Source organism: Mesorhizobium sp. B2-8-3 (assembly GCF_006440815.1).
In the GTDB taxonomy this organism is placed as follows: domain Bacteria; phylum Pseudomonadota; class Alphaproteobacteria; order Rhizobiales; family Rhizobiaceae; genus Mesorhizobium.
Window position 1 is genome coordinate 207501 of sequence record NZ_VFTW01000007.1, and the last position, 57671, is coordinate 265171.

General features: G+C 64.3%; 46 protein-coding genes, 1 tRNA gene and 2 rRNA genes (2 of these 49 cut by a window edge). 17 read left to right on the forward strand and 32 right to left on the reverse strand.

What is annotated here, in order from left to right; all coding sequences use genetic code 11:
- From FJ418_RS14165 to FJ418_RS14175, 3 genes are all read left to right on the forward strand, one after another.
- Positions 1-2071: ribosomal RNA gene (locus FJ418_RS14165) — 23S ribosomal RNA — on the forward strand (it extends 729 nt beyond the left edge of the window).
- Positions 2072-2160: 89 nt separating this feature from the next.
- A 5S ribosomal RNA gene (rrf, locus tag FJ418_RS14170) occupies positions 2161-2275 on the forward strand.
- Positions 2276-2460: 185 nt separating this feature from the next.
- Positions 2461-2537 (forward strand) — tRNA-Met (locus FJ418_RS14175).
- 398 nt (positions 2538-2935) lie between these two features.
- Here the strand turns inward: FJ418_RS14175 and FJ418_RS14180 are convergent.
- Entirely contained in the window at positions 2936-3736 is an 801-nt protein-coding gene (locus FJ418_RS14180; protein ID WP_140866372.1) for a SapC family protein, read from the reverse strand.
- 154 nt (positions 3737-3890) lie between these two features.
- On the opposite strand from FJ418_RS14180, the gene FJ418_RS14185 reads away from it, so the two are divergent.
- Positions 3891-4166, forward strand: coding sequence for a hypothetical protein (locus FJ418_RS14185; RefSeq protein ID WP_140644689.1), 276 nt, complete (start codon positions 3891-3893; stop codon positions 4164-4166).
- Positions 4167-4178: 12 nt separating this feature from the next.
- Positions 4179-4757 (forward strand): 2OG-Fe(II) oxygenase, encoded by a 579-nt coding sequence (locus FJ418_RS14190; RefSeq protein ID WP_140866375.1) that lies wholly within the window; start codon positions 4179-4181, stop codon positions 4755-4757.
- 12 nt (positions 4758-4769) lie between these two features.
- On the opposite strand, the gene FJ418_RS14195 is transcribed toward FJ418_RS14190, so the two are convergent.
- From FJ418_RS14195 to FJ418_RS14215, 5 genes are all read right to left on the reverse strand, one after another.
- Positions 4770-5282 carry a GNAT family N-acetyltransferase gene (locus tag FJ418_RS14195; protein WP_140709459.1) on the reverse strand — a complete coding sequence of 171 codons (513 nt, stop codon included), beginning with the start codon at positions 5280-5282 and terminating at the stop codon, positions 4770-4772.
- Positions 5283-5289: 7 nt separating this feature from the next.
- Positions 5290-5811 (reverse strand): tail fiber protein, encoded by a 522-nt coding sequence (locus FJ418_RS14200; RefSeq protein ID WP_140644686.1) that lies wholly within the window; start codon positions 5809-5811, stop codon positions 5290-5292.
- A 10-nt stretch (positions 5812-5821) separates the two neighbouring features.
- Positions 5822-6295, reverse strand: coding sequence for a tail fiber protein (locus FJ418_RS14205; RefSeq protein WP_246672381.1), 474 nt, complete (start codon positions 6293-6295; stop codon positions 5822-5824).
- 42 nt (positions 6296-6337) lie between these two features.
- Positions 6338-6838, reverse strand: a complete 501-nt coding sequence (locus tag FJ418_RS14210) for a tail fiber protein (protein ID WP_140644684.1) — start codon at positions 6836-6838, stop codon at positions 6338-6340.
- 155 nt (positions 6839-6993) lie between these two features.
- Entirely contained in the window at positions 6994-18426 is an 11433-nt protein-coding gene (locus FJ418_RS14215) for a hypothetical protein (RefSeq protein ID WP_246683041.1), read from the reverse strand.
- A 285-nt stretch (positions 18427-18711) separates the two neighbouring features.
- Between FJ418_RS14215 and FJ418_RS14220 the strand changes: the two genes are divergently transcribed.
- Positions 18712-19248, forward strand: coding sequence for an invasion associated locus B family protein (locus FJ418_RS14220; RefSeq protein ID WP_246683043.1), 537 nt, complete (start codon positions 18712-18714; stop codon positions 19246-19248).
- 669 nt (positions 19249-19917) lie between these two features.
- Here the strand turns inward: FJ418_RS14220 and FJ418_RS14225 are convergent.
- The 18 genes from FJ418_RS14225 to FJ418_RS14310 form a co-directional block, all read right to left on the reverse strand.
- A complete protein-coding gene (locus FJ418_RS14225) occupies positions 19918-20730 on the reverse strand; it encodes an NAD(P)-dependent oxidoreductase (protein ID WP_140866381.1) in 813 nt (270 codons plus the stop codon).
- 3 nt (positions 20731-20733) lie between these two features.
- Positions 20734-21936 carry a pyridoxal phosphate-dependent aminotransferase gene (locus tag FJ418_RS14230; protein ID WP_140866384.1) on the reverse strand — a complete coding sequence of 401 codons (1203 nt, stop codon included), beginning with the start codon at positions 21934-21936 and terminating at the stop codon, positions 20734-20736.
- The gene (locus FJ418_RS14235) at positions 21936-23567 is read right to left on the reverse strand and encodes a hydantoinase B/oxoprolinase family protein (protein WP_246672378.1); all 1632 of its coding nucleotides are present in this window, start codon (positions 23565-23567) and stop codon (positions 21936-21938) included. The genes FJ418_RS14230 and FJ418_RS14235 overlap by 1 nt, the downstream gene beginning before the upstream one ends.
- Entirely contained in the window at positions 23564-25660 is a 2097-nt protein-coding gene (locus tag FJ418_RS14240; RefSeq protein ID WP_140866387.1) for a hydantoinase/oxoprolinase family protein, read from the reverse strand. The genes FJ418_RS14235 and FJ418_RS14240 overlap by 4 nt, the downstream gene beginning before the upstream one ends.
- On the reverse strand, positions 25657-27327 hold the full coding sequence (locus tag FJ418_RS14245; protein WP_140866390.1) for a thiamine pyrophosphate-binding protein: 1671 nt from the start codon (positions 27325-27327) through the stop codon (positions 25657-25659). Before FJ418_RS14245 ends, FJ418_RS14240 begins: the two co-directional genes overlap by 4 nt.
- A 120-nt stretch (positions 27328-27447) precedes the next feature.
- Positions 27448-28851, reverse strand: a complete 1404-nt coding sequence (locus FJ418_RS14250; RefSeq protein WP_140866392.1) for an FAD-binding oxidoreductase — start codon at positions 28849-28851, stop codon at positions 27448-27450.
- A 52-nt stretch (positions 28852-28903) separates the two neighbouring features.
- Entirely contained in the window at positions 28904-29659 is a 756-nt protein-coding gene (locus FJ418_RS14255) for an amino acid ABC transporter ATP-binding protein (RefSeq protein ID WP_140866395.1), read from the reverse strand.
- Between the two features lie 13 nt (positions 29660-29672).
- The gene (locus tag FJ418_RS14260; protein ID WP_140866398.1) at positions 29673-30752 is read right to left on the reverse strand and encodes an amino acid ABC transporter permease; all 1080 of its coding nucleotides are present in this window, start codon (positions 30750-30752) and stop codon (positions 29673-29675) included.
- Positions 30753-30755: 3 nt separating this feature from the next.
- Positions 30756-31919: an ABC transporter permease subunit gene (locus FJ418_RS14265; RefSeq protein WP_140866401.1), complete on the reverse strand. Its 1164-nt coding sequence runs from the start codon at positions 31917-31919 to the stop codon at positions 30756-30758.
- A 102-nt stretch (positions 31920-32021) separates the two neighbouring features.
- Positions 32022-33056: an amino acid ABC transporter substrate-binding protein gene (locus FJ418_RS14270; RefSeq protein ID WP_140654345.1), complete on the reverse strand. Its 1035-nt coding sequence runs from the start codon at positions 33054-33056 to the stop codon at positions 32022-32024.
- Positions 33057-33144: 88 nt separating this feature from the next.
- Positions 33145-34092 (reverse strand): LysR substrate-binding domain-containing protein, encoded by a 948-nt coding sequence (locus tag FJ418_RS14275; protein ID WP_140654347.1) that lies wholly within the window; start codon positions 34090-34092, stop codon positions 33145-33147.
- Positions 34093-34170: 78 nt separating this feature from the next.
- The gene (locus FJ418_RS14280) at positions 34171-34920 is read right to left on the reverse strand and encodes an SDR family oxidoreductase (protein WP_140866404.1); all 750 of its coding nucleotides are present in this window, start codon (positions 34918-34920) and stop codon (positions 34171-34173) included.
- An 11-nt stretch (positions 34921-34931) separates the two neighbouring features.
- Positions 34932-35642 (reverse strand): SDR family oxidoreductase, encoded by a 711-nt coding sequence (locus tag FJ418_RS14285; RefSeq protein WP_140866406.1) that lies wholly within the window; start codon positions 35640-35642, stop codon positions 34932-34934.
- Positions 35643-35937: 295 nt separating this feature from the next.
- A complete protein-coding gene (locus FJ418_RS14290; protein WP_140866409.1) occupies positions 35938-36726 on the reverse strand; it encodes a FadR/GntR family transcriptional regulator in 789 nt (262 codons plus the stop codon).
- 152 nt (positions 36727-36878) lie between these two features.
- Complete coding sequence (locus tag FJ418_RS14295) at positions 36879-37226, reverse strand: RidA family protein (RefSeq protein ID WP_140696701.1); 348 nt, start codon at positions 37224-37226, stop codon at positions 36879-36881.
- Positions 37227-37236: 10 nt separating this feature from the next.
- Positions 37237-38043: an SDR family oxidoreductase gene (locus tag FJ418_RS14300; protein ID WP_140866412.1), complete on the reverse strand. Its 807-nt coding sequence runs from the start codon at positions 38041-38043 to the stop codon at positions 37237-37239.
- Positions 38036-38848 (reverse strand): shikimate dehydrogenase, encoded by an 813-nt coding sequence (locus FJ418_RS14305; RefSeq protein WP_140866414.1) that lies wholly within the window; start codon positions 38846-38848, stop codon positions 38036-38038. Before FJ418_RS14305 ends, FJ418_RS14300 begins: the two co-directional genes overlap by 8 nt.
- Positions 38849-38850: 2 nt before the next feature.
- Positions 38851-39741 (reverse strand): 2-hydroxy-3-oxopropionate reductase, encoded by an 891-nt coding sequence (locus FJ418_RS14310; protein ID WP_140866417.1) that lies wholly within the window; start codon positions 39739-39741, stop codon positions 38851-38853.
- A gap of 110 nt (positions 39742-39851) precedes the next feature.
- Here FJ418_RS14310 and FJ418_RS14315 point away from each other — a divergent pair, with 110 nt between their 5' ends.
- Together FJ418_RS14315 and FJ418_RS14320 are read left to right on the forward strand one after the other, a co-directional pair.
- Positions 39852-40616, forward strand: coding sequence for an aldolase/citrate lyase family protein (locus tag FJ418_RS14315; protein WP_140866420.1), 765 nt, complete (start codon positions 39852-39854; stop codon positions 40614-40616).
- A gap of 8 nt (positions 40617-40624) precedes the next feature.
- Positions 40625-41842, forward strand: a complete 1218-nt coding sequence (locus FJ418_RS14320; RefSeq protein WP_140866422.1) for an FAD-binding oxidoreductase — start codon at positions 40625-40627, stop codon at positions 41840-41842.
- Between the two features lie 170 nt (positions 41843-42012).
- Here FJ418_RS14320 and FJ418_RS14325 read toward each other — a convergent pair whose 3' ends face one another.
- From FJ418_RS14325 to FJ418_RS14335, 3 genes are all read right to left on the reverse strand, one after another.
- Positions 42013-43368, reverse strand: a complete 1356-nt coding sequence (locus tag FJ418_RS14325) for a glutamine synthetase family protein (protein ID WP_140866425.1) — start codon at positions 43366-43368, stop codon at positions 42013-42015.
- Positions 43369-43597: 229 nt separating this feature from the next.
- A complete protein-coding gene (locus FJ418_RS14330; RefSeq protein ID WP_140866428.1) occupies positions 43598-44296 on the reverse strand; it encodes a GntR family transcriptional regulator in 699 nt (232 codons plus the stop codon).
- Positions 44297-44425: 129 nt separating this feature from the next.
- A complete protein-coding gene (locus tag FJ418_RS14335) occupies positions 44426-45238 on the reverse strand; it encodes a LuxR C-terminal-related transcriptional regulator (protein WP_226892117.1) in 813 nt (270 codons plus the stop codon).
- 118 nt (positions 45239-45356) lie between these two features.
- Between FJ418_RS14335 and FJ418_RS14340 the strand changes: the two genes are divergently transcribed.
- The 9 genes from FJ418_RS14340 (at position 45357) to FJ418_RS14375 (ending at position 54075) form a co-directional block, all read left to right on the forward strand.
- Positions 45357-46493 (forward strand): ABC transporter ATP-binding protein, encoded by a 1137-nt coding sequence (locus FJ418_RS14340; protein WP_140866430.1) that lies wholly within the window; start codon positions 45357-45359, stop codon positions 46491-46493.
- Positions 46474-47637: a spermidine/putrescine ABC transporter substrate-binding protein gene (locus FJ418_RS14345; protein WP_140785721.1), complete on the forward strand. Its 1164-nt coding sequence runs from the start codon at positions 46474-46476 to the stop codon at positions 47635-47637. Before FJ418_RS14340 ends, FJ418_RS14345 begins: the two co-directional genes overlap by 20 nt.
- A 77-nt stretch (positions 47638-47714) precedes the next feature.
- Positions 47715-48578 (forward strand): ABC transporter permease, encoded by an 864-nt coding sequence (locus tag FJ418_RS14350; protein ID WP_140866433.1) that lies wholly within the window; start codon positions 47715-47717, stop codon positions 48576-48578.
- Positions 48578-49390, forward strand: coding sequence for an ABC transporter permease (locus FJ418_RS14355; protein WP_140654373.1), 813 nt, complete (start codon positions 48578-48580; stop codon positions 49388-49390). Before FJ418_RS14350 ends, FJ418_RS14355 begins: the two co-directional genes overlap by 1 nt.
- 11 nt (positions 49391-49401) lie before the next feature.
- Positions 49402-50163, forward strand: a complete 762-nt coding sequence (locus tag FJ418_RS14360; RefSeq protein WP_140785723.1) for a glucose 1-dehydrogenase — start codon at positions 49402-49404, stop codon at positions 50161-50163.
- A gap of 147 nt (positions 50164-50310) precedes the next feature.
- Positions 50311-50472 (forward strand): hypothetical protein, encoded by a 162-nt coding sequence (locus FJ418_RS31920; protein WP_181166937.1) that lies wholly within the window; start codon positions 50311-50313, stop codon positions 50470-50472.
- 74 nt (positions 50473-50546) lie between these two features.
- The gene (locus FJ418_RS14365; RefSeq protein WP_140866436.1) at positions 50547-51917 is read left to right on the forward strand and encodes a glutamine synthetase family protein; all 1371 of its coding nucleotides are present in this window, start codon (positions 50547-50549) and stop codon (positions 51915-51917) included.
- A 2-nt stretch (positions 51918-51919) separates the two neighbouring features.
- Positions 51920-53221 carry an FAD-binding oxidoreductase gene (locus FJ418_RS14370; RefSeq protein WP_140866439.1) on the forward strand — a complete coding sequence of 434 codons (1302 nt, stop codon included), beginning with the start codon at positions 51920-51922 and terminating at the stop codon, positions 53219-53221.
- A 65-nt stretch (positions 53222-53286) separates the two neighbouring features.
- On the forward strand, positions 53287-54075 hold the full coding sequence (locus tag FJ418_RS14375) for a DeoR/GlpR family DNA-binding transcription regulator (protein ID WP_246683044.1): 789 nt from the start codon (positions 53287-53289) through the stop codon (positions 54073-54075).
- A 112-nt stretch (positions 54076-54187) separates the two neighbouring features.
- On the opposite strand, the gene FJ418_RS14380 is transcribed toward FJ418_RS14375, so the two are convergent.
- The 5 genes in view from FJ418_RS14380 to FJ418_RS14400 are tightly spaced (each overlapping or abutting the next) and all read right to left on the reverse strand, a layout consistent with a single transcriptional unit that may run on beyond the window.
- On the reverse strand, positions 54188-54694 hold the full coding sequence (locus tag FJ418_RS14380; protein WP_140785726.1) for an L-2-amino-thiazoline-4-carboxylic acid hydrolase: 507 nt from the start codon (positions 54692-54694) through the stop codon (positions 54188-54190).
- Positions 54691-55476: an ATP-binding cassette domain-containing protein gene (locus FJ418_RS14385; protein WP_140866442.1), complete on the reverse strand. Its 786-nt coding sequence runs from the start codon at positions 55474-55476 to the stop codon at positions 54691-54693. The genes FJ418_RS14380 and FJ418_RS14385 overlap by 4 nt, the downstream gene beginning before the upstream one ends.
- Positions 55473-56474, reverse strand: a complete 1002-nt coding sequence (locus FJ418_RS14390) for an ABC transporter ATP-binding protein (protein WP_181166938.1) — start codon at positions 56472-56474, stop codon at positions 55473-55475. Before FJ418_RS14390 ends, FJ418_RS14385 begins: the two co-directional genes overlap by 4 nt.
- The gene (locus FJ418_RS14395) at positions 56471-57301 is read right to left on the reverse strand and encodes an ABC transporter permease (protein WP_140866445.1); all 831 of its coding nucleotides are present in this window, start codon (positions 57299-57301) and stop codon (positions 56471-56473) included. Before FJ418_RS14395 ends, FJ418_RS14390 begins: the two co-directional genes overlap by 4 nt.
- Positions 57298-57671 carry the end of an ABC transporter permease gene (locus tag FJ418_RS14400; protein WP_140866448.1) on the reverse strand. 613 nt of this gene lie beyond the right edge of the window, so only the last 374 of its 987 coding nucleotides appear in the window; its start codon lies off the right edge, out of view — the gene reads right to left on this strand; it ends in the stop codon at positions 57298-57300. The genes FJ418_RS14395 and FJ418_RS14400 overlap by 4 nt, the downstream gene beginning before the upstream one ends.

A 57671-nucleotide genomic window follows, 5' to 3' on the forward strand; every position in this document is an offset into this window, starting at 1 on the left:
GCCATGAGCAGGTTGAAGGTAAGGTAACACTTACTGGAGGACCGAACCCATAACTGTTGCAATAGTTCGGGATGACTTGTGGCTAGGGGTGAAAGGCCAATCAAACTCGGAAATAGCTGGTTCTCCGCGAAATCTATTTAGGTAGAGCGTCGACCGAATACCCCAGGGGGTAGAGCACTGGATGGGCTAGGGGTCCTCACCGGATTACCAAACCTAACCAAACTCCGAATACCTGGGAGTACTAGTCGGCAGACACACGGCGGGTGCTAACGTCCGTCGTGAAAAGGGAAACAACCCTGACCTACAGCTAAGGTCCCCAAGTTATGGCTAAGTGGGAAAGGATGTGAGGATCCCAAAACAACCAGGATGTTGGCTTAGAAGCAGCCATCATTTAAAGAAAGCGTAACAGCTCACTGGTCTAAATAAGGGTCTTTGCGCCGAAAATGTAACGGGGCTAAAGCCATACACCGAAGCTTAGGGTTCGTGAGCAATCACGAGCGGTAGCGGAGCGTTCTGTAAGCTGATGAAGCCGTACCCGTGAGGGGCGGTGGAGGTATCAGAAGTGCGAATGCTGACATGAGTAACGTAAGGGGAGTGAGAGACTCCCCCGCCGAAAGACCAAGGGTTCCTGCTTAAAGTTAATCTGAGCAGGGTTAGCCGGCCCCTAAGACGAGGCGGAAACGCGTAGTCGATGGGAACCACGTTAATATTCGTGGGCCTGGAGGTAGTGACGGATCGCACAAGTTGTCCAATCTTATCGGATTGAACGGGCAGCGGAGCGGTTCCAGGAAATAGCTCCTCCTTATAGACCGTACCCGAAACCGACACTGGTGGTCAGGTAGAGTATACCAAGGCGCTTGAGAGAACTATGCTGAAGGAACTCGGCAAATTGCACGCGTAACTTCGGAAGAAGCGTGACCCTTTTCTGCGCAAGCAGAGGAGGGTGGCACAGACCAGGGGGTAGCGACTGTTTATCAAAAACACAGGGCTCTGCGAAGCCGCAAGGCGACGTATAGGGTCTGACGCCTGCCCGGTGCTGGAAGGTTAAGAGGAGGGGTGCAAGCTCTGAATCGAAGCCCCAGTAAACGGCGGCCGTAACTATAACGGTCCTAAGGTAGCGAAATTCCTTGTCGGGTAAGTTCCGACCTGCACGAATGGCGTAACGACTTCCCCGCTGTCTCCAGCATAGACTCAGTGAAATTGAATTCCCCGTGAAGATGCGGGGTTCCTGCGGTTAGACGGAAAGACCCCGTGCACCTTTACTATAGCTTTACATTGGCATTCGTAGTGGCATGTGTAGGATAGGTGGTAGGCTTTGAAACCTGGGCGCCAGCTCAGGTGGAGCCACCCTTGAAATACCACCCTTATTACTATGGATGTCTAACCGCGGCCCGTTATCCGGGTCCGGGACAATGTATGGTGGGTAGTTTGACTGGGGCGGTCGCCTCCTAAAGAGTAACGGAGGCGCGCGATGGTGGGCTCAGAACGGTCGGAAATCGTTCGCTGAGTGCAATGGCATAAGCCTGCCTGACTGCGAGACTGACAAGTCGAGCAGAGACGAAAGTCGGTCATAGTGATCCGGTGGTCCCGCGTGGAAGGGCCATCGCTCAACGGATAAAAGGTACGCCGGGGATAACAGGCTGATGACCCCCAAGAGTCCATATCGACGGGGTTGTTTGGCACCTCGATGTCGACTCATCGCATCCTGGGGCTGGAGCAGGTCCCAAGGGTATGGCTGTTCGCCATTTAAAGCGGTACGTGAGTTGGGTTCAGAACGTCGTGAGACAGTTCGGTCCCTATCTGCCGTGGGTGTAGGAATATTGAAAGGATCTGTCCCTAGTACGAGAGGACCGGGATGGACGGATCTCTGGTGGACCTGTTGTGGCGCCAGCCGCATTGCAGGGTAGCTATATCCGGACGGGATAACCGCTGAAGGCATCTAAGCGGGAAACCCACCTTGAAACGAGTATTCCCTGAGAACCGTGGAAGACGACCACGTTGATAGGCCGGGTGTGGAAGAGCGGCAACGCTTGAAGCTTACCGGTACTAATAGTTCGATAGGCTTGATCGTTCTCATTACTTATATCCATCAAGGCGCAATCCGAAGGATTGTCGCCGGCACAGAAAACAGCTTCTCGATTTGAACGTGCGTTTTGCCGACCTGGTGGTTATGGCGGAGCGGCTGCACCCGATCCCATTCCGAACTCGGCCGTGAAACGCTCCAGCGCTGATGGTACTTCGTCTCAAGACGCGGGAGAGTAGGTCGCTGCCAGGTCTGCCAAGCGCACGTTCAGCTCACATCCGGATCGACCGGATCGAGACAAATCTTCTCCCTACGATATTTAGGCCCGCCAAACGGGATCACGGGCCGCGCAAGCGGCCCTTTCATTTGGTGGTCTCTTGATTGCGGTAAGTTAAACCTTACCTCAAGGACGCAAGCAAACGCTTGCTCGCAGGTGACGCGGGGTGGAGCAGCCCGGTAGCTCGTCAGGCTCATAACCTGAAGGTCACAGGTTCAAATCCTGTCCCCGCAACCAAACGCAAAACGGCCCGCTCAACGCGGGCCGTTTTGCGTTGGACTGGCACGTAGTCACCGATTCGGCACTCGTTGTGAGGCACATTCCTGCTTGCCGCTGACAAACGAGGTATTTGCGCGCTGTTGTCATCGAGCGCTGGATCTGTCCCGGCTGTAAGTAAGCGATAACGCCAACGTACTTTCCTGCCGGTGCCAAGACACCGAAATGCCATTTACTAGCCCTCAACCAACGACTTCGATGTCGACGGCGAATGTCTCGCCTTTGTGAGTTCTGTGGCGTCGTGATCCGTCAAGAGTTGACAAGAATCCTCGTCTGGCTGTCCCAAAGCATCGGGCAAGCGTAGCCGATCAGCCATCATCGGCGTACCGTCACACGATCAAATTGTCGCCGCTCATTTTCTAAGCCCGCTTGCGCATCGACGCCTGGTGGACCAGCGACGACCAGCTGTTGGAGGAGGCGAGGTGGCAATAGATCATCGCCAGCGCGCCGGATCTGCGGAGGTCGAGGAAAGCCTCGTCGCCAAGCTTGTTCAGCGCAACCTCGTCGATGATTTGGAAATCGGTGAGATTCAGGGTCTCGCCGCCTTCCAGCGTCACCTTGCTCTGCCGCACCGCGAACAGGCCGTGCGCGTCGATCTTCTCGACCATGGCGCGGGTGGCGTTGAAATCGTTCTGGAACTGGCTGCAAAAGGCGAGCGCCTGCTTGGTCGCTTCGGTCGGCTCGGTGCCGTTGAAGAACAAAGCGAGCTTGCCGCCATCGTCTCGGAAGGGAGCGGCGAGTTGATCGACGACGCGGTCGCTGGCTCGGTCGATGCAGAGTGTCAGCCGGCCCGTTGTCGCCGACTCATCCGCCAGGATGAAGGGATAGCGCCGCACATAGGCCGGGATGTAGTGGGGTTCGGTCCAGCGGCCGTCGTGATCGACGAACAGGTTCTCGTTCTGGCGCAGGCCAGTGATGATCACCGGCGCCTTGGCCGGGCCTATGAAGACGATCGGATAGGAGCGCATGGCGCCCGGCATTTCTGAGGCCGCCACGGGGATGGAATGCGCCGCGCGGGCAAAGCCGAAATCGGCGCGCGCGATCAGCCCGAGCGAGCCATGGCGTATCGGGTTGAGCGCTTCGGGATTGCTATAAAACAGCGGCAGCGCATTGCCGGAGCCGGCTAGCACCGGCGCCTTCTCGGTCTTCGCTTCAGCCATGTTCAGCCTCCTCCAAAAAGCCATGCAATAGCGCAGCTATAAAGGGTTTAGGCCAGCACAAGGGCTGGCGCAACGGCTTCCCGGCACGCTATGAACAGCATGGCGCGGACCGCCGGTATTGGCGGCAACCGATAGTGATTGAAGGTGGACGGGAATGGCATCGGCTACGCAATTCGAGCAGGCGGTCGGGCAGACATTCGTCGTCGAGGCAGGCGGGCAGATGGTCGCGCTGGAGCTCGCTTCAGTAAAACGCGTCGCCAACAGTCCGCGCGCCGGCGGCGGCTTCTCGGCGCTGTTCAAAGGGCCGCGCGAAATGCTTTTGCCCCAGGCGACCTATCGCTTTGTCGGCAGCGAGATCACGCATGACATCTTCATCGTGCCCATCTCCGGCGACCAGGCGGGCTATATCTACGAAGCGGTCTTCAACTGAGATCGGCCGGGCGTGGTCGACTATGTCACAATCCCCAAAGTGCTGGACAAAGCGACCTGTCGCGCGTTGTGCTCGGAAATTCGCGCAGCCACCGGCGAGGCTGCCGGCCTGCTCGGCCGTTCCGATCAGAAGCCGCAATGGTCGCAGGTGCGCCGGACCAGACGTGCCGAAGTTTCGCTTGCCGCGCAGGCGCTGATAGAGCGTCTGCTGAAGCAGCAAAAAACGGTGCTCGAACGGCATTTCGCAATCGCGCTGGGCGCGTTTGAGAAACCGCAGTTCCTCCACTACCAAGAGGGCGATTTCTTCGTGCCGCACCAGGACGGCAACACGCCGATCATTCGCGACGAGTCGCGCTTCCGGAAGATTTCGATGGTGATCTTTCTTAACGGCCAGTCCGACGAGCCTTCGCCGGAGGACTATTCCGGCGGTTCGCTGGTCCTGCACGGACCTTACAGCGGTCCGGAGCTGCGCGTCGCGATGCTGGCATTGCCGGGGTCGGTGGTCGCGTTTCGCTCGGAAACGACGCACGAAGTGACGCCGGTTACGCGCAACGAACGCTTCACCATCGTCTCCTGGTATCGCGGTGCGTGATGGTTGCGGCGCTCACGGGGCCGGACGCAGCATCAGGTCGTAAACGCCCTTGTCTTCGGCCACGGTGAAGCCCAGCCGCAGGTAAAGCCGCATGGCCGGGTTGTGCTTCTCGACATGGATCGAGACCGCTTTGCCGATGGCTGCGGCTTCGTCGATGAGATCGCTGAGCAGGGCCGAGCCGAAGCCCTTGCCGCGAAACGCCGGCAGGAAGGCGATGTCGATGATGCGGTGCTCGCCTGGCCAGCGCTCGATATAGAGCCGTCCGATATCGCTGCCGGCACGCGTGACCACCAACCAGTCGGCATCGGGGTAGTATTTGCGGTAATGCGCGTGCTGCGCCTGGAACTGCATGTCGAGGAACGCGGCCTTCTGCGCCTCGGCCCAGGATGTCACGGCCAGCTCTTCGAGGCGGGTCGAGGCATAGAGGTGCAACAGAAACGGCAGATCGGCATCCGTTGACCCGCGGAATGTGAGCCCAGCACCCGCCGCGCGCATCCAGCCGGCCGCCCCGCGAAAATGGTTCATCGGCAAATCAGGGGCGTGGTGGGAAGACGCCCTGAAGCGCGATGCAGAAATAGCAGGTGAGATAGGGTTGCATGTTGTTGTGCGGCTGGTCGCCGCCGACCGGTCGCACCGCCTGATCGTTGAGCGGCGTCAACGTGGCTGTCGCCGAGTAAGATTGCCCTGGATTCGTGCGCGCATAGGATCGTGTCGCACTTGGAGCCGCCAGATTGGCTGGATTGATATTCCCCATCAGCGTGTGCCCGTGCTGCGGCATCTCCGATATCAGCAACTGCACCGTCTCCGATCCGCCCTGCTCACCGAGATCGTGCAGCGACAGCCCCGGTCCCTGCCCCGGATGCATCGGCGCGCGGCCCTGCAAATCGGGCAAGCCAAAGTTGGACTTGCCATTGCCGCCATAGGTCGTGCCGAGCAATGAGAACAGCGCGGTGTTCTGCGATATTGGCAGCAGTTGACCGTCGCACCATGCCCAGCCCTTGGGCGCGAAGTTGAACGGAAAGATGCGGATTTCGGCGACGAACGGATCGGCCATGACGTCCTCTTCAAGTCGGCGACGGGAAGATACCGAACAGCGAGATGATGAAATTGATGCAAAGATACGGCTGGAAGTTGGTATGCGGCAGACCGCCGCCGGTCTGCCCGGCGGTCTGCGGGGACATCGGCGTCGTCGCCGGCGCTTCACGGTAGATCTGCGAGGCGCCAACCTGCCCGGTCACATTGCCGGTGGGCGTATTCGCCGCTGCGTTGTTCAACGAGGCGACAAACGGGTGCGTGTGTGAGGGGATCTGTTGGGTCGTCAGCGTGACTTCCTCCACGCCCCCGGTCTCGGCAAGGATGAAACTGTCGCCCTGATGCAGCGGCAGCCGGCCCCTCAGGTCGGGCAATGCGAAGGTGCTCTCGCCGTCGCCGCCATAAGTGGTGCCGATCAGGTTGAACAGGGTTTCATACTCCGAGATCGGCAAGAGCTGTCCTTCGCAGAACATCCAGCCGGCAGGATTGAAATTGCCGGCAAACATTCTCACTTCGCCAACATAGGGTTGTGCCATAATTGCGTTTCCTCAGGTCGGCGACGGGAAAATGCCCTGCAGGGCGATGCAGAAGCTCAGTGTCAGGAACGGCTGCATATTGATATGCGCCTGGCTGCCGCCGACCAAGGCCAGCGTACCGGGGTCCATCGTCGTAGTGGGGTTCGCTGGCGGCGTATAGACGTTGGCGACCGTTGCCAGCAGGTTGCCGGCGGGAGCCGGCACATCGGCATTGGCCGTGGTGGCCATCTCGGCATGGCTATGGACCGGCAGTTCCGAGATCGAAAGCGTGTGCGCCTGCTCGCCGCCCCGTTCGCCCAGCACATGACTGCCGCCGACATGGATGGGGACGCGCCCGCGATAGTCGGGCAGGGCGAAATTCACCCGGCCGTCGCCGCCGAAAGTGGTGCCCAGCAACGAGAACAGCGGCTGGTTCTGGTTGATCGGGAGCAATTGCCCATTGCAAAGCGCCCAGCCTTTCGGAGGGAAGGCAAAAGACATGATTCTGATTTCGGAAAGAAATGGTTCCGCCATCGCACCCCTCCTTGCTGTAAGCATACATTAGCGCAATGCGATTACATTACGCAACGGCAATAAGGCGTGTAATAAAAAAATCTTTTAACTTCACTTTTACTAAAGTTACGCCCAGCGGCGAAAATGCCACCACCAAGGCACATGCAAGGCAAGACTTAGGGCGCCACTACCGGCGGAAGCGTCGGCAAGCTGTTGACGAAGGTGATGGTCCCGCTGCCACCCGTCGTATCGACCGTTTGCACGCCGGTGTTGTCATCCTGGATGACGCCGAGCGCCGTGCTCTGGCCCGAACCATTCCGCGACAGGTTGAGGTGCGTGCTGGCGTTGAAATTGCTCAACGAAACATCGACCGCATAGTTGGGTGAGTGGGTCAGCGTGTTCTTGCTGCCCGCGCCGCCGGTGCCCGAACCGATGACGACATTGGTCGTGCTGGTGTCGGTGGCTGTGGCGCCATTGTCGACCAGCAGCGCGGCAAACGGGAATGAGCTCGTTGGCGACGTCACGCTGTTGCCGTAGATCGTGGCATTCAACGTGGCGCTGCCATCGTTGTTCTGGAGATGGATGCCGTTGTTGCCGACGCCGGTGATGGTGTTGTTTTGGATCAGGGTCGTCATCGTGCCAGCGCCGGCCACGCGCACGAAAATGCCATCCGAATTGGAGTTCACCTTGGCCGGGCCGATCTGGTTGCTGGCGATCGTGCCGGCCATGGTGCCGTTGTCCTGACCCTTGGCGACGAAGATGCCGACGGTATCGAAGGCATTGGCGCCACCGTCGGTCAGAACGTTGTGCGAGATATCGAAGGTGGTCGTCGCAGCGGAGGCAAGGCCGCCCGAGCCGCTGCGGATATCGACCGCCGTGCCGCCGCCGGGGATGATCGCCTGGCCGTTGTGGAACGTGTTGCTGCGCACCACGGCATCCATGGTGGAATTGTTGTTGGCAAGGAACGCGATGAAGTCGGCGCGCGTGCCGGCGAAGGTGCTGTTGGTCAGCGTGTAGTTGGCGGTCGCGCTGTTGTAGACCTGTCCGCGAACATTGTCGTTGCCTCCCGTCGCATCGATCAGGCCGAACTGGATGTTGTCCATGGTCAGCCGGGTCAGCGTGCCGCTGGTGTTGTAGAGGTCGACGTTCTGGTTGTAGCCGCCCGATATGCTGGAGTTGGTGATCGAAGAGGTGCCGAGCAGGTTGTCGAAGCGGATCGAGCCTTCTTCGCGGTCGCCGGCATTGTTGTTGCCGTTGACGCCGTTGATGGTCATGCCGGTCATCGTGAAGTTGGTGACGGTGTTGCCGTAGACGGCGAAGTTCGAGAAGTCGTTCAGCTGCATGTTGGCGAACGATACTCCGGAGGTATTCCTCAGGAAGATGCCGGTGCCGGCACTTCCGCTCACGGTCTGACCGCCGGCGTCTGTGCCGGTCAGGATATCGGCGCCGGTCTTGCTGGAAATCGTGCCGCCCGAGCCGGCCGAGCCGGTGCCGGTTACGGTCAGCCCGCCGCTAGAGCCGGTGCCGTCGAGCACGATGCCGGCGGCGGTGCCGCCGCTCGAGGAGATGCTCTGGAACTTCAGGCCGGAGGCGCCAATCGTCGTGCTGACGACATTGAGCGCGGTCGCCTGGCCCGAATTGATGGTGCTGCCGGAGGCGGTCGCGCTGACCGTGCCGCCGCCGGTCGCGTTGAAGCCGATCGAGTTGCTGCTCGAGGTGTCGATGGTCAGGGCGCCGGTGAAGCTGATGGTCGAGCCGGTGTTGGCGTTGAGGAAAATGCCGTCGCTCGAGCCGGTCGAGGAAACCGCGCCGCTGAGTGTCACCGTGCCGCCAGTGCGGTTCTGGATATCGATCGTGCGGCCGTCGCTGGTCTTGGTGATCGAGCCGCCATAGGTGACGGCTGCCGTGCCGCCGGAGCCCAGGAAGGCGACGCCCGACGCGCCGGTCAGCGAACCGGTGCCCAGGTTCACCGTGCCGGTGACATTGGTAAGCGCGACGTTGTTGGTGCCGCCGCCGGAGGTGGTCGAGGTGAAATTGATGCCGGCCGCGATGCCGTTGAGGTTGACCGCTTGGGCGGCAGTCGTGCTGATCGAGCCGGTGGCGACATTGACCGTGCCGCCGTTGGTCGCCGTAAAGGCCGTGTTGGCGCTGCCCGTCGTGAGGGCGAGGTTGGCGAAACTGACAGTCGAGGCCAGGCCGCCATTGTTGATCGACACACCTGTGCCCGCGGCGTTGAAATTGACCGCGCCGCTGAAGTTGACCGTGTTTGCTCCGGTCGCGCCGGAGATGACGATGCCGCTGCCGCCAATGGTGGACGTAACCGTGCCGGCAAAGCCGAAGCTGCCGCCGGTGCGGTTGGTGATGCTGACGGCTGTGCCGGCGACGTTGGCGATCGAGCTCGCGCTGTCGAAGGTGAAGGCCGCACTGCCACCGACGACGGACACGCCGCTGCCGCCTGTCGTGTCGACATTGGTGCCGGTGACCGTTCCGGAGGCTGCGCCAAACTTGATGGTAGTGCCGCCAGCCCCGGTAGACAAGAGGGAGAGATTGGTCAGCGTCGTGGTGCCGGCAGCGCCGGTGCCGAAGTCGATATCGGTGGCCGTGACGTTCCTGATCGTCATGTTGCTGATCGTGGCGTTCGCCGTGCCGGAGCCGCTGATGCCGATCGCGGCATTGGCGCCTGTGCCGTCGTTGCCATTTATCGTAAAGCCGTCGATGATGTTGCCGTTGCCGGCCAGGGTGACGATGCTGCTGCCGTCCGCGCTCGTCAGCGTCGCCGCGCCGTTTGGCGTCTGGTCTACGATCGAGATGTTGCTGCTGGCCAGCTGGATCGTCGACGGCACCGTCAGCGCCAGATCGATGTTGCCGTTGCCGAAGCCGCGCACTTGTTCGCTGGTTGCGAGCGCCAGCGTGTCGTTGCCGTTGCTGCCCGCCGCCGTTATAACGCCGCCGTCATTGACCAGCACGATGATGTCGGTTGAAACCGCCGCCGCTTCCGCCGTGGTCAGCGTCGCGAGATTGTTCTGGTCCTTGCCGCTGCCGTCGCCCGTGGCGCTGGCGCCGACGAAGTAGATCCTGCCGACGCCGAAGCCGAGGCCGGGGCTGGCCGCGAAGTTGACATCCTGGAAGTCGTAGGTGCCGGAGACCGGCGCGCTGGAGGCGTCGATGCCGACATTGGCGCTGATGGTCGAGGCTTGGTCGATCGCCTGCTCGCCGTCGCCATAGATGAAGTTGAGGTTGCTCGCCGAACTGAGGAAGACGCCAGTGTTGACACCGGCGATGCTCGAACTCGCGCCGTTCGGGTCGGTGTCGCCGAGACGCACGGTCTGGCCGCCGGTGGCGCCGCGCAGATCGACGCCGATCGAGGTCCCGGCCGCGGCCGCGTTGGTGACGTCGAAATCGTTGGCGGTCACAGCGGCATTGATCGTTGCGCCGTTGAGATCGAAGGCCACGGCGGCGCTGTTGTTCAAGCCGATATCGAGATCGTTGAAGGACAGCGCCGCGCCCAACGTGCCGGATACATCGACACCACGCGACGTGATGCCCTGCAGGTTGACCGTGCCGAGCGCGATCGTGCCGCCGCCCGACGAGGCTATGTTGGCAAGCGAAACGCCGGTCGCGGCGCCGTTGGCCGAGACGGTCGAGAAATTCAGCGACGTGGCGCCCACCGTCACGCCGCTGAGGTTCAGCGCGGTTCCCGAGGTCGTGGCGATGGTGTTGGCGCTACCGCCGGTGCCGACATTGACCGTCCCGCCGCCCGTGGCCGTGAAGCCGGCGCCGCTTGTGGCGGTGATCGCCAGCCCGCCATTGGTGAAGTTGACCGTGCCGTTGGTGTTGCCGGTCAGGCTGACCGCGTCGTTGGTGCCGGAGCTGATCTGCTTGCTGGCGCCGGAGAAGGTGATGGTGGCCGCCGTGCCGTTGTTGATGTTGGCAACGACGATGTGGCCACCATTGGTGGCGGAACCGTCCGTCAGATTGCCCGACAGCGTCACCGAACCGCCGGTCAGTTCCTGGACCGAGACCGCCGCGCCGTTGCCGTTGGAGGCGATATTGCCGGCATAAGAGATCGTCGCATTCCCGCCGCTCTGGTCGGTGGCCGAGCCGACATTGAAGGCGGCGCCCGAGCCGGTGTTGGTCAGCGTGCCGTTGCCGAGATCGAGCGAGCCCGCCACCTGCTGCAGGTTGATGCCGTTGGCCGCGCCCGAGAAACTGGCGTTGACCGAGGTGAAGCCGCCGCCGAGGGTGGCCGAAGTGATGTCGACGGCGGTTCCGTTCGAGGTACTGACGCTGCGCGTGCCGGCGCCCGTCACATTGACCGTGGTGGCGGCCGGCGGGGCGCTGCTTGCGACGCGGAAGCCGCTGCCCGTGGATGTGGTGATGCCCAGCGTGCCGTCGAAGGTGATGGTGGTGGCGCTGGCGGCGTTCTCGATGTTCACGCCACGGCCGGCCGAGGCCGAATTGTCGATCGTGGTATTGCCGAAGATGTTAGTGCCGCTCGAATTGCGAACCTCGATGCCGGCGCCGCCTGAACCGGCGACGTTGACGGCGTCGAGATCGACATTGCCGCCGCTGGCGCCGCTGATCAGCACGCCCTGGGCGGCCGCATTGGTCGAGGTGACGCTGTTGAAATGGACGCCGCCAGCGCCGATCGCGCCCTGCAGCGACAGCGCCGTCTGGCCGGTCGCGTTGATCGTCGTCGAGCCCGCATTGGCGACCGTGAGCAGGTTCAGGCCCGAGAAATCGAGGCCGGTATCGGCCGAGGTGGTGATGTCGAGGCCGCCATTGAAATTGACGGCGCCGGCGGCGGTGCCGCCCGAGATCGACACGCCGTTGCCGCCGGTGATCGTCACCTGGTCGGTGAAGGTCACCGCGCCGCCGGTGCGGTTGGCGATGTTGATGCCGCCGCCGATCAGCGTGCCGGGCGTCGCGCTGTTCGTCAGGATGCCGCGCGACACCTGGATGGTGCCGGAGCCGCCGTTCACGTCGAGCAGCGTGCCTAAAACGTCGATGTCGTTGTTGATGACCGCGAGATTGCCGGTCAATCCCGCGACCTTGATGGCCGTCTGGCCCGCCGCCACATTGCTGATGGTGACGCCTTCGATGGTGATGCCGCTGGCATTGCTGAAGCCCGGCGCGCTCTGGTCGATCAGGAAAGCGGAGCCGCTGGCACCGCTGAAATCGAAGGCGGTGTGGCGGACGGCGTTGTCGCCGAGCAGATGCATGAAGTCGCCGGTGCCGGTGACCACGGCCTCGTCGCCGGTGATGTTGCCGCCGGTGGCTCCGAGGTTGCCGTGGACGTTCACCGGCTGGATGGTGCCGATCGAGACGACGTTGCCATTGCCGAAGCCGGTGATCGTCTGGCCCGAATCGAGCGTGAAGGCGCTGGCGCCGACATCGATCGGACCGACGAAGGCGAAGTTCTGGGCGCCGGTCACCGCATCGGCGGCGGCGAGCGAAATAGTGCTGACGCCCATGCTAAGGTTGCCGGTCGTGCCGGCATTTATGAAGCCGCCCGACTGCGACACCAGCGTGACCGCGCCCGGCGCCGAGGCCAGGTTGGCGCTGCCGGTGAACGACACGTCGTCGAAATCGTAGTCGCCGAGCGTCGGATCGAGGCCGACCGTGTTGACGGTGTAGCCGTTGGTCGCCGCGGCGATCGAGGATTCCAGCCCATCGGTCGAATCGCCGTCGCCGAAGGTGAAAGTAGCGTTGGCCGAGGTGGCGGTGGTCTGACCGGACGAAAGGTCGACGCCGATGCCGACATTGGCGATCGAGGACCCTTGGGAGAAGGTGATGACCTTGTTGCCGGTCGTCGAGGACAGATCGATGCCGCGCGAGGTGAGGTCGCCGAGGCCTGTGATGGTGGCGGCGAGGCTGAAATCGGCCGCAGTGGACGAGCCGCTGAAATCGATGCCGGTCTGGTTGGCGCCGATGTTGCTGACCGTCGTGGCGCCGAAGGTGACGTTGGCATTGGTGCCGGTGAAATCGATGCCGGCCGTGTTGGCGGCCGAGCCCATCGTCACAGTGGTGCCGCCCGAGAACGTCACCAGGCCGTCATTGTTGGCGATCTCGATGCCGTTGCCGCCCGCGCCCGAGATTGTGACGCTGCCGAAGCCCAGGTTGGCGCCGCTTGCCACGTTCGAGACCGAAAGGCCGTTGCCGGTTGCATTGGTGATCGACAACAGCGCCATGTCGTTGAATGTGGCGTTGCCGGCAAGCCCGCCGATCACCGCGCCGCCGCCGCCGGTTGCCGTCAGCGTCTTGCCGAGGCCGAAGGTGATCGCCCCGCCCGTCGGCGCCGTCGTCGTGCCGATGGCGAAGATATTGCCGGTGCCGGTCGAGGTGACGTTACCCGTGAACGCGACAGAGCCGCCGGTGGTGCCGTCGACCTTGATCGCCGTGCCCGGCGCGCTTGCCGAGCTGGAAATGTTGGCCGAAACGGTGATCGCCGCGCTGCCGCCGGACACCACGACGCCGTTGCCGGTGCCGGAATTGGTGATGGTGCCGCCGATCGAGATGGTGCCGGTGTTGTTGGTCAGGTTGACGTCGTCGCCGGAAACGCCGGTGGTGAAGAGGTTGCCGACGTTGACGGTGGCAGCGCTGCCCTGAACGACGAAACCCGGGCCATTGCCGACGACGGTTGCGATCGTGGTCGTGCCGTTGAAGGTATAGGTGCCGCTGGCGACATTGGTGAGGCGGATGGCATCGCCATTGACGCGGCTGATGTCGACGCCGCCAAAGGTGACGTTGCCACCGCTGGTGTTCTCGATGACGATACCGGTCGGCACAGTACCGCCGGAGCCGTCGACGGTGACGCTGTCGAAGGTCACCCCGCCGGCGCCGATGGTGAGGCCGCTGGCGCCGCCGAGCTGGATACCCTTTTCGGTGACGCCGCCGCCCGTGGCGATGGTGTTGGTGCCGGTGACGTTGAGCGTGCCGCCATTGATGGCGCTGAAGGCGAAGCCGCCGTCGGTGGTGAGGTCGAGCCCGCCGTTGAAATTGATCGTGCCGCCGGCATTGCCGGTGAGATCGATGGCGTTGGCCGCGCCGGTGCTGGCTGTGATCTTGCCGCCGAAGGTGGCACCGCCGCCGGTCATGGCGTTGATCTTGACCGCGCTTGCCGCGCTCGTCTGGTTGATCGTGCCGTTATAGGTAACGGTGGAAGTTGCCGTGTCGATGTTGAAGGCCACACCGGACGTGCCGGCGATCGAGCTCGCATTGTCGAAGGTGAGCGCGCCGGTGGAACCGCCGGTGACGCTGACGCCGGTTCCGGCGCCGGTGATGTCAAAATTGTTGAAGGTGCCGGTGCCGCTGAAATTGCTAGCCAGGAGGCCGGTGCCGCTGACGCCGCCCATCGTGGTGTTGGTGACGTTGATAGCGCCCGATGCGCCGGTCAGATCGATGCCGGTGACGGCGCTGGTGATCGTCACGCCGGTGATGGTCGCCGCGCTGATGCCCGCGCCGTTGATCGCCGCGCCGGAGCCGGCATTGCTGACACCCAAATTCTGGACGAGGTTGCCGTTGTCGAGATCGATGGCGCTGCCGGCCGAATTGACGAGCGTCGCTGCGCCGTTGCCGAACGGATCAGCCTGCGTGGCTCCGGTGACGACATTGGTGCCGGCGACATTGGCCGGCGGCGCGCCGAGATTGACCGTCGCGCCATTGGCGAAGGAAACCAGCGACTGACCGGCGGCAAGGGTGAAGCCGTCGGCGTCGGTGTTGATGTTTCCAGCGCCGTTGTTGACGAGGACGAAAATCGTGTTTGCGTCGGTGGTCAGGTCGTCGGCGGCGGCCGCGTTGATGAGATCGCCGACGTCCGCGCCGCTGCCGGTCCCGGTGTCGGCCGCGCCGACGAAGACGATGTTGGCGCTGTCGAACAACTGCGGCCCGACGAGCGCCGTGCCGTTGAAGGCATAGGTGCCGCTGCCGGCCATCAGGCCGCGCATGTCGAGCGAGGCGACCGTGCCGGTGATCGAGGCGCCACCGGCGGCGCCGAACGAGAAGGTGGTGTTGGCGCTGGTGCCGGCAGCACCATGCGTGCCCATCTGCACGCCGGTGCCGGCGGTAATGACGCCACTGCCAATGGTGACGGAGCCGCCGGTGGTGCCAGACAGGTCGATGCCGGTCGAGGTGCCGGCGCCCGCGATGTCGAGCGTCGTGGCTGTAAAGGTCGAACTGCTGCCGGACAAATCAAGACCGGTCTTGCCGGTCGGCAGGTTGGTGATGTCGATGTTGCCGAAGGCGATCGCGCCGTTGGTGCCGAAAACATCGATCGCGTTCTGGCCTGGCTGGTCGATCGCCACGTCGCCGAAAGTGACGGCGCCGGAAGTGGTATCGAGAATGATGCCCGAGCCAGTGAGGGCGGTGACGGTGACCTTTCCGCCGAAGCCCACCGTTGCCGAACTGTTCTGAATGACAATCCCGTTCGGCACGCCAGAGATCGTCGTCGTGCCGGTGATATCGAAGCTGCCGGTAACGTTCGAGAGAGCTATCCCGGTGCCGCCGGCAGTATGGGTGAGGCTGGTCAGCGTGACGTCCAGCCCGATCTGCGAGGCACTGAACCCTTGGCCGGAATTGCCGGAAATCGTCCCGCCGGTCGTCGTCAGTTTGCCGGTGCCGGTGGAGCTTGCATCGACGCCGCTGCCGGCATTGTTCTGCGAATTGAGCGTCTGGAAATTATAGGTTCCATCGCCGGTGATCGACAAGCCATCGGCGCCGTTGCTGTTTAGCGTCGTGGTGCCGTTGAAATTGTAGGTGCCGGCCCCCTGCAGGGACAGGCCCGCACCAGTATTGCCGGTCGAGGTCAGGTCGGTGGCAGTGGCGCTACCGGTGCCGTCGAACAGCACACCGGCAAGGCCGGCGCCGCTGACCGACATGCCGGTCAGCGTAACGCCGGTGACGCCGCTGCCATGGATGCCATTGGCGCTGCCACCCGAAATATTGAAATCGAGCAGCGAGCTGTTGTTGGCCAGCGTTACAACGTCGCCGGCGCCGGTGCTGGTAAGCGTCGCGGCGCCGTTGACATCCGAGACAACCTGGTCGTGCTGGACATTGTCGCCGGTGACGTTGATCGGGACGCCGCCGAGCGAGAAGCTGCGGCCATTGCCGAAGGAAGCGAGCGTCTGGCCGGCGCTCAGCGTGAAGCCGCCGGCGGCATCGATCGGCGTGTTGCTGGCGTCGTTGACCAGCACGAAGATGGCGGTCCCATCGGTGTTGGCATCGGCGGTTGCGATCGAAGCAAGGTCGAGAAGCGAGGATCCATCGCCCGTACCCGTTGCGGCAGCGCCGACAAAGATCACATTCTGCGTGTCGAAAAGCTGCGGCCCGCTGAAGGTGGTCGAACCGAAGGCATAGGTACCGAGCGTCTGATTGAGGCCGCGCGCGTCGAGCGAGGCGGTGATGCCGGCGATCGAACCGCCGCCGAAGGTGAAATTGGCATTAGCCGAATCGGCCGGCGTACCGGCAATGCCGAGGCGAACGCCGGTGTCGACATTGGCGATGGTACCGCCATTGGTGATGGTGATGACCGCACCGCCGGCGCTGGGCGAGGTGAGGTCGATGCCGGTGGAGCCGGCCGCGCCGGTACCGGTAAGATTGAGCGACTGCGCGGTGAAATTGGTCTGGCTTCCGGAGAAGTCCAGGCCGGTGCCGGCTCCGAGCCCGGAAATGACGATGTTGCCGGCGACCACTGCGGCGTTGACGCCGCTGAACGACATGCCGTCGGCGCCGGGATTGGTGATGGCGATGTCACCGAAGCGGATCGATGCCGGCGAGTTGGTGATCGCGACGGCCGGGCCGGTGGTGTTCGAAATATTCGTCGCGCCATTGACGGCGAAGCTGCCCGACACCTGGTCGAGGATGACGCCCGACACGCCGCCGCTCTGGGTGATGGAATCAAGCACGACATGGGCGGTGATCGGATCGATGAAGACGGCGGTGCCGCCATTGCCGGAGATCGTGCCGCCGGTGGTGGTGAAGCTGCCGCCGCTCGACGTGCCCTGCACCGTTATGCCGCGGTCGGTGTTGTTCTGGGCATTGACGGTGGCGAAGGTGTAGGTGCCCTGTCCGGTTATATCGAGGCCGTCATCGGAATTGCCGTTGAGCGTCGTCGTGCCGGTGAGGCTGTAGGTGCCGTTATCCTCGATGTGCAGGCCGTCGAGGCCGTTGCCGGTCGCGGTGAAATTGGACGCGCTGACGCTGGTGGAATTACCGGTGAAGTCGGCGCCGTTGCCGCCGGCGCCGCTGACGGTGACATCGGTCAGCTTCGTGCCTGCGGCATTGTTGCCGAAGATGCCGTCGCCGCCGCCGGTGATGGTGATGTTGCTCAGCGTGTTGTTGCTGGCCAGAGTGATCACGGGGCTGGCGGCGTTGGTGCCTTGGATGGTGCCGTTGCTGCCGCCGAAATTGTATGTGCCGACGCTGCCGTCGGCGAGCTTCGCCTGGACGCTGCCGCCGCCGCCAATGACGGTCTGGCCGGCGGTGAGATTGACACCGCCGGTGGTGATGTTGCCGCTGCCGCCGAGCGCGACGATGAAGCCGTTGCCGCCGGCCTTGGTGACGGCATCATCCAGCGTGGTCGGATCGCCGATGGTGCCGAGGCCGAGCGAATTGCCGCCGTCGGCGAAGAAGAAATTGCCGAAGGCCGCATTGGTGGCAGCGTTGATGGCCACCCGCGTCGTCGTGCCGTTGACCCTGTCCTGGTTCTCCAGCCTGACGCCGATGTCGCCGCGCACGCGCTCATTGAGACGCGTGCGCAGGCCCGGGCTGACCGTGGAGACGAGATCGGGATCGTCATCGACGGAACTGCCCTTGCCCGACACGTTGAACGGCACCGTCAGCCGGACGCTGCCGGCGAACTGGGTGTCGTCGCGGTTATCGTTGCGCACCTCGCCGGTGAAGGTCAGCGACGTGCCTTTGCCGACGACGTCGCCGAAGGTGTACTCGATCCCCGCCTTGGCCCCGGTGATCGAATGGTCGTCGCCGTTGGGGTCGGCAAAATGGTAGGCGCCGACGTCGAAGCGCAGCGACTGGCTTTCCGGCAGGTCGATCGGCGCCTGGACGCCGACCTCGCCCTCGATGCCCCAGGCCGCATAGGTGCGATGGTCGATCGTCGAAATCTGTTCGAGCAGCTGGTTGCCGACGAGCGACAGCGTCGAATCGATACCGGTCGAGCCGCGGTCCTTGCTTATCGGCAGGTAGACATTGACATGCGCGTCATATTTCGAGGTGATCGCCTCGAGGCCGAGCGTGGTGGCGACGAACTGGTGGCTGTCGTCGTTCTGGATGTTGAGATAGGCGTAGCCGCCGACCATCAGATCCGGATTGACGATGCGGCGCACGCCGAGGCCGACATCCTGGCCGAAGCCGTTGTCGAAATCATATTTCGAGCGGACGTCGAGGAAGAGGACCGATTCGAGGTTCTGCTTGATCGGCAGGAAGCCTTCGAGCGCCGAATAGCCACTGTTGCTGTTGGCGCCGATGATGGCACGGACCTGCGGCTGCCATAGCCCGGCATCCTCGGCATGCGCGGCCAGGCCCGACAATGCGAGAGCGACAGTGGTCAGCGCGGAGGTGCGCAGCAAAATGCCTGAGCGGCGGGATGCAGCCAATGCTCCGCCGCGTCGCCGCATTTGGCGCTCAGCGGTCTTCCCCCGACGTTCAATCAGCCCTGTGCGCGAGCGCATCTACCCGTCCCGGCTGCCGCCATGCTCTTCCACTGGATAGCGGATAGCTAATGTATTGCATAGTATTGCACGGCAATTCACGGTTGCGATACGGTATTAACACAGAAATTAGAGTCCTGTTGCAGTAGGGCAACATTGACTTTGCGTCCAACGACTGGGACTCGATTAAGCCGGCTATAAACCGAGCGATGTGACAATTGGAGTATATTAGTGAGATTTAATGTACTTGGAAGGCAAAGATACCTGCCCGTCGGCTTCGGCGCGCTTTTGCTGGCGACCGGCCTTGCCATGGCCGAAGATACCAAGCCGGCAGAGACGAAACCCGCGGACGCCAATCCCTGGGTGGTCAATTGCTCGTCGGGATCAACGGGCACCGAACTGCAATGCCAAGTTTCGCAGAATCTCACCGAAGCCAAGACCGGCCAGCGGGTTCTGACTGTGACGGTGCGCCGCCAGCAGGGTACCCCAGGCTTTGCCATGCTTTTGGCCCTGCCGCATGGCCTGTTCCTGCCATCGGGAACTTCCTACCAGATCGACAGCGGCAAGAAGGTCACGATCGCTATCCAGACCAGTGACCAGAACGGCGCCTATGCCGCGACGCCGCTGGCGCCGGATCTGCTCAAGGCGATGCGATCCGGAGCGACGTTGAACGTCGGCATGGAATCGGTAACGCGCAAACCGGTGACCATTCCGGTTTCGCTCAAGGGGTTCGGCGCGGCGGTCGACAAGCTCGAAGCGACCAAGTAAGGCGGCGCAAAATTGCCCGGTTGCGAGCTCGAAGCCGGCCGGGGGGCGGCTGCTGGTTCGAGGCTGGCCGCGCCCGTGTGCATCTGGTGTGGAGGCCGCCTTTTGCCCTGCCAAGAAGGTGCACCCGGCGTTTGTGGTTGACGAGCTCCAAAGCTTCGCGCGCGTCTCAACACGGCGGGGTTTGCGTGCATAGACGACGAGCCGATTGATGGTTTTTACCGGACGTACGTGTCCGATCCGTTTGGCAATCGGATTGAGCTAATGGGAGTCGCGGGACGACGGTGCGGAGCCAGGCGCGGATACTTATGATAGCAGAGGACCGCTACCTCGTGAACTCACTATGGGGCGCGCGCTCTGGGCAGGTTGCCATACAGCGCTGTCACGGAATTCGTTTGTTGAAAGGATCTTCCTTAAGGATCGCCGGCGCGCTTGAATCCAGTCCCCGCAACCAAACTCAAAACGGCCCGCTCAACGCGGGCCGTTTTGTTATTCGGCTGTGAGGGCCGGTCGATTTGAACTCTCAGGGGCCTGCAATAAGGGCAAAGCCGACGCCCCGGGACAGAGAAGCCAAATCCTGGCCTCGCTACCAGCTTCGATTGAAAAACGCCAGCAACTCGACGAGTTGCCGGCGTTTTGCGTTCGTGGCGCAATTCCGCTCAGACGGAATCGTCAGGTGGGCTTGTCGTCGGGATGGCCAAGCTCGCAGAACCAGCCGCCGAGATATTTCACCGACGGCTTGTTCGGATCGGGAACAGGGGTTTTGGCCTCGACCGCGGCGCGAAATGGCTCGGCGCTGTCCTGCGGGATGAACCCAAGGTGGTCCGCGCCGCTGTTGTCGACCATCTTCAGCTTGTTGTTGGAAATGCCGAAGGAGATCGTGTGGCCGACGCGCGGCGCGGTCAGCGACGCTTCGACCAGGCGCACGCAATCGGCGAAGGAGAGATATGACCACAGCATGCGCCGGTCGGCCGGTTCGGGGAAGGACGAAAAGATGCGCAGGCATACCGTCTCGATGCCGAACTTGTCCCAGTAGAGCCGGCTGAGGCTTTCAACGAAATTCTTCGACACGCCGTAGAGGCTATCCGGGCGCACCGGCGCGTCGACGCCGATATGCGCGTCGATCTCGTGATAGCCGATGGCATGCACCGATGAGGCATAGATGATGCGCTTCACGCCGTGTTTACGGGCGCCTTCATAGATGTGGTAGGAGCCGCGGATGCTGGAATCGAGAATGGTCTGCCATTCGCATTCGAGCGGCGCGCCGCCGAAATGGACGATCGCGTCGCAATCCTTGGTCGCGGCGATCGTGGCTTCCATGTCGGCGAGGTCGAAGACAGCTTCCTCCTCGTGCGTCGCAAGGTCGCCGAAGGGTTCGCGCCCCGCCAGGCGGATCGTCTTGGCCAACGGCGCCAGCCCCTTGCGCAGCTGCGAGCCGAGCCGGCCGGCGGCGCCGGTGATCAGGATACGTTCGTAATGCGGCATCACTTACTCCACTTGCGCGACGGCGGCGTTGATCCGCGCGATCGCCTCGGTCAGCACCTCTTCGCTGGTCGCGGTCGAGATGCGGAAATAGGGTGACAGTCCATAGGCGACGCCAGGCACCGACGCCACCCGGCCTTCGTTGAGAAGATAATTCGAGACGGCCGCGTCGTCCTCCAGCACGACGCCCTTGGGCGTCTTGCGGCCGATCAGGCTGACGCAGCCGATATAGGCGTAGAAAGCGCCTTCCGGCGGCGACAGCGTCAGGCCGTTGATCTTCCGGATGCCGTCGACGACTAGGTCGCGGCGCGCCTCGAAAGCCTGGCGGAAGCGGGCGACTTCATGCTGCGGGCCGTTGAGCGCGGCGACAGTCGCTGCTTGCGCGATCGAGCAAACCGAGGTGCAGGACTGGCTCTGGATGGTCGACATCGCCTTGAGAAGCGGCGCGGGTCCGGCCGCGTAGCCGACGCGCCAGCCGGTCATCGCATAGGATTTCGAAACGCCGTTGACGATCAGCGTGCGGTCCTTGAGCTCGGGGCAGGCCTTGCCGAAAGAAACGAACTCGCGTCCGTCGAACAGGATGTGCTCGTAGATCTCGTCGGAAAGGATGAGCACCTGCGGATGCTTCGCCAGCACAGCGCCCAGCGCCTTCAGATCGGATTGCGAATAAACCGCGCCGGACGGGTTGCCCGGCATGTTGAGGAAGAGCCACTTCGTCCTTGGCGTGATCGCCTTTTCCAAGAGCGCCGACGTCAGCCGGAAGCCGGTGGTCGCCGGGCATTCGACAACGACCGGCGTGCCGCCGAGCAGCTTCACCATTTCCGGGTAGGAGACGAAATAGGGCGCCGGCAGGATCGCCTCGTCGCCGGTCTCGAGCGTCGCCATAAGCGCGTTGAAGATGATCTGCTTGGCGCCGTTGGCGACGACGATATCATCGGCGGTGTAGTCCAGCCCGTTCTCGCGGCGGAATTTGCCGGCTATGGCTTCGCGCACTTCGACCGTGCCGGCGGCGGCCGTGTAGAGTGTCTGGCCGGCCTTGGCGGCGAAATGAGCGGCATCGACGATGTGATGCGGTGTCGGAAAATCGGGTTCGCCCAGGCCGAGATCGATCACGTCGACGCCCTTGGCGCGCAGCGCCTTGGCGGCCTGCGAAGCCGCCATCGAAGCCGAGGGCTTCACCGCCGACAGGCGCGAGGCAACATAGCTCATCAGTCGTTCTCCGTGATGTAACCCTTGGACCGGTCATTGGCTCGCGCGGCCGCATTGCGTTTGGCCGGATCGCCATAGCCGCCGCCGCCCGGCAGTTCGAGGATCAGCCGCCGCCCTGCCGGCACATGCTGCCAGCCTTTCGGGCGCATCTTCGTGCCGTCGTCGAGCTTGACGACACCAGCGACGCCCGGCTTGCCGCCGTTGCGTCCATGGGCGGGATGATTGACGCGGTCGAACATGGCCGAGAAGTCGAATTCATGGCCATCGGTCGCTGCGATCTCGATAACCTGCCCCAAGCCGCCGCGGAATTCGCCGTCGCCGCCGGAGTTGGGCCGCAGTTCCTTGCGCCAGATGACGATCGGCCCGGTATGCTCGGTCGCCTCGATCGGCATGGTGTGCACGCCCGACGGAAAGGCCGTGGCCGACAGGCCATCGAGCTCGGGGCGGGCGCCCATGCCGCCGGAGTTGAACATCAGCACCTCGGCGCGCCGGCCGGATGCGCCGGCAACAGGGCGCGCCGAAATATGGATGTTCCAGAGCGCGCCGGCGCCTTCGGCAAGGATTTTTCCGGGCAACGCCTTGGAGAAGGCGCCGAGCACCAGATCGGGAACCATGTGGCCGAAAATATGCCTGAGCGCCACCGGCGCCGGCCGCACCGCGTTCAGGATGTTGACCGGCGACGACACGGTGAAAAAGGCGAGCGAAGCGGCATTGTTGGGAATGTCGGGCGCCACCATGCATTTCAGCGCATAGCAGGCATAGGCCTTGCTGTAGATGATCGGGCAGTTGATGCCCCACCGGCTCATCGGATCGGTGCCGGTGAAATCGACTTCGACATGGTCGTCGCGGACCGAGACCGTGGCTGCAAGCTTGACCGGCTCGTCATAGCCGTCGGTCACCAGCTCGTTCGACCAGCTTCCCTTCGGAAGCGCCTCGATGCGCTCGAGCATCGCGTCGCGGGTGCGCGAGAAGATGAAGTCGCCGAGCCCGCCGAGCGAGGCCAGGCCGATCTCCTTCATCATGTCGACCAGGCGCCGGTGGCCGACCTCGTTGCAGGCGGCCAAAGAGTAGAAGTCGCCGACGACCTGGTTGGGCTCGCGGACATTGGCGCGCAGGATGCGGACGAGATCAAGATTGACTTTGCCCTTTTCCGCGAACTTCATGATCGGAATCTGGATGCCTTCCTCATAGACCGACTTGCCGTCGGCGCCGAAGCCGCGGCCGCCGACATCGACGACATGCGCGGTGCAGGCGAAGAAGGCCACGAGCTCGCCGTTGAGGAAGGACGGCGACACCATGGTGATGTCATGCAGGTGGCCGGTGCCGAGCCAAGGGTCGTTGGTGACATAGGTGTCGCCTTCGAACATCTCCTCGCGCGGGATTGCGTGCATGAAATGCAGCACCGCCTCGGCCATGGTGTTGACGTGGCCCGGCGTGCCGGTCACCGCCTGCGCCAGCATCTGGCCGCGCGGATCGAACACGCCGGCCGACAGGTCGCCGGATTCGCGCACGGAGGTCGAGAAGGCCGTGCGCAGCAAAGTGAGCGCCTGCTCCTCGACCACCGAGATCAACCGGTTCCACATGACCTGCATGCGGATTTCGCCAATGCTGTTCATGCCTGGGTCGCTCATGCCTGGCTGCCTTTGCGGATCAGGAGTATCGCGCCGTCGCTCTGGATGACGGCGTCGAAGCTGGTGGTGACGACGGTGGACGTCTCGCGCTCGACGATGACGGCCGGACCGGCGACGCGGTCGCCGGTGCAGAGCGTGTCGCGCTCGACGATACCATAGGTTCGCGAGGCGCCGCTGACAGGGTCAAAGACCTCGCGCGTTGTTGTCGGCTCGTTCGTCTTTTTGCCTTTGGTCAGCTCGTGCCTCGCAACGGCGGGTCGAACATCCGTCGCCTTGACCGACCAGGTGACGATCTCGATCTCCAAACCGTCGAGGCCTTCGATGGCGCGGCCGAAGAAGCGCTGGTAGTTCTGCTCGAACAGCTCCTTGAGCTTTGCCACGGCATCGTCGCCGAACGGTTCGTCCGCCAGCGGCACGGGGATTTCCCAGCCCTGGCCGGCATAGCGCATGAAGGCGGTGATTTCGCAGACGATTTTTCCGCTGGCGCCGGTGCGCACGAAACCCTCGGCGGAGGCTTTGAGATCGGCGAGGAGTGCGTTGACTTCGGCCGGCTTGAAGTGCGACAGGCGCGTCAGCTTCGACGCCAAGGCTTCGTAGCCGAACGGCGCCTTGAGGAAGCCGATCGCCGACCCGACGCCGGCGCCGCGCGGCACGATGCACTGGTCGATCCCGAGCTTTTCGCAAAGCCTTGCGGCGTGAAGCGGGGCGGCACCGCCGAACGCGATCATCAGATTGTCGGAGATGTTCTTGCCGTTTTCGACGGCGTGGACGCGGGCGGCATTCGCCATGTTCTCGTCCACCACCTCGCAGATGCCGAAGGCGGTCGCGGTGGCATTCAGCGACAGGCGCTCGCCGACGTCGCGCAGGATCGCCTGCTCGGACGCGGCGGTGTCGAGCTTGATCGCGCCGCCGGCAAAATTGTCGGGGTCCAGCTTGCCGAGCACGAGGTCGGCGTCGGTGATCGCCGGACGCTTGCCGCCGCGGCCGTAGCAGGCGGGGCCGGGTTCAGAGCCGGCGCTTTCCGGTCCGGTCTGAATGCGGCCCATGGCGTCGACCCAGGCGATCGAGCCGCCGCCGGCGCCGATCTCGATCATCTCGATCACCGGGATGGAGATCGGCATGCCCGAGCCCTTCGAAAAGCGGTAGGTGCGGGCTACTTCGAAGGTCCGCGCCGTGCGCGGCGCAAAATCCTCGATCAGGCAGATCTTGGCGGTGGTGCCGCCCATGTCATAGGAGACGACCTTTTCGAGCCCGAAGCGCCGGGCGATATCGGCGGCGAAAATGGCGCCTCCCGCAGGGCCGGATTCGACCAGGCGAACCGGGAATTCCGAAGCGGTTTCGACCGAGATCAGGCCGCCGCCCGAATGGATCATGAAGACCGGGCAGTCGGCGCCCATGTCCTTCAGCCGCGTCTGCAGGCGGGCGAGGTAGTCAGCCATCTGCGGCCGCACATAGGCGTTGGCGCAGACCGTGTTGAAGCGCTCGAACTCGCGCATCTGCGGCGAGACCTCGGCGCTGATCGAAATCGGGATGGTGAGTTTCCTGGAGAGGATATCGCGGGCGCGACGCTCGTGGTCGGGGTTGGCGTAGGCGTGGATGAAGCCGATCGCCACCGAGCCGAAATTGCCGGCAGCGATCCGGTCGGCGATCTCCTCGAGCGCGGCCTCGTCGAGCGGCTGCAGCTCCTGTCCCTCGGCGCCGATGCGGCCCCTGACCGTGAAGCGGTCCTCGCGCGGGATCAGCGGCGTCGGCAGTTGCAGGTTCAGATCGTACTGCTCGAAGCGGTTCTCCGTCCGCATCTCGATCACATCGCGAAAACCTTCGGTCGTGACCAGCGCGGTCCGGGCGCCGCGCCGCTCGATCAGCGCGTTGGTGGCGAGCGTCGTGCCGTGGATGATGATGCCGATCTCGGCTGCAGAAATTCCGGCATCGCGGATCACCACGTCGATACCGTCGAGGATCGCCTGCTCGGGCGCCGCATAATTGGTCAGCACCTTGGTCGAAAACATCGTTCCCCTGACATCGAGCGCGATGTCGGTGAAGGTGCCGCCAATGTCGGCGCCGAGACGGATGTCGTCTGATCTGGAGGTCATGCCTTGGCCTTCTGCGAAGCGAGCGCGGCGTCGCGCATCTGGGAAAGGGTTTGCCGGGGCGTGAGCGCTTCGGGCGAGATGGCGATGTCGAGGACCGCGCCCGTTGTCGAGGCGAGCGCCCGATCGAAGGCGGCGGCGAAATCCCCGGTCGATTCGACGCGCTCGGCGTGAAAACCATAGGCCTTTGCCAGCGCCACGAAGTCCGGGTTTTCCAGCGAGGTGCCGGAGACGCGGGCCGGATAGTTGCGTTCCTGATGCGCGCGGATCGTACCGTAAACGCCGTTGTTGATGATGAGCACGATCGGCTGCGCGCCGGCCTGCATGGCGGTGCCGAGCTCCTGGCAATTCATCTGAAAGTCGCCGTCGCCGGCAAAGCAGACGACAGTGCGGTCCGGATAGGCGACCTTCGCGGCGACTGCCGCCGGCAGGCCGTAGCCCATGGCGCCGGATTGCGGCGCGAGCAGCCGCGCCTGCGGTCCGAACTTGAAGAACTTGTTCGGCCATACGGTGAAATTGCCGGCGCCGTTGGTGAGGATGACGTCGGCCGGCAAGGTCTCGCGCAGCCAGGCGCTGACCGCGACCATGTCGACCGGGCCGGGCTGTACGGGTGCCGCGAAGGCGCCTTTATAGGCCTTGCGCGCCGCCGCGCGCCAGTCGGCCCAGCCACCCTTCACCGGTGTCAGGGCCTTGGCGAAAGTGTTCGGGCCGGCGTGGATGCCGATCGCGGGCACATAGATCTTGCCGATCTCGCGGTCGGAGCCGTGCGCATGGATCAGCTTCTGGCGCGGCACCGGAACGTCGAGCAGCGTGTAGCCGTCCGTCGTCATCTCGCCGAAGCGGACATTGACGGCCAGGATCACGTCCGCATCGCGGATCAGCGTCTTGACATGCGCCACCATGCCGACGCCGGCTTCGCCGACGAACACCGGCGAATGGTTGTCGAACTGGTCCTGGTAGCGGAAGGCGGCAACCACAGGGATGTCTGAAGCCTCGGCGAAGGCCTGGAGCGCGGCGCGTCCATCGGTCGTCCAGTTGGCGCCACCCATGAGCAGCACCGGCTTCTCTGCCGCAGCCAGCATCTCAAGCGCCGCCGCGACGGCATCCCGCGACGGAGCGGCTTCGAAAATCGAAGCAGGGCCGCTGAGCGGCGCGGCCTCGGTCATGGTCGTCAGCATGTCTTCGGGCAGCGCGACGACGACGGGGCCGGGCCGGCCGGTCAAGGCGGTGGTCCAGGCGCGCGCTACGATCTCGGGAAGTCGCGCAACGTCGTCGATCTCGACCGCCCATTTTGCGACGGTCCCGTAGACCGCCCGGTAATCGATCTCCTGGAAGGCTTCGCGGCCTTTCATGTCGGTGCCGACCTGGCCGACGAAGAGGATCATGGGCGAGGAGTCCTGCATGGCGGTGTGGACGCCGATGCTGGCATTGGTCACGCCGGGGCCACGCGTCACGAAGCAGATGCCTGGTGTGCCCGTCAGCTTGCCATAGGCGGAAGCCATGAAGGCCGCGCCGCCTTCGTTGCGGCAAAGCACGTAGTCGAGCTTGCCATGGGTATCGTGCAGCGCGTCGAGGACGGCCAGATAGCTCTCGCCGGGAACGCCAAAGCTCTTGGCGGCACCCAAGGCAATGAGGCACTCGACAAGAAGGCGACCGCCATTGCGGACCATGCTTCGACATCCTCTTAAAGCTGGCGGCAAGCGGACCGGGCCTGCCCTTGCAACTATACCTGCACCGCGGCGGGCCGGCGCGAAATCAAGAAATGCGATCCATACGAAAGTTTTTCTTTGCTATGGAATCCGCACCAGAACACCGGGGTTCATCGTAGCCTGCGGATCGAATGCGCGTTTGAGCCGCGCCATCAGGCTACGCTCGGTGGAGCCGCGGTTACGGTCGGCCATGGCGATCTTGGCGCGGCCGAGCCCATGCTCGGCGGCAAAGCTGCCGCCCATGTCGGTGGCTAAGGCAGCCAGCGCCTCGGCGAATGCCCCAGCCTTGCCGTCGAAATCGGCGCGGCCTTCCGGCGGCGACAGATTGTAGTGGATGTTGCCGTCGCCGAGATGGCCGAACGGGTTGATCCGCACGCCGGGAAGAATGTCGTGGCATAGTTTCGCGCCGGCCTCGATGAAGCGCGCGATCGCGCCCGGCGGCACGGAGATGTCGTGCTTGAGCTGCTCGCCCTCCAGCCGCTGGCCCTCCGGCTGCTCCTCGCGCAGCCGCCAGAACTGCGCCCGTTGCGCGCCCGAATTGGCCAGCGCGCCATCCACGACCAGGCCTTGCTCCATGCCCCATTCCAGCGCCGAAGCCAGGATCTCGTCGAGAGGGACGCGCGTCGAGCCCGACGCCACTTCGACGAGCAGATAGACGTCGCCCCTCGTCTCCAGCTGATAGGCAAGATCCGGCAGATGCTTGAGCGCGAGCGTCAGGCCGACGTCCGAAAAGAACTCGAGCCCGGCCAGGAATTCTCCGGCCTCGCCGCGCAGGAAGGCCCCGAAGGACACGGCGGCGGCGAAATCGGACATCACCAAGAGCGCGCTCGCCTGCTGCTTTGGCGTGGGATAGAGCCGAAGCACCGCGCGTGTCACGATGCCGAGCGTGCCTTCCGAACCGCAGAACAGCTTGCGCAGCTGATAGCCGGCATTGTCCTTCTGCACGGCGCGAAGACCGTCCCACACCGTGCCGTCCGGCATCACGACCTCGAGGCCGAGCACCAGATCCTGCATCATGCCGAAGCGAAACGCCTGGCTGCCGCCGGCATTGGTGCCGATCAGGCCACCGATCCTGGCGCTGCCTTCGGCGCCGAGATGCATCGGAAACATCAGGCCATGCGTTTCCAGCGCCTCATGCAGCGCGGCAAGCACCACGCCCGCGTCGACGATGATCGATCCGCTCTCCAGGTCCGGTTCGCCGATCGCCGTCATGCGTGAAAGCGAGACGATCGCCGCGTTCGCCCGATCGGCGACGGCGCCGCCGCACAGGCCGGTGTTCCCGCCTTGCGGGATCACCGCCACGCCTGCCTCCCTGCATATGTTTACGACTGCCGCCACCTCCGCGGTGCTGGCAGGCCTGGCAATCCCAAGAGGCGCTACGCCATAGCGGTTGAGCCAATCGCGGTGGTAGGGTTCGGCGTCACCACCGGAAAGCCAGCCTTTCGGCCCGAGGATTGCCTGCAATGCGATAACGAGATCAGCCATCTGGGTACCTGAGATGTGGATGAGCCGCGTATAGACAGTAAGGCCGTACGGCTCAATGACCCAGGACCTGCGACAGGAATTGTCGCGTGCGCTCGTTCCGGCAAGAGGTGAAGAACTCTTCCGGCGGCGCCTCCTCGACGATCTCTCCGCCGTCCATGAAGACCACCCGGTCGGCGACACGCCGCGCAAAGCCCATCTCATGCGTGACGCAGATCATCGTCATGCCGTCGGAGGCGAGCGTCACCATCACGTCCAGCACCTCCGATATCATTTCCGGATCGAGCGCCGAGGTCGGCTCGTCGAAAAGCATGATCTGCGGCTGCATGCAAAGCGCCCGCGCAATCGCCACACGCTGCTGCTGGCCGCCGGAGAGCTGGCCGGGAAACTTCATCGCCTGCTCGGGGATGCGGACCTTCTCAAGATAGCGCCGGGCAGTCGCCTCCGCTTCCGTGCGCGGCAGCTTGCGCACGATCATCGGCGCGATCATGCAGTTCTCCAGCACCGTCATATGCGGGAACAGGTTGAAGTGCTGGAACACCATGCCGACTTCGCGCCTGATCCCGTCGATGTTGGCGACATCGTCGTTGATCTCGGTGCCGAGCACGGTGATGCGGCCGCCATCGTGCTGCTCGAGCCGGTTGATGCAGCGAATCATGGTGGACTTGCCGGAGCCGGAAGGACCGCAGACGACGATCCTTTCGCCCCGCCCGACGGACAGGTTCACCTTCCGCAGCGCATGGAATGTCCCGTAGTGTTTGTCGAGGTTTTCGATGCGGACCGCCGGTCCGGAAGCTTTGCCCGAATTCATGTCTACCGCCTCCTCACCGTTCGCCGACCGACATGCGGCGCTCGAGGAAGGCGCCGTAGCGGGACAGGCTGAAGACGAAGACGAAGTAGATGAAGGCGATGAAGGCATAGACCTCGACATAGGCGAAGCGCCATTCGCCGGTGCCGTAGGCGGCGTTGCCGGAGGCCAGGATCTCGAAGAAGCCGACGATGACCACCAGTGAGGTTTCCTTGAACGAGATCACGAACTGGTTGATCGTCGCCGGCAGCGCGTTGCGCATAGCCTGCGGCAGAAGGATGCGGCCGACACGCTGCCAGTAGCTCATGCCGAGAGCCATGGCGGCTTCTTCCTGTCCCGCCGGCACGCCTTGGATGCCGCCCCGCACGATCTCGGCCTGGTAGGCCGAGAAGAACAGGGCGGAGCCGAGGATGACCCGATAGAGCTTGTCGCCCACCAGCCATTGCGGCAGCGCGAAGGGCAGGACGATGGCGAAGGTGAACAGGATCGAGATCAGCGGCAGCGATCGAACCCCGTCGATGATGAGGGCGGTGGTCCGCGATATCCAGGGAAGTTCCGAGCGCCGCAGCAGAGCCAGGCAGATCGCCAGCGGGAAGCCGATCAGACAGGTGGTGACGAAGATGAAGAGGGTGAGCGCCAGGCCGCCCCAGGCTTCCTCGCCGACATAGGGCAGTCCAAGCACGCCGCCCTTCATCAGCACATAATAGAGGGCCGTGCCTGCTCCCCAGACGAGCGCGATGCGGCGGCCCGTCCAGAAGGCCGGGATGCAGCTCAGCACCGTCATCACCACGACGGCCACACAGGCAAGCGCCGAGCGCCACTGCTCCTCGAAGGGATAGAGGCCGAAGAAGATAATGCGCCACCTTGCCGCGATGACAGACCAGCAGGCGCCGGCCGCCGCCTGGCAGGCCTCGGGTCCGCCGCTGGTCGTGAATACGGCCGAGAAGACTGCCCAGCTGAGCAGCTTCCAGACGACGAACGCCATGATCGCCAGCGACATCAGCGATAGCAGCGCCTGGAGCGGCGTCGCGAAGAAGCGGCGCTTCAGGTCTTCGACCTTTCCCGGGGCAGGGGGAGCGACAACGACCATCTCCATCTCTCACGCCCTCAGTTGATTGCCCTTCAGGGCAATGGCTTTGTTGATGCGGTTGAAGATGGCGGCAAGGCTGAGGTTGATGGCGAGGAAACCCGCCATCAGGATGCCGATGGTTTCCAGCGTCTGGCCGGAATGGTTGATGGTCAGCGCCACGATCATGAAGAAATCGGTGAAGCCGACGGCGATACCCATGGTCGTCGCCTTCATCAGCCAGACATACTGGTTGGCGAGGATCGGCAGCATGGCGCGCAGCGCCAGCGGCAACCGCACAAGCGTGAACACGCGCCACGGGCTCAAGCCCAGCGAAAGCGCCGCTTCCATCTGGCCTTTGCCCACCGCCTTGAAGCCGCCGCGCACGATCTCGGCGATGTAGGAACCGCCATAGATGGCGATGGCGATCGCCAGCGCGGAAAACTCCGGCGGAATACGCAGGCCTCCCTTGAGATTCAGGCCTTGCAAGGCGGGGAAGTCGAGAAGTGGCAGGTCCGGCAAGCGACCGAGCGCCAGGATGACGGCGGCGGTGGCCAGCGCCGTCGCCGCCGCGGCCAGTTGAATGCCGAGCCGCTCGCCGAATGGTTGGCCAAGGCGCGACGTCCTGCCCAGCCAGACGGGAAGCGCGATTGCCGCGATCACGGCAAGTATCGCCGCCGCAAACGCGATGGCCCCGACATTGGGGATCGGCAAGTAGAGGCCGCGGCTGGTCAGCAGCATGCCGAATGCCTCATGCGCGGCGCGCGGCGTCGGCAGGTGCGTGATGACGGCGTACCAGAAGAAGACCTGGAGGATCAGCGGGATGTTGCGGAAAATATCGACATAGGTGCGGCCAAGCAGCCGCGCCAATTCGTTCGAGGACGTTCGTGCCAGGCCGACGATCGTTCCGACCAGCGTCGCCAGCATCAGCCCGACGGTGCCGAGGAACAGCGTGTTGATGATGCCGATGAGGAAGAACCACCAATAGGGATCGTTGGCCGTGGCGGGCAGCAGCGAGAAGTTCACGTCCCAGCCCGTCGACTTGTAGAGGAAGTCGAAGCCGGAGGTGATCCCTTGCTCGGCAAGGTTGCGCCGGGCGATGACCACGCCGGCGAGCACAAACGCCGCAAGCGCGCCGACATAGAGAACCTGCAACAGCGCGTTGCGGACCTTCTGATTTCTCAGCAGGCTGACCATCGACCTATCTTTCTCGAATTGCTGCCGGCTCCGCCCGGCGCAAGCCAGGCGGAGCCCAGAGCAGGATAACTTCAGACGCGGATCAAACGATCACCAAGGGGATCAATCGATCACCAGCGGGAACAGGACGCCGCCATTGTTCCACAGGTTGGTCAGCTCGCGATCCATCTTGTAGGGCGAATCCTTGCCGAGATCGCGATCGAAGATCTCGCCGTAATTGCCGACCTTCTTGATGACGTTGTAGGCCCAGTCGTCGGAAAGCCCGAGACCCTTGCCCATGCCCGGCGTGACGCCGAGGAATTTCGCCACCTGCGGCGAGGTCGGCTTGGCCTTGATCTCGTCGACATTCTTGGAGGTGATGCCTTCCTGCTCGGCGAAGATCAGGGTGCTCAGCGTCCAGTTGGCGATGTCCACCCAATTGTCGTCGCCTTGGCGCATGATCATCACTTCGGGCTCGACCGCGAGTACGTCGGGCAGGATCACATGGTCCTCGACCTTGCTCTTGGCGATGCGGGCGATGGCCAGCGTCGGACCCCACTGCGCATAGAGATCGCAGCGGCCGGAGAAATAGGCTTGTTCCAGCTCTTCGGTCTTTTCGATCAGCACCGGCTCGAGCTTGATGCCGAGCTTCTGGGCGTAGGCGGCGACCTGCTGCTCCTGCGAGGTGCCGGCGGGGATGCAGATCGTGCCGCCATTGGCGTCCTTGAGCGACTTCAGGTTCAGCTCCTTATGCGCCATCACCTTGGTGGTTCCGAGGTAATAGGACATGGAGAATTGCAGGCCGAGCTCGGTGTCGCGGCTGAGCGTGCCGCCCGAAGCCTTGATGATGATGTCGACATCGCCCGACTGGAGCGACGGCCAGCGCTGCGCCCAGCTGATCGGAACGATCTTCAGCTTCGCCGGATCGCCGAACACGGCCGTGGCCACCGCCTTGCAGAGGTCGATGTCCATGCCCTTCCAGTTGCCCTTATCGTCCACCTCGGCAAAGCCGAGATAGGAGCCGTCATGGCCGGTGCAGTTGAGCACGCCGCGCGCCTTGACGGTTTCGAGCGTCTTGCCGCCGGCGGCTTCAGCGGGTGCGGCCAGATGAACGAGGCCCAGGGCCATGGCGGCGGCCCCCCATTTGATCATTTTCATTTTGATTGTCTCCACTGTTGAGGTTGTTCCGTTTCTTGTTGTTGGAGCCCGTAGGATGCCTTTCGGAGCTCGGTCTCGAAGCCGCTTGTCAGTCGGAAAGCGGGGTCGGTTTCGGCAAGGAGATCTTGAGGTCGCTGCGCCAATCCTCCTGGGCCAGCCATCGATGGAGCGCGGCCACCGCCTTCACGCGCAGATGCCCGCGCGGGACGACGAGGTAGAAGCCGGGGACTTCTTCCGGCTTCATATCGGCGATGGCGTCGCGGCCGATCGGCGCGACCAGCGCGCCGGAGCGAAAATCCTCCTCGGCGTCGATGACGGAGACGAGGCCGACGCCGATGCCTTGCAAGGTCGCCCGGCGCATCGTCGCCGCGTCGTCGAAGCTGATGCTGCGGTCTCCGTCGGTCAGCTCCACGCCGAGGTGCCGCAATATGTCCGGCCACAGGCGCTTCGACTTGACCGTGTCGAGCAGCGTGAAACGCGTCAGGTCATGCGCCGACTTGATCTTCTCGCCGATCGCCGGCGTGCAGCAGATGATCTTGGGGTCAGGCACCAGCAGCGTGACCTCGTAGTCGGGCCAGTTGCCGTAGCCCCACTGTACCGTCATATCGATATCGTCGCGGCCGAAGTCGGGCAGGTCGACCATCGTGGTCAGGCGCAGGTCCGCTCCCGGCAGCATCTCGCGAAACAGCGAAAGCCTTGGCAGCAGGTAATGCGTCGCGAAATACGGGCTCGCATTGAGGTTGATGCGGTCGCGGTAGTTCGACTTGGTGACGCGGCGCACGCCTTCGGAGAACTCGTCGAAGCCCGCCTTGACGTAGTGCGAGAGCAGGATCGCCGACTCGGTCAATTCGATGGACCGGCCCCTGCGCTCGAACAGCGTCACCTGAAGCGTGTCTTCCAGCAGCTTGATCTGCTGCCCGACCGCCTGCGGCGTGACCAGCAATTCGTCAGCAGCCTGCCGGAAGCTCTTGTGCTGCGCGACGGCGTGGAAGACGCGAAGCGCATTCAGCGAAGGAAGGCGAAGCTTGCCGGTCATGGTAATTCCGCCTCCTTTCGTTCGAGCTCCGTCAATCATGCACTGCCATATGTCCGGCGGCGCCAGGCCGCCGGGACGCTATGCGTAGATGTAACCGCCTGAAACGATTACGTTTTCTCCGGTCATGTAGGTGTTCTTCGGGCCGCCGGTCATCAGCACCCATTCGGCGATCTCGGTGGGCTCGGCGCCACGGCCGAGCGGACTTGCCTTGGCCAGTTCCTCGAGGAAGCCGAGTGCCTTGGCCTTCTCGGTAGCCATGCCGGCCGGCGCCACGGAGTTCACCAGGATGCCGTCCTTGGCGGCATAGTGCGCGAAGGACCGCGTCAGGCTGACGACGGCTGCCTTCGTCGCTGCATAATGGGCGTTCTGCGGATGCGCCTTGAAGGCGTCGACGGAAGTGAGATTTACGATCCGCCCGCGCACCTGATCCTTCGGCTCCTGCGCCTGCATATGGCGGACTGCCGCCACCATCATATGGTAGGTGCCCTTGATGTTGATGCCGTTGGAGGCGTCCCAGTCCGCGTCGGTGATTTCGAGCAGCGGCCGACGCGGATAGATGGCGGCGCAGTTGATCAGCGTGTCGACGCGCCCGAGTTTGGCCACGATGGCGTCGAAGGCGGCGTGGCATTGCGGACCGACCTGGATGTCGCCAGTCGCCGCCGCGGTCGGCAGGCCCTTAGCCTTCGCCGGTTCGAGCGCGCCCTCCGCGGCCTGCTGGTTGATGTCGATGATGCCGATCTTTGCCGCCCCAGCCTCGACAGCCATCTTGGCCAGGAGCGCGCCGAGGCCGGCGCCGCCACCAACGATCAGAACGGAAAGATCCTTCATTGCAGTTTTCCCTACTTGGTGCCGCTGGGCGAGGTCGGCCAGGTCGGCATGATGTCGAAACGGGTAACGTCGGCCCATGCCGGCAGCGCGAGCACCGTGACGACCATCCGGGCCACGTCGTCGGGCTGCACCACCTTGCTGGCGTACATGGCGGCGCGTGCCTTGGCGTCTAGGATGTCCTGGTAGAGCTGCGTCTCGACACGGCCGGCGACGATCTCGGTGACGCGCACGCCGGACGGGGAGAGGTCGGCGCGCAGCGCGGCGGCAAAGCCGGAGATCGCAGCCTTGGTGGCCGCATAGACGGCAATGTTGGAGAACGCGGCGTGGCCCGCGACGGAGCCGGTGAACAATATGTGCCCCGACTGCCGCTCGCGCATCTGCGGCACGACGAGGCGGGTGAGCAGGATCGCCGCGCTGAGGTTCACCTCCAGCGTGGTGTCGATGTCGGCGAGCTTCATGTCGGCGAAATTGCCGAGCGGCGGCATGATGCCGGCGTTGTTGATCAGCACATCGATGGTGAGATCCGCCAGCACCGCTTCCAGCGCCTCACGATCGGTGACGTCGACGGCGATGGGGACGATGCCCGGGCGCTCGGCCTGCAGGTCTTTGAGCGCCGCCTGGCTGCGGCCGGCCGCATAGACGTCGTAGCCGGCGTCGCTCAGCGCGATCGCCATCGCCCGTCCCATGCCGCTCGTCGCTCCGGTGATGAAGGCTGTCGTCACTTGGGCTTCCCCATTTGCGGCTTCCCCATTTGCCTGGTTTTCAGTGTGCGGCGCGGGCCGACGCCGCGAAACCAAGAAAACCAGCAAAAAGGAAAGATAAACTTTCGAAAGCCTTGCTGCCGACCGGAATATTCCAACCTTCCGGTGCGGCGGCAAATGCAGACAGCCCAAGGAAAACAACGTTTTCAGCGCGCGGGAGCGGGCCGTTGGCCGCAAACCGAGAAAAAACACGGCTTTCGCGAACGACTGGCTTGGCGCGCGGCGACGGAGGCGAACGACGTCAAAGCCGGCGAAACTATCCGGCTGTCGGCAAGGGCTTTCTCAGATCGGTGAAAAGCGAGGCGGCGGCGGCTTTCTGTTCTGCTTCGGTGGCCTCGATGCCCGAAGCTTTCGCCAGCGCGCGCACACGTCCCAGGCTGTTCTGCAGATGCTTGCGCATCGCCTGGCGGGCCTTGCTTGCGTCCTGGCTTTCGATGGCATCGACGATCGCCTTGTGCTCGCTGTGGATGCGCGCGTAGTAGCTGTCCTTGAGCGCGGGCTCGACCACGTAGCCGAGCTGGAATCGCGGCACGATCATCGGCCCGAGATAGCTCAAGAAGCCGTGGATGAATTCATTGCGCGCAGACTTGGCGATGGCGAGGTGGAAATCATAGTCGTAGTGGATCTGGACGGCGGTGGGGTCCGCATGCCGGGCGTCGATCTCATCCATCATGGCGCGGATGTCGCTTGCCTCCTTGTCGGTCCGCCGTTCCGCGCAGAGCCCGGCGGATTCCACTTCGACGCTCAATCTGAGCTCAAGCAACGCGATGGTCTCCGGCAATGTCCGCAGCGCCTCCTCCGGAATCGAGAAATTGCGCGGCGCGGGCGTTTCGCTGACGAACATGCCGCGCCCCTGTTGCGGCACAACCATGCCCTCTGAGCGCAGCCGCGCCACCGCCTCGCGCACGACGGTGCGACTGACGTCGTATTCGGCGCAAAGTTCCGCCTCCGTCGGCAGTTGAGCGCCGGGAACCAGCGATCCGGAGCGGATCTTTTCGGACAGGCTCTCCGCCACGACGGTGGACAGCGGCTTGCGCTTCGTCATCGGTCTCCCCTAGAGCAATTCCAGGAAAAGTGTGTAGCGGTTTTCCGTCGGGAATTGCGTAGAAACAAAGAGATAGAGCGGTTCGGCGTTTCCGTGAAACGCTGAAACGCTCGACCCAGATTCGGGGATGATGCCCGAACCGGCAGGACCATTCAAACCGCCGCGGTGACGATCAGTTCGACCAGCATGCCGGGCTTGGCCATCCGGCCTTCGCCGGAGGATCGCGCGGGCGCGTGCTCCTTCGGCATCCAGGCGTCCCAGACCGTGTTGACCTCGTCGAAATCGCGCACGTCGTCCAGCCACATCTGGACGTGGAGGATGCGCGTCTTGTCCGTGCCTGCCTTGGCAAGCAGTGCGTCGATCTTGCCGAGCACCTCGCGCATCTGGTCGGCCGCCGATTGGCCGGGCCGGGCGACCTGGCCGGTGAGGTAGAGCGTCCCGTTGTGGATGACGCCGTGATGGATGCGGGTGTCGAAGTCGAAGCGCTGAATGTCGCTCACTTGTTCTCTCTCAGATTGCCGGTGTCTGCCGGATGGGGTTGCCTTGCAGGTACTGCGCGTATGGCGCCTGCACGAGCCAGCCGGCATCGACCGGAAGCGTGACGCCGGTGATCGACGCGGCGCGGTCGGAGCAGAGGAACAAGGCAGCCTCTGCGACGTCGCGCGGCTCGACGAAGCGGCGCAGCGCAGTCGTAGCCTGGATGGCTTGCGGGTTGCGCTCGCCCTTGGCGATCTTTGCCTTCAGCCCGTCCGACAGCGTGTAGCCGGGCGCCACGGCATTGACGCGAACACCATGCGGGCCGAGCTCGGCGGCCAGCATTTGCGTCAGCGCCAGGACAGCATGCTTGCCCGGCGTGTAGGCCGGCAGCGACAGTGGCGCGAAAGAGGCAAGTGAGCCGACATTGAGGATCGCGCCGCGCCCGGCAGCCGACATCAACCGGCCGAACACCTGGCAGCCGAGCAGCGTGCCGCGATAGTTGATGCGCCACATCCGCTCGTCTTCGTCGAGATCCTGGTCGAGAACGTGCTTGCCGCTTTGCAGGATACCGGCGCAGTTGACCACGACCTGTGGCGTGCCGAACGCATTGCTGACGTCTCGCGCCAAGCCTTCGACCGAGGCGGGATCGGCGACATCGGTTTGCACGAAAAGAGCGCGCGGCGCGCCGGCACTCTCGCAAGCGTCGGCGGCTTCCTTGCCTCGGACGGCATCGCGGCCGGCGACGACAACCTGATAGCCGGCCCCGGCGAAGCGCTCGGCGATCGCGCGGCCTATGCCGGACGTGCCGCCGATGACGACGGCGGTCGGTGCGTCAGCCATTGCGGCGATCCTTGCGCTCGATGTCGAAGAATTCGGCCATGGCCTCGACCTGGAAATCCATCATCGGGCGCCCCGGCTGGATGCGGCAGCCGATCTCCTTCGCCGCCTTGAGCAGTGCCGTCTCGGCCGGCTCCATGATGATGTCGACGACCGTCATCTGCGGCGTCAGTCTGCTGACGTCCATCGGCAATGGATCGCTGGCCTTCAGCCCGGACGGCGTGGCGTTGATCGCCATATCCATGCCGGACGGATCGGGTCCTCCGATCTCGATGCGGCAGTTGGGAAAAGTCTTGCCGACCAGCGAAGCGAGTTTTTGCGCGCGTTCCTTGTCGATGTCGGCCAGACGGATTTCCGCAGCGCCTTCTTCGGCAAGGCAGTAAGTCAGCGAGGCGCCCGCGCCGCCGGCGCCGACCTGAAGGATGCGCTTGCCTGCGATCCGGTGTCCGCCGGCCTTCAGTCCTTCGATGAAGCCGACGCCGTCGAAATTGTCGGCATACCAGGTGCCGTCCGCCTGCCGCCGGACGGAATTCGCGCTCTGCACGCGCGAAGCGCGATCATGGGCGGCGGCGCATTTGTGGAAGACCGGAACCTTGTACGGCACCGAGATGATCACGCCCCGGATGTTCTCGGCTGCCGTGATGCCGGCCCAGAACGTGTCGAAATCCTCCGGGCGGCAACTCAGCGGCACCATCAGGCTGTCGAGCCCCTTCTGCTCGAAGATATCGTTGAAGATGCCGGGGCTTTTCGCATGGCCTACGGGATGGGCCAGCATGACGAAGACATCGGCCTTGCCGGTTCCGCGCATCGTTATTCCTTTCCGTTTGAGAGTTCGTGATGACTGAGGATTTCGAGGGCTCGAACGAGTGAAGAATGGTCGGCCTCCGCGCCGCCCGCCCGGGCCGAGCAGGCATTCATCAGCTGTTGTGCCGTTGCGGTGCTCGGCAAGGCAACGCCGAGCGCGCGGGCGCTTTCCAGCGCAAGATTGAGATCCTTCTGATGCAGCCGGACACGAAAACCCGGCGCGAAGCTGCGGGCGATCATGCGTTCGCCATGCACCTCCAGGACCCGCGACGAGGCGAAGCCACCCATCAGCGCGCCGCGCACCTTTGCCGGATCGCAACCGGCCTTGCTGGCGAAGACCAGCGCCTCGGCGACGGCCTCGATGTTGAGCGCGACGATGATCTGGTTGGCGATCTTGCAGGTCTGGCCGGCGCCGTTGTTTTGCCCGATCAAGGTGATGTTCTTGCCGAGCTTCTCGAAGATCGGCAGCGCGCGCTCGAATTCGGAGGCCGGCCCGCCGACCATGATGGTGAGGCTGGCCGACTTGGCGCCGACCTCACCGCCGGAGACCGGCGCATCGAGATAGCCTGCGCCTGCCTGCCTTATCTTCGCGGCGAAGCCGGCCGTGGCGATTGGACTGATCGAGCTCATGTCGATGACCAGCTTGCCGGCCGAAATTCCTTCCAGCACGCCGTTCTGCCCGAACAGGACGCGCTCGACGTCGGGCGTGTCGGGCAACATGGTGATGACGAACTCGGACGCCCGCGCCGCCTCGGCGGGAGAGGCAACCACCGATGCGTCGAGGGCCTCCGGCAGGGGAGAGCGGTTGAGGACCGTGACGATCTCATGCCCGGCATCGGCGAGATGCCGAGCCATCGGCGCGCCCATGACGCCAAGTCCGATGAAGCCGATTTTCATAGGCAACTCCCATGCGGCGCCGAAGCGCCTTGCAGCTCAAGTTAGGCATATGATATAGGACATCATACAAATTTCAATGCACCTTCTTCACGACTGGAGACCGATCGCACATGCAGGAGCGCGTCAACTCGCTGAAGGCGGCTGTACAGGCCGGCCGGGCTCATATCGGCATCTGGTGCTCCCTGGCTTCGGCGCTCACCACCGAAGTCGTTGCAGGCTCCGGGGCGGGCTGGCTGCTGATCGATGGCGAGCACAGCCCGAACGACCTGCGCAGCATCATGGCGCAACTGCAGGTCGCGGCGGCGTTTCCCTGCGAAGCCGTGGTGCGCTTGCCATCCGACGATCCCAATCTGATGAAACAGGCGCTGGATGTCGGCGCCCGCAGCCTGATGATCCCGAATGTGCGCACGGCCGAGCAGGCGCGCGCAATCGTCGCCGCGATGACCTATGCGCCGGGCGGCTTCCGCGGTTTCTCGGTCGGCCACCGCGCCAATGCTTTCGGTCGCATCGCCGGCTACCACGCCAAGGCGCGCGAGCAGCAATTGCTTGCCGTGCAGATCGAGGACGGGGCTGGTGTCGCGAACGCCGCCGAAATCGCGGCGGTGGACGGTGTGGACGTTCTGTTCGTCGGGCCGGGCGACCTCTCCACCAATATGGGCGCGATGGGCAATCCTGGCGCCGGGCCTGTGCAGGAGGCGATATCGTCGGTACGCAAGGCCGCCGCCTCGGCAGGCAAGGCCAGCGGCATCCTGGCTCCCGTGAAGGCCGATGCGGACCGCTACCTCGCCGACGGCTTCACCATGGTGGCGGTCGGTTCCGATCTCGGCTTGCTGGCGCGGGGTTCGGACGCCCTGGTCGCCTCGTTCAATCGGTAGGCATAATCATGGCAATCCCCCCATACAAAGCACCGTCGCGCAACGCCTATGACATCGTCATCGTCGGCGGCGCGGTCGTCGGCTCGTCGACGGCCTATTGGCTGAGCCAGGCGCTGGGCAGCGGCGCTTCGATCCTCGTGGTCGAGCGCGACTCAAGCTACGAATTCTCCTCGACTGCGCTTTCCACCAGCGCGATCCGCCAGCAATATTCCAATCCGATCAATGTGAAGATCAGCCAGTTCGGCATCGAGATCATCCGTGGTTTCCAGGAGCGGATGGCCCCGTTCTACACGAACGAGCCGGCGCCCGATCTCGGCTTCAAGGAGCACGGGTATCTCTATTGCTGCTCGCCCGAGGGTGTGGAGGCGGCGCGTGAACGGGTCGAGCTGCAGCGCAGCCTCGGCGCCCATACCGTCTTCCTCGAACCGGGCGCCTTGAAGGAACGTTTTCCGTGGCTGAATGTCGACGATCTCGGCGGCGGTTCGTGGGGCGCTCGCGAAGAGGGCTGGTTCGACTCCATGGGCATGTTGAACGGCTTTCGCCGCGCCGCTCGGGGCAGCGGTGTCGAATATATCGACAATGCCGTGACGGCGCTGGACGTCGTTGACGGGCGGGTCGTCTCGGTGCGGCTCTCGACGGGCGAGACGGTCGCTTGCGGAACGCTGGTCAACGCGGCAGGTCCGCGAGCCCAGCAGGTCGCCGCCATGGCCGGGCTGTCCATTCCGGTCGCGCCCTACAAGCGCTACAGCTTCGTGTTTGCCAGCGCCAATGCGATCCCGGGCCGCATGCCCAATGTCATCGACCTTTCAGGCACATTCGTGCGGCCGGAGGGCGAGCTTTTCCTCACCGGCAACACGCCGCAGGGCGACGGGCCGGCCAGCTACGACGACTTCGAAATGCATTTCGAGGAGTTCGACGACCATATCTGGCCGGCGCTCTGGCACCGCATCCCGGCCTTCGACGCGCTGAAGGTGCAGACGAGCTGGACCGGCCATTACGAATACAACATGCTCGACCACAACGGCATTGTCGGCTTCCACCCGCAAGTGAAGAACTTCATGTTCGCCAACGGCTTTTCGGGGCACGGCCTGCAGCAGTCGCCGGCGGTCGGCCGTGCGGTGTCGGAGCTGATCGTCCACGGCGCGTTCCAGACGCTGGACCTTTCGCCATTCTGCTATGAAAGGATCGCGCGCAACGAACCGTTCCTCGAGGAAGCGGTGATCTAGAATCATGCAGATGCAGGGTATCGCAAATCTACGGGCAGACAGACAGGGAACGAATTGCAGCATGCCCGAGCGAGGCGTTCGCTGCCAATGCAAGCGGGACGCCATCAGATAATCCGCGCGGCCAGGCGCCTGGCCCGGTAGTTCAGGATTGCGGCGGTGACCCACGCACCTCAAACACTTTCGAGATAGGTCTCGATCTCGAAGTCGCTGACATTGAGCGCGAAAGTGTTCAGCTCCTGGCGCTTGCAGGCGATAAAGGCGTCGCGCAGCACGTCCGGGAATATCTCCGCAACACGCGGACCGGTCTCGAAGGCGGCGATCGCCGAGGCCCAATCGGGCGGCAGCTTGGCGAGTGTCAGCCCCTGGCCCTCGCCGCCGGTCGGCTCGCCGGGCGAGAGCTGGCGCTTGATGCCGATCAACGCCGCGCCGAGGATCGCCGCCAGCACCAGATAGGGATTGGCGTCGGCGCCGGAGACGCGATGCTCGATGCGCCGCGCCGCCGACGGGCCGCCCGGAATGCGTATCGCCACCATGCGGTTTTCATAACCCCAGGCGACGGCGGTCGGCGCATAGGAACGCGGCCGCAGCCGGCGGTAGGAATTGAAATGCGGCGCGAACACCAGCGTGCTTTGAGCCATCGCGGCAAGCAGGCCGCCAACCGCGTGGCGCATGGTGTCGGAGCCCTGGTCCGAGCCGTCATCGAAGATGTTGCGGCCGTCCTTGTCGAGGACGCTGAAATGGACATGGAAGCCATTTCCGGCGCGTTCGCCATAGGGCTTGGCCATGAAGCAGGCGGCGAAGCCATGTTTGCGAGCAATGCCCTTGACGGTGCGCTTGAAGAGCACGGCGTCGTCCGCGGCGCGCAGGGCGTCGGGCACGTGGTTGAGATTGATCTCGAACTGGCCGACGCCGTTCTCGGCGATCGCGGTGTCGACCGGAATGTCCTGCATGCGGCAGGCTTCGTAGATATCGTGGATGAAGGCTTCGAAATCGTCGACCTCGTCGATCGAAAGCGCCGCGTCGGAATCGAGACGCCGCCCGGTTACCGGCGAAACCGGTCCGACAGGCCGCTGCGACGTCGGATCGACAAGGTAGAATTCGAGTTCGGTCGCGGTAACGGGCGTCAGGCGGAGCGCGGCGTAGCGGTCGAGGATGCGTGCCAGCGCGCGGCGCGGATCGCCGAGGTAGGGGGCGCCGCTGTCGTCCGCCAGCCAGACCGGCAACAGCGCCGTCGGGTGCGCCGTCCAGTTGACGGGCAGTATGCCGCGCCCCGTCCAATGGCAAAGCCCGTCGGCGTCGCCGGTCGAGAACACCTGGGCGTTGCCTTCGATGTCCTCGCCCCAAATGTCGAGCCCGATGGCCGAATAGGGCATGCGCAGCTTGCCTTCGAGCGCTTTGCGCGCCTGCTCGACCGGAATGCGCTTGCCGCGCATGATGCCGTTCAGGTCGCACACCGCCGCCCGCAGGCTCTGGATGTCCTTCCTGCCGTCCAGCCACTTCAAAACGTCCGCAATCGCATCGCTCAATTTCCAGCCCCTTTTCTAGGTGCTGTAGCCCTGTCGGCTACGATATCCAATTTTCAGCTTGTGAGTTCGTGAAGGCCAACACGGCTGACGCCGGGTGGGTTTCCTTCATTTTTTCAAGTCACTAGCTGGGATATCGGGCGGCATTTCGGGTCCAAATTGTGCGATCTGCGATCGCAACATAGCGACCCGATCGACGAAAGCCAAGCCGGATTCGAGGCCGGCCTGGCCGTCAGTGGCGCAGTTCCGGAAATTTCACCTGGCCGAGGATGTGGGCCGCGCCCTCGGCGATATCGCGCACGATCGCGGCGCGCGCCCTTTCGCCGTCGCCGGCCTCGATAGCCGCCACGACCTCCTCGTGATAGTCGATGCCGAGAATGCCGGCCAGGTCATCCTCGAAGCCGATGTGCAGGTTTCGCAGGAAGGGGCCGACCTGCATCCATACCGTCTCGATCAGGAAGAGCATCTGCTCGTTGCCGCAATGGCGGTAGATCGAGAATTTGAAGTCATAGTTCTTGCGCAGATAGTTATCGATCCCGCCGCCGCGGGCGGCTTCGGTAAGCTCGGCGCAGTGGCGCCGGATCGCGCGCAGATTGTTGCCGTTGACGAGTTTCGTCGCGAGCTCGGTGGCCGTGCCTTCCAGGATCGTGCGCACGGCGGTCAGTTGCTGGAAGCGGTCGGCCGAAATCAGCGGCACCTCGACGCTGCCGTTCGGCATCGGGCTCAGGGCTCTCAGCGCCTGCAGCCGCATGAAGGCGCTGCGCACCGGCATGTCGCTGGTGCCGAGCTCCTTGGCGAGCTTGCGCGAGGTCAGCTTTTGGCCTGGCTGGAGTTGCCCCGACATCAAGGCGCGCACGAGCTCCAGATAGACTTTCTCATGCAGGGGAACGGTATCGACAGCGGTCAGTCCGAATTGCGATTTGTCGGCCATTGGCGATACGCTGCTTCATCCGTCCCGAAATCTGTTTCGTCACCTAATCCGCCGCCGGGATAGCTGGCCGGTCGTTTCGGCCGCACGATAGACGCTCAACGCGAACCGCCGCAAGGGCGGCCGGCGTTGCTATCCGATCCGCGCGTCGATGATCTCGACGAAGCGCGCGAAGAGACCCGCCTGCGACTTGATCTTGAGCTTGCGGTAGATGTTGCGGCGGTGGACCTTGACGGTCCCCGGCACGATCCTGAGCGCCCTGGCGATCGATTCCGTGGAATGGCCCTGAAGCACCAGATCGACGACCTGTTTTTCACGTGAGGTCAGCGACAGGCTCTTCCAGATATGCGCGCGATCGAGTTCGTTGGCCGTTGCGATGGTCTCGCCGGAGGGCTGGGTCGAGACCTCTTCGGCAGGCAGGGACGGCCAGTGCTGCCTGCAGAAGCCGATCACCGCCGGCGCCATGTCGCGCAGCAGCCTGGCATCCGCCGTTCCGAACGGCCCGGTGGCGCGCAGCCGCATCAGCGACAGCACCAGCGCGTCCTTGCCGGCCAGCGGCACGAAGAAGCCGACTTCCTCGGCAAGGCGGGTCTGGCTGTAATAGGACCGGTAATATTCGCTGGCATAGAAGCGGTCGGGCGCAAGCTCGCGCATGCGCCAAAAGCCTTCCTTGCGCTCGACGGCGGCGTGATGGAAGGGGTCGAGCAGATAGGGTCCTTCCTGATAGAGCGCGACGAAGATGTGGCTTTCGGCCGGCGAGAAGGTCTCGAACAGGAGCGGCGGCCTCGCGGCGCCGCGATAGCCGAAGATCACGCAGTGGTCGAAACGGACGTGCCCGCGCAGCCAGCCGACGATAGCCTTGCCGAAATGGTCGCCGCCGGTCTCGCGCGACGCGGCGATGACGGTGGCCAAGGCGTTGTAGTCGTCACTGCGGGAAGCGGCCAACTCATACCCCTCCAAACGATAAAATCGGCTAAATATACCACCTGCGAGGTATATACTAGGCGGCATTGCCTCTGCTAGCGTCAGGGCATTGCCTCACGCTGTCGCTGGAGCCCGTGGCTTGACTGCAGTGCCCGATATCGAATTTCGCGCGGTCACCAAGCGCTATGGCGCGGTCACCGCGGTCAGCGGCATCGACCTTGCCATCCCACCTTCCGCCTTCGTCGCGCTGCTCGGCCCCTCAGGCTGCGGCAAGACGACCTGCCTTCGCATGATCGGCGGCTTCGAGCAGCCGAGCGAAGGCCAGGTGCTGATCCGCGGCCGCGACATGGCCGGCACACCGCCCTACCGGCGGCCGGTCAACATGGTGTTCCAGCAATATGCGCTGTTCCCGCATCTCGATGTCGAGGAGAACATCTCCTACGGGCTGCGCCAGGCGAGACCCAGGCTGTCGTCGCGCGATATCTCCTCGAGGGCCGGCGAGGCGCTGGCCATGGTGCAGCTCGCCGGCTACGGACGCCGCAAGATCCACGAGCTTTCCGGCGGCCAGCAGCAGCGCGTGGCGCTCGCCCGCGCCCTGGTCAACAAGCCGGCGGTGCTGCTGCTCGACGAGCCGCTGGCGGCGCTCGACAAGAAGCTGCGCACCGACATGCAGATCGAGCTGCAGAATCTGCAGCGCGAGATCGGCATCACTTTCGTGCTGGTCACCCACGACCAGGAGGAAGCGCTGTCGATGAGCGACTTCGTCTGCGTCATGAATGGCGGCCGCGTCGTCCAGATCGGACAGCCAAGCGAAATCTATGATGAGCCGGCGGATCTGTTCGTGGCCGATTTCGTCGGCAAGACCAATCTCGTCAGCGGCAAGGTGGCCGGGCTCTCGGGCGATTTCGTCGATGTCACGCTCGCCGACGGCACTGTGATTTCGGCGCGCAAGCGGTTGCCGCTCAGCCGCGGCGAGGCCGTCTCCGTCAGCCTCCGGCCGGAATCGCTCAGCCTCTCGACCCCTGGAAAGGGCAGCCTGAAAGGCATCGTCCGCAACCGCATCTTCCTGGGTTCGACCGCGGAATACGCGATCGAGGTCCCGGGCATCGGATCGCTGCTCGCCAAGGCCGATCACGTGATCGGCCAGGGCAATCTCTTCAAGCCGGGCGAACCCGTCGCCATCGGCTTTGCCGCCGGAGCGCCGCTGGCGTTTCCGCACGCCAACAATAACGGGACCAACCAGAGGGAAGACCAACATGCCGAAATCCTATCGTGACGGACTGCCGATAAGCCCCGATAAATTCGTCGACCAGTTGATGCGCCTGAAGCGCGGCTCGATCAGCCGGCGCGATTTCCTCGGCCTCACCGGCCTCGGCGTCGCGACCGCGGTGATGGCGCGCGAGCTCGGCATCATGCCGACGCCAGCTTTTGCCGCTGAGAACCTCGGCGACCGCATGTCGATCGCCACCTGGCCGAACTACCACGACCCGCAGACCTTCGAGAATTTCAAGGCCGATACGGGCGTCGCCGTCGAGGTCAACGTCTTCGGCTCCAATGAGGAGATGCTGGCCAAGCTGCAGGCCGGCGGCTCGGGCTGGAGCCTGTTCGTGCCGACCAACTACACCATCTCGACCTACAAGAAGCTCGGCATCATCGAAGCCCTCGACATGGCCAAGCTCGGCAATTTCGATGGCAAGTCGGAAGATGCACGCTTCACCGCCGAGGGCACGATCGACGGGACGACCTACGCTGTGCCGAAGAACTGGGGCACGACCGGTTTTGCCGTGAACACCAAGAAGCTCACCAAGCCGATGTCGAGCTGGAAGGAATTCTGGGACACGGCGATGGCCGAAGGCGACGGCCGCACGATGGTGCACGACTATCAGCTGACCACGATCGGCAATGCGCTGAAATATTACGGCTATTCCTTCAATTCGCTGAAGCAGGACGAGCTCGCCAAGGCGGAGGAACTGCTGCTCAAGGTCAAGCCGCATCTGTTCGCGGTGTCGAGCGACTATCAGCCGGGAATGCGCGCCGGCGATGCCTGGATGACGATGTGCTGGACCAATGACGGGGCGCAGCTCCATCGCGACATCCCCGAAATCGCCTATGTGCTCGGCAAGGAAGGCGGCGAGATCTGGACCGATTTCTACGCGATTCCGAAGGATGCGCCGAACAAGCCGGCTGGCTACGCGCTGCTCAACTACCTGATGAACCCGAAGGTCGCGGTGAAGGAGCATCTGGCCAATGGCGCGCCCTCGACCGACGCGCGCGTCAACGCGCTGCTGCCGAAGGAAGTGCTGGACAATCCGATCCTCTATCCGGCCGCCGACCTGTTGAAGCCACTGGAGTTCGGCGCCGCCGCGACGCTCACCGATCCGGGCCGCGCCGAGCTGATGGCGCGCTTCAAGTCGGCTTGAGCGGGAACGGCCACAAACCCGAACCAGACAATGCGACCGGCGGACGGATGTCCGCCGGCTCCCAACCGGCTTTATCGATGCGCGGCAGTCTCTTTCGCAAAAACCTCATCACGGCGCTGCTGCTTGCTCCGGCGGCGCTGTGGCTGGTCGTCTTCCTGGTGCTGCCCTTCGTTGCCATCGCTATCTTCAGCGTCGGCGAGCGAGCGCCCGAAGGCGGCTACCAGGCAGCGCTGACTTTCGCTCAATACGCCAACCTGCCGGCGCGGGCGACCGCGTTCTGGAACACGATGATGCTGGCCCCCGTCGGAGCGCTCGCCTGCCTGCTCGTCGCCTATCCCGTCGCCTATTATCTGGCGCTGCGGGCACCGGATCGCTGGCGATTGATCCTGCTCGCGCTGATCGTCATCCCGTTCTGGACCAGCCTTCTGATGCGCACCTATGCCTGGATGTACATCCTCGGCGGGCGCGGCATCCCGGCCCTGCTCGCCTATGTCGGCATCGAAGACCTGCGGCTGATCAACACGCCGGGCGCGGTTCTGCTCGGCATTGTCTACGGTTACCTGCCGCTGATGATCCTGCCGATCTATGTCAGCCTGGAGCGGCTCGACCGCTGGCTGCTGGAGGCTTCCGCCGATCTGGGTGCGACGCCGCTGTCGACCTTCCTCGGTGTGACGCTGAGGCTGTCTCTGCCCGGCGTCATGACCGGCTTCTCGCTGGTGATGATCCTGCTGCTCGGTGAGTACCTGATCCCGACGCTGCTCGGCGGCGGCAAGGTGTTCTTCATCGGCAACGCGCTGGTCGATCTCTTCCTGCAATCGCGCAACTGGCCGTTCGGATCGGCTATCGCCATCACGCTGGTGCTGGTCTCGGTCGTGGTGCTGATCGTCGCCAATCGCATCTCGACCCGGCTCTCGGGCGCACGCCGGGTGGACCTGATCTGATGCGCGCCTTCGTCTTTGCCGTCTTTGCCTTCCTCTATCTGCCGATCGCGCTGGTCGTGCTGTTCTCCTTCAATGCCGGGCATCATGCCAGCGAGTTCACCGGCTTCTCGGTGCAATGGTACGGCAAGGCGCTGTCCAATCCCTTCCTGGTCGAAGCGCTGAAGAACAGCCTGTTCATCGCCACGACGAGCGCGCTGCTCGCGGCCTTCTGCGGCACGGCCGCGGCGCTCGGGCTGCAGCGCGTCGGCGCGCGGACGCGGGCGCTGTTCGACGCGCTGCTGGGCGCCGCGATCGTCGTTCCGGGCGTCGTCATCGGCATCTCGACGCTGGTGGCGCTGGTGCAGCTCTTCGCCGTCCTCAATCCGTTCCTCGCTTCGCTGTGGCCGACCGACCAGCCGCCGCGGCTCTCGCTCGGCTACGGCTCGATCATCGCCGCGCACGGATTGTTCTCGATGGCGCTGGTGACGATGATCGTCGGCACGCGGCTCAGCAGCCTCGACCGCAATCTGGTCGAGGCCTCGAGCGATCTCTATGCCACGCCGCTGACGACGTTCCGATCGATCGTGCTCCCGCAGATCATGCCGGCGGTGATCGCCGGCTTCCTGCTCGCCTTCACCTTCTCCTTCGACGACTTCATCATCGCCTTCTTCGTCGCCGGCGCGCAGACCACGCTGCCGATCTATGTCTTCGCCTCGATCCGGCGCGGCGTGACGCCGGAGATCAATGCCATCGCGACGATCGTGCTCTGCGCATCCGTCCTGCTCGTGCTGCTTGCGCAATGGCAGCTCGGCCGTCGAAAGCCATCGCCTTGAAAGAGCAATCCATGATCCTGAAAGACCGTATCGCCGTGGTGACGGGCGCGGGGTCGGGCATCGGGCGCGCCGGGGCGACGATCATGGCCAGGGAAGGGGCGCTCGTGGTGATCGCGGACCGCGATCCGGCGGCGGGCGAAGCCACCGCCTCCGGCATCCGCGACGCCGGCGGCCGCGCCGAGGCTGTCGCCACCGATGTCGGCAACGACACGGCCGTCGAAGAGCTCATCCAGGGAACGCTCGGCAAGCACGGCCGGATCGATATCCTGCACAGCCATGCCGGCATCCAGGTCGGCGGCACGCTGACGGAAGTCGGCACCGACGGCATGGACGCCTCATGGCGCATCAATGTGCGGGCGCAATTCCTGGCGGCGAAGACCGTCATGCCGGCGATGATTGCCCAAGGTGGCGGCGTCATCCTCAACACGGCGTCCAATTCCGGAGTCTTCTACGACCGCGAGATGATCGCCTATGCCACCTCAAAGCACGCCGTGGTGGCGATGACCCGGCAGATGTCGCTCGACTACGCCAGGCACAATGTGCGCATCAACGCGCTCTGCCCGGGCTGGGTCGACACGCCGTTCAATGAGCCGTTCATCGCCCAGATGGGCGGCCGCGACGCGATCGAAAACTATGTCCGCACCAAGATCCCGATGGGGCGCTGGGCGAACGCGGAGGAGATCGCCGAAGCGATCCTGTTCCTCGTCTCCGACCGCTCGTCTTTCATGACCGGGCAGGCGCTGGTCGTCGATGGCGGCGAGAGCATCGGCTGATCTGGTCCAGCAAAGCGGACTTGCGCCGGCGGCGATGATCGGTCAAACCATAATTCCACCTTTAGTGAGACCCGTCATGCAAGCAAAACATCAATACCGCGAAAGGCATCCGATTTTTGCCTGCGGTATCTCGTTTGCGCGTACGGGGTGTCGCTGATCATGCGCTGCTGCCGTCACGAGAACCTGCAGCGCGCGGAGGAGACCAAGGTCGGCTCGCATGTCGTTCGCGACGGCTGGACCGAAGGCGTGCAGGGCGCGCTGGACCCGGCCTTTCGGCCGGTCATCAGGCGGGCGTCCGTTCTCGGATAACGCAGCTTAGAAAACGCCCCACCCGGAACGGACATGCCCGCCGAAGCGATCTCTCCTTCGTACGGACATGACCAATGCCTGACAATCTGAACACCTCATTCCCCGGCGCGGACACGCAAGGCTGGCTGAAGACGCACGCGATCAACGAAGTCGAATGCTTCGTGCCCGACGTCAACGGCGTGCTGCGCGGCAAGACACTGCCGGTCGCGAAATTCCTCAAATCGCTCGAGGATCGCGCGCTCTACCTGCCGAGCAGCGCCTTCCTGGTCGCCATCGACGGCCGCTATTCCGGCTCCATCGACGAGGGCTTTGCCTATTCGGACCCCGACATGCGCATGGTGCCGGACACTTCCACGCTGTGCGTCGCGCCCGGCAGCGCTGGAAAGGCCTATGTCTTTGCCGACACCTTCCATATCGACGACCGGCCGTGGATGGCCTCGCCGCGCCATGTGCTGAGGTCCGTGCTCGACCTTTACCGCCGGCGTGGCTGGCGCGCGGTGATGGCGCCGGAGCTCGAATTCTATCTCACGGCGCCGAACCCTGATCCGGATCGCCCGATCACCGCGCCGACCGGGCGCAACGGTCGGCCGGAAAGCGTGCAGCACCCTTACGACATGCAGGCGATGGAGGAGTTCGAAGCAGTGACGCGACGGATCTACGAACATGCCGCCGTCACAGGTCTGCCGCTCGACACGCTGATCCACGAATCCGGCACGGCGCAGCTCGAGATCAATCTCCTGCATGGCGATCCGCTGGCGCTTGCCGACAAGGTGCTGTTGTTCAAGCGCCTGGCGCGCCAGGCGGCGCAGGCGAATGGCATGCACGCCACCTTCATGGCCAAGCCGATCGCCGCGCAGGCCGGCAGCTCGATGCATCTGCACATGTCGATCGTCGATGAAGCGGGCGAGCCCTTGTTCGCCAGCGAAGACGGCGAGGACACCGGGATGTTCGCGCAGTTCATCGGCGGCCTGCAGAAATACATCCCCGAAATCATGCCGCTGTTCGCGCCCAACGTGAACTCCTACCGGCGCATCCGGCCGAACCACAGCGCTCCCGCCAATATCGAATGGTCGCACGACAACCGCTCCTGCGGCCTGCGCGTGCCGATGGGCGGGCGCGCCGCGCGCCGCATCGAAAACCGGCTGCCGGGGGCGGACGCCAATCCCTACCTTGCCATGGCCGGCTCGCTGATCGCCGGCTATCTCGGTATCGAGGAGAAGCTTGCGCGCTCGGAAGAGGCCTTCGGCAATGCCTATAAAAGCAAGAGCACACTGCCAAAGACGATGGAGGAGGCGCTCGACCGCTTCGCGGCCTGCGAGCCCGTGCGGGCGCTGCTCGGCGAGGATTTCTTCCAGACCTATCTGCGCGTGAAGAGCGTCGAGCTCGACCTGTTCCAGAGCGTCGTGACGTCCTGGGAACGCGACCATCTGTTGCTCAAGGTGTGACCATGGCTTCGCGTTCGACAGGTTTCAATTCCGGTCTCGATATCGGCAAGTCCTATTATGTCGCCACCGCCCATCCGGCGCCCGACCATCCCGCACTTGCCGGCGATGTCGAGGCCGATCTGGTAGTGGTCGGCGGCGGCTGCACCGGCCTTTCGGCGGCGCTGCATGCGGCCGAGCGTGGTCTCAAAGTGGTGCTGCTCGAAGGCGGCAAGATCGGCTGGGGCGCCTCGGGCCGCAATGGCGGCCAGATGATCCCGGGCCTGCGCAAGGGCGCCAGGGGCCTGGTCAAGAGCTTTGGGCCGGAACGGGCAAAGGCGCTGTTCGACCTCGCCTTCGAGGCGCGCGGGCTGGTGCTCGACATCATCAAACGTCACGGCATCGACTGCGATCTGCGCCAGACCGGCCATCTGGTCGGCGCCGTCAGCGCTTCGGATATGCGCGACTTCGAGCAAGAGGCCGAATGCCTCGCCAATGTGATGAACTTCACCGATGTCGAGATCCTGTCGGCTTCGCAGGCGCGTCAAATGGTGGATACGCCTTATCAGGGCGCGGTCTACGAAAGGCTCGGCTGCCATATGCATCCGCTGAACTACACGCTGGGGCTTGCCCGCGCCGCGTCCGCCGCCGGCGTCGTCATCCATGAGAACTCGGTTGCCGTCCGGCTGGAGCGGGAGCCATCGATCCGGGTGTTCACCGACAAGGGTTCGGTCCGCGCCAGGCATGTGGTGCTGGCCGGCGATGCGCTGCTCAAGGGATTGGAGCCGCGCGTCAACAGCCGCATCATGCCGGTCGGCAATTACATCGTCGCCACCGAACCACTGGAGGGCGCACGCAATGTCATCCCGGCCAATGTGGCGGTGTCCGACACGCGCTTCGTCGTCAACTATTACCGGATGTCGGCCGATGGCCGCCTGCTGTTCGGCGGTGGCGAGCGCTACACGCCGTCGCCGCCGGCCGACATCGCCGGCTTCGTGCGGCCGCATATGGAAAAGACCTTTCCGCAGCTCCAGGGCTGCCGCATCGATCATGCCTGGGGCGGTCTGGTGTCGGTGACGACGTCGCGCCGGCCGCATGTCGGGCATTATGGCGAGGTCTATTTCGCGCATGGCTATTCCGGCAAGGGCGTCATCCTGTCGACGCTGTCGGGCAAGCTTCTGGCGGAAGCGATCACGGGCGATGCCTCGCGGCTCGACCTGTTCTCGACGCTGACGCCGCTGCCGTTCCCGGGCGGCACGGCGCTGCGCGGTCCGCTCTATGTGCTCGGCATGCTGTGGTACGCCATGCGCGATCGGCTCAGACACTGACGCTGGCTTTCCTGTCCCCGGCATGGCTAATGTCTCCGCGCCGGGGGCCTTGAGAGGGAAGAGCGATGAATATCGAGCCGGGCCGGCTGACGAAGAAGGAGCGCCATGAGCTGATCCTGTCGGAGGTGCGGCGCTCGGCCTCGATCCGCATCTCGAAGCTTGCGCGCCGGATCGGCGTCGCCGGCGAAACCATCCGCCGCGACCTGATCGAGCTCGGCGAGGCGGGGCTCATCAACCGCACCTATGGCGGCGCCACCATTTCGCTGGTGACGTCGGAACCGGTGATCGCCGAACGCGGCCTTACCATGGTCGAGGAGCGGGCTCGCGTCGGACGCGGCGCCGCCGGACTGATCGAGCGAGGCCGCATCGTGATGATCGATGGCGGATCGACCACCTACGAGGTCGCGCGCAGCCTGTCGCAGCTCGGCCGGGATCTGACGATCATCACCAACTCCGTCGGCGCCGCCTCGGTGGCCGGCGCCAACCCCAGTTTCCGCGTCATCCTTTGCCCGGGCACCTATGACAGCCGCGAGGCCGCCGTGCTCGGCGAGGATACGGTCGAATTCGTGCGGCGCTACAATGCCGACGTCGCCATCATCGGCGCCTCGGCGCTGAATGCCGAAGGCCCGAGCGACATGATTTCGGGCGCCGCGGCGGTGAAGCGCGCGATGATGGGACGATCGCTGTCGACGATGCTGGTCGTCACCAACGACAAGTTCGGCCGCAGCGGACTCGAACGCGTCTGCGCGCTGAGCGAGATTTCCGACGTCGTCACCGACAGCGAGCCGGCAGCGGCACTGCGCGCCGCGATCGACGAGGCAGGCGGCGAGCTGCACGTCTTTGCCGAGAGCTAAAGCGCGTCGCGATCTTTCAGATCCGCTCCGTGCGCTTTAGGGCTTTGATTTTACGCATGTCTTTGTCCCGAAACCGGTTCCCCCTTTCGGGAGACATGCTTTAATTTCGTGGCTAAGCGTCTCGATTGGTCAGCGCGATGTGGCAGCAGCCGGAGCCGTGGCCCGGTGTCCAGGTGACATTGGCGAAGCGCACGCCGGTCGCTTCGAACAGGCCGCGGTCGAAGGCGCCGGCGATGCGGCAGAGCGTGGCGAGTTTCTCCTCGCCGACGCCGGCCTCGACCCAGGCATCCTTCAGCGGGCAGCGCTTCACCTTGAAGGCAATGTGGTCCTGCCCTCGCTCGACATCGGTGGGATACATGCGCCCGCCATCCGGGCTGACGGCGAGAAACGCTTCGCCGATCGCCGGCGCGTCATTGGGGCCGAAGCCGGCGAAGGCCGCCGCCGCGACCTCCCGGCCGCGCTTCTCGATGCTGCGGATCATCACCGCCTCGGCCTTCTCGGCGCCGAGCTCGGCGGTCAACTCTTCGAGGAAGAGGCGGTAGAGGTCGGCGCGGTTGCGGAAGGCGGAGTCGAGCTCGCCCGACAACTTTTCGGCTCTGGCGGATTCGGGATCGGTCATGGTGAGTCCTGATTGGTTCTTACAAGCTTCGGCGTCGCCGCCACCAGCGCCTTGCCGATCGCCGATTGCGGGTTGGCGATGACGGCGCGGGCATCGCCGCTCTCGGCGACCCTGCCGGCATCGAGGATGATGACGCGGTGCGCCACGGCACGGATGACGCCGAGGTCATGGGAAATGAACAGATAGGCGATCCGTTCCTGCCGTTGCAGGTCGAGCAGCAATTCCAGGATCTGCCCGCGCACCGATACGTCGAGCGCCGACACCGCCTCATCGAGGACGATCAGCGACGGTCGCGTGGCGATGGCGCGGGCGATCGCCACGCGCTGGCGCTGGCCGCCGGAAATCTCGTGGATGGCGCGTCGGGCAAGGCCTGAATCGAGGCCGACGCGCTCGAGCAGCGCCGCGATCCGGCGCGGGCGTTCCGCGCGCGAGGCGACGGTGTGAACGCGCAGGGGATCGTCCAGCACGCGCGCCACCATGGCGCGCGGATTGAAGGCGGCGAGCGGATCCTGGAACACCATTTGCAGGCGGGCGCGGCGCGCGCGCAGCGCGGCGCCCGACAGCGCGAGGAAATCCGGGCCTTCGAAGTCGATGCGGCCGGCATCGGGCTCGATCAGACGCAGCACCAGCCGCGCGATGGTGGATTTGCCGCTGCCGGAGGGACCTGCCAGCGCCAGCGTTTCGGCCGCCTCGATCTCGAAGGACACGTCGTCGACCGCCGCGAAAGGCCTGCCGCCACGATGGTAGCGCTTGGCGAGACTGGAGACGGCAAGCACGGTCATGCCGAGGCGCCTTGCCGGCCAAGCAAAGGCTTGGCGTCGAGGCCAAGATGGGCATCGAGCAGGGACCGCGTATAGGCATGGCGCGGCGCGTTGATGATCTGGTCTGTCTCGCCGAGCTCGATCGGTTCGCCGTGGCGCAGTACCGCGATACGATCGGCAAGCGAGGCGGCGAGCGCGATGTCGTGGCTGATGAAAAGCAGCGTCACGCCGTCCTCGGCCACCAGCCTGCGGATCAGGGCGACAATCTCGGCCTGGACGATGGTATCGAGCGCGCTGGTGGCTTCGTCGGCGATCAAGAGCTTTGGTCCGGCAGCGATGGCGGCGGCAATCGCCACGCGCTGCTTCTGGCCGCCGGAGAGCTGGTGCGGGTAGGCGTGGAGGGTGGCGCCAGGGTCGGGCAGGCGGACGCGTTCGAGGAGGGTTTTGGCCCTTGCGAGGGCCTGCGACCGGTTCAGGTTAAGGTGGGTGTGGGCGACTTCGGCGATTTGTCTGCCGACTGTCATGACCGGGTCGAGGCTGGAGGAAGGGTCCTGGAAGATAAAACCGATGTCGCGGCCGAGGCGGGGTGCCTGGTTTTCGCCAATCGTGGATAGGTCGCGTTCTGTCGCGCCCCCCTCTGTCCTGCCGGACATCTCCCCCACAAGGGGGGAGATTGAACTGTCGCGTCTGCTTTCGCCAATGGCCGGCGTTGCAAAAGGAGAGCCGGCGACGGAACTGCTGATCTCCCCCCTTGTGGGGGAGATGTCCGGCAGGACAGAGGGGGGCGCGAAGGAACGGGACGATCGAGGTTTCTGCCACTCAATCGAACCTTCGATCTTGGCCGACCTCGGCAGCAATCCCGCAATCGCCAGCGCGAGCGTGCTCTTGCCGGACCCGCTTTCGCCGATGATCGCCAGGCGCTCGCCGGCTTCTACATCCAGACTCACGCCCTTCAGCGCCGGCACACCATCGGGGCCGTAGCATATCGTCAGATCGCGGATGGAAAGCAGCGCCGTCACGACAGGCTCCTGCGCACGGCGGTGCTTTCCACCACGCCTTCGCCGGCGAGATAGACGCCGAGCACGGTCAGCACCAGCGCGATACCGGGAACGACCGACAGGAAGGGCGCGGTTCTCAGCACCGTACGTCCCTCGGCGATCATGCCGCCCCAGGTGACGCGGTTGGGGTCGCCGAGGCCGAGGAAGGAGAGCGCCGCTTCGGTGAGGATCGCCGCCGCGACGATCACCGAGGACAGCGCCAGCACCGGCGGCAGGGCATTGGGCAGCACCTCGCGAAAGGCGATTTCGAGCGGATGCATGCCGATGACGCGGGCGCCGGCGACATAGTCGCGCTCGCGGATCGACAGGACTTCCGCGCGTGCCACCCGCGCCGGTCCGGTCCAGGCGCCGAGCGCGATCGCCGCGACGACGACGCCGAGCGAGGGGCCGACAATGCTGACGAAGGCGAGCGCCAGCAGGAAGCTCGGCACTGTCTGGAAGGCGTCGGTGACGCGCATCAGCATTTCGTCGACGAGCCCTCCGGCAAAGCCGGCCAAAGTGCCGATCACCGCGCCGATCAGGAGCGCCGCGGCGGCCGCCGCCAGGCCGACCGCCAGCGAGGTGCGGGCGCCATGGAACAGCTCGGCCAGCACGTCGCGACCGAGCCGGTCGGTGCCGAGCGGCAGCGACCAGTCCTGGAACGGCGGCAGCAGTGCCGGCCCGGCGATCGCCTGCGGGTCGCCGGGAAACAGCAGCGGCGCCGCCAACGCCATCACGATGAGCAGGGCCAGGATGATTGCGCCGGCGAATGCTTCCGGCGTGCGCAAGAAACGACGCAGGCGGTTCATGCGCTGGCCTCGCCGGCGCCGACGCGCGGATCGAGGAAAGCGTAGGCGAGGTCGACCAGGAGATTGATGACGATGACGAGGACGGCGCTGACCAGGATGATGCCGAGCAGCAGCGGCGTGTCGCGCCCGGCGACGGCTTCCTGCGCCAGGCGGCCGAGGCCCGGCACGGCAAAGACGCTTTCGATGACGACGCTGCCGCCGAGCATCTGTGCCGATTGCAGGCCGAGCATGGTGATGAGCGGCAGCAGCGCGTTGCGGGCGACGTGGGCAAGCACGATGCGGTGGCGCGGCAAGCCTCGCGCACGAGCGGCAAGCACGAAATCCTGCCGCCAGGCCTCGGCCATGCCGGCGCGCATCATGCGCAGATAAA

Coding starts and splice junctions, on each gene's coding strand:
- FJ418_RS14200 (WP_140644686.1), bottom strand. CDS start 5,811: ATGGCCGATCCGTTCGTCGCCGAAATCCGCATCTTTCCGTTCAACTTC.
- FJ418_RS14260 (WP_140866398.1), bottom strand. CDS start 30,752: ATGGAGATGGTCGTTGTCGCTCCCCCTGCCCCGGGAAAGGTCGAAGAC.
- FJ418_RS14315 (WP_140866420.1), top strand. CDS start 39,852: ATGCAGGAGCGCGTCAACTCGCTGAAGGCGGCTGTACAGGCCGGCCGG.
- FJ418_RS14360 (WP_140785723.1), top strand. CDS start 49,402: ATGATCCTGAAAGACCGTATCGCCGTGGTGACGGGCGCGGGGTCGGGC.
- FJ418_RS14240 (WP_140866387.1), bottom strand. CDS start 25,660: ATGACCTCCAGATCAGACGACATCCGTCTCGGCGCCGACATTGGCGGC.
- FJ418_RS14235 (WP_246672378.1), bottom strand. CDS start 23,567: ATGAGCGACCCAGGCATGAACAGCATTGGCGAAATCCGCATGCAGGTC.
- FJ418_RS14280 (WP_140866404.1), bottom strand. CDS start 34,920: ATGAAGGATCTTTCCGTTCTGATCGTTGGTGGCGGCGCCGGCCTCGGC.
- FJ418_RS14210 (WP_140644684.1), bottom strand. CDS start 6,838: ATGGCGGAACCATTTCTTTCCGAAATCAGAATCATGTCTTTTGCCTTC.
- FJ418_RS14290 (WP_140866409.1), bottom strand. CDS start 36,726: ATGACGAAGCGCAAGCCGCTGTCCACCGTCGTGGCGGAGAGCCTGTCC.
- FJ418_RS14255 (WP_140866395.1), bottom strand. CDS start 29,659: ATGAATTCGGGCAAAGCTTCCGGACCGGCGGTCCGCATCGAAAACCTC.
- FJ418_RS14355 (WP_140654373.1), top strand. CDS start 48,578: ATGCGCGCCTTCGTCTTTGCCGTCTTTGCCTTCCTCTATCTGCCGATC.
- FJ418_RS14375 (WP_246683044.1), top strand. CDS start 53,287: ATGAATATCGAGCCGGGCCGGCTGACGAAGAAGGAGCGCCATGAGCTG.
- FJ418_RS14245 (WP_140866390.1), bottom strand. CDS start 27,327: ATGGTCCGCAATGGCGGTCGCCTTCTTGTCGAGTGCCTCATTGCCTTG.
- FJ418_RS14265 (WP_140866401.1), bottom strand. CDS start 31,919: ATGGTCAGCCTGCTGAGAAATCAGAAGGTCCGCAACGCGCTGTTGCAG.
- FJ418_RS14185 (WP_140644689.1), top strand. CDS start 3,891: ATGGCATCGGCTACGCAATTCGAGCAGGCGGTCGGGCAGACATTCGTC.
- FJ418_RS14275 (WP_140654347.1), bottom strand. CDS start 34,092: ATGACCGGCAAGCTTCGCCTTCCTTCGCTGAATGCGCTTCGCGTCTTC.
- FJ418_RS14250 (WP_140866392.1), bottom strand. CDS start 28,851: ATGGCTGATCTCGTTATCGCATTGCAGGCAATCCTCGGGCCGAAAGGC.
- FJ418_RS14270 (WP_140654345.1), bottom strand. CDS start 33,056: ATGAAAATGATCAAATGGGGGGCCGCCGCCATGGCCCTGGGCCTCGTT.
- FJ418_RS14180 (WP_140866372.1), bottom strand. CDS start 3,736: ATGGCTGAAGCGAAGACCGAGAAGGCGCCGGTGCTAGCCGGCTCCGGC.
- FJ418_RS14305 (WP_140866414.1), bottom strand. CDS start 38,848: ATGCGCGGAACCGGCAAGGCCGATGTCTTCGTCATGCTGGCCCATCCC.
- FJ418_RS14380 (WP_140785726.1), bottom strand. CDS start 54,694: ATGACCGATCCCGAATCCGCCAGAGCCGAAAAGTTGTCGGGCGAGCTC.
- FJ418_RS14345 (WP_140785721.1), top strand. CDS start 46,474: ATGCCGAAATCCTATCGTGACGGACTGCCGATAAGCCCCGATAAATTC.
- FJ418_RS14205 (WP_246672381.1), bottom strand. CDS start 6,295: ATGTTTGCCGGCAATTTCAATCCTGCCGGCTGGATGTTCTGCGAAGGA.
- FJ418_RS14195 (WP_140709459.1), bottom strand. CDS start 5,282: ATGAACCATTTTCGCGGGGCGGCCGGCTGGATGCGCGCGGCGGGTGCT.
- FJ418_RS14225 (WP_140866381.1), bottom strand. CDS start 20,730: ATGCCGCATTACGAACGTATCCTGATCACCGGCGCCGCCGGCCGGCTC.
- FJ418_RS14320 (WP_140866422.1), top strand. CDS start 40,625: ATGGCAATCCCCCCATACAAAGCACCGTCGCGCAACGCCTATGACATC.
- FJ418_RS14330 (WP_140866428.1), bottom strand. CDS start 44,296: ATGGCCGACAAATCGCAATTCGGACTGACCGCTGTCGATACCGTTCCC.
- FJ418_RS14385 (WP_140866442.1), bottom strand. CDS start 55,476: ATGACCGTGCTTGCCGTCTCCAGTCTCGCCAAGCGCTACCATCGTGGC.
- FJ418_RS14310 (WP_140866417.1), bottom strand. CDS start 39,741: ATGAAAATCGGCTTCATCGGACTTGGCGTCATGGGCGCGCCGATGGCT.
- FJ418_RS14230 (WP_140866384.1), bottom strand. CDS start 21,936: ATGAGCTATGTTGCCTCGCGCCTGTCGGCGGTGAAGCCCTCGGCTTCG.
- FJ418_RS14300 (WP_140866412.1), bottom strand. CDS start 38,043: ATGGCTGACGCACCGACCGCCGTCGTCATCGGCGGCACGTCCGGCATA.
- FJ418_RS14370 (WP_140866439.1), top strand. CDS start 51,920: ATGGCTTCGCGTTCGACAGGTTTCAATTCCGGTCTCGATATCGGCAAG.
- FJ418_RS14350 (WP_140866433.1), top strand. CDS start 47,715: ATGCGCGGCAGTCTCTTTCGCAAAAACCTCATCACGGCGCTGCTGCTT.
- FJ418_RS14395 (WP_140866445.1), bottom strand. CDS start 57,301: ATGAACCGCCTGCGTCGTTTCTTGCGCACGCCGGAAGCATTCGCCGGC.
- FJ418_RS14365 (WP_140866436.1), top strand. CDS start 50,547: ATGCCTGACAATCTGAACACCTCATTCCCCGGCGCGGACACGCAAGGC.